We start from the raw sequence: 57,671 nt of genomic DNA, 5'->3' as shown, positions 1-57,671 counted from the left end.
CAAAAGTCGATTTCCCATGCTTGAATTCTCCGACAACCATAATTGTATAATAATCATCTGCTATATCTTCAGCTAGTTCCATCAACTGTTTAAGTTGAGAACTTCCGGGTAAAGCAACTTTTAAATGTTGTATTGTCTCTTTTACTATTTGATCGATTCGTCTCTTTTCCTCAACGTAATTCATTAGGACACCCCCACTTTCTCTTTGGACTGTGCTTGTACTTTATTATTCAACGATTGGATAGCTGAAAATATATTCTCGAGCCTTCTTTCTCTCCATTTCAACGTTTCTAATCTCTTTTTAATTTCGCTCTCTTCTAAACCTGTTGTTTCTAAGAGTTGATCAAGTTGCAGTTCCACTTGCTTTACCTGTTGTTTAACAATTACTTTGTACTGTTTCTGAATTCCTTGGCTTATACTCTCATACTCCCGTTTTGCTGAACTCACCTTTTGTTTGTTGGATAAGTTGAACTGAGCAGATAAATCAGCTCGGAATTTTGTTTTCTCGTCATTTCCAGTCCAGGCTGCCCATCCCCATCTAAACAGCGAAGTGATTCCATAAGCCAACGTATTTGCTACGAATCCAATGCCTATTCCTACTTGGCTTAGGACACTATTGCTATTAGTCCAGGCTTCACCCAACTCACCATAAATTTCATCGAAAATATTCGATCCAGCAGATTTTTCTTTGTAAACTACCGATTGAAGGCTTTCATCACTCTGCGGTTCAGTTAAATCAAATAAATCACTTTTTAATATTCCCCATTGATCACTGAAATCTTTCGTTCCTTTTTTCACACAATTCGTAGCAATATCCATTATTTTTTTCTTTTTATCCTCGAAAATCTTTTTTTCCATTGAAGCAATTGCTACTTCTATCCGACTACTGATATCAGTAGTATCTAAATGTTTGTGTTGATCAAACGTGTCCATCGCCTTTTGAGTAATTTTCTCAAGTTCCCGCAAATACCAATTGTTGAAACCATCTTCCTCTTTTTTTATCTCCATTGAGATTTTTTTCAAGGTTTCTACTCCACTTTTTTCCGTTTGCCGGACTTTCGGACGGAAAGCATTCACTTTCTCTTTTAAGTTCACTACTTTTACATTCAACGCTTTTTTTTCAAATTCAATATGCTTACTGACTATGTCTTCAATACTGTCTAATGACCGCTGAATGGGTTTTAATAATTTAATGGCACCTCGTTCATATTGTAGAAATTCTTCCAAACTTCTCTCCAATTCCACAAATCCCGTATCTTTAAAATCCCAGATACTTATAGGTCTACCACGGGAAGTTTTAATATCCTCCCCATTCTCTTTTCTGCGGGTATTAAGAGCATGTTTTGCTGATACCATATATATTTTTGGGTCATTAAGAATTTCTTTTAAATGCTCATAAGCAAAGTCTTTCACCTTTTTTTCATCAGCTTTATTTTCCAACTGATCTTTGAAATTAACCACAATAAAGATTTTTTGAATATCGTTGGCCAATAATCTATCACGCAAGAGGCTCAATTCCGATTCAGAAAGGATTTTTATTGCACTTAACAGCAGAATTGCTGCGTCCGATTTCGGAATAATTGTATTTGTAATTTGTTCTCTAACGGGATCCAGGTCATTCGTTCCTGGCGTATCTATAATTTCAACGCCACTTCTACAAAGTGCTAAATTTCTTCCGATTTCCGCGTACTGAATTGACTTTAAATGTCCTACCTTCAATTCATATTCTTTTTCAGACTCTATGTCTCCATGAATCGGTTCCATTGGAGCAACTAATGTCGTAAATTCCGAATCAGAAATGATTTGTGCCGGCTTTTTTTCATTATGGAAATGGAGTTTAATTTGGGAATCTTCATTGTAGACAATTCTATTTAAAATCGTCGTTGTTGGCTTAGCTGATGAAGGTAGTATCTTTTCACCAAGAAGAGCATTGATAAAAGTTGATTTCCCTCTTGAAAACTCACCTACCACAACCAACTGAAAATTATTGGTTAAAACTCCGTTTTTATAATCCATTACTTTAATGTATTCATCTGCATTGCCAATTTCAGAGAGGATTTCTGTATATTTGTCTAATTGATCTATTAAGACCGTACGATTTTTCTTATATTCTTCTAATGATATACCCATAATCTGCTCCCCTTGCTTAACCTTCATTTTCTATAAATTCTAATCTCTTTTTTTCTGCAATAAATTGTTTCTACTTATTTTGAAGCTCGGTTAATTGCTTCGTTAATAATGAGTTTTTTGATATTGATCTAACTTAGTTTTCATTAAAACTCTTGATTGCTTAAAATTGTTAAGTCCAGTAACTGGACAATTTTCATCTCACCAGATGTAGTCACTTCGATTAAATATTCAGCTCGTACTTCTTTCAAATCGCCATTCCCCTCTTCATATAAGTACTGATCTTCAAAATCTAATGTAGCTATATAGTGGTTATCATCATATTTTTCTATTTTATAAATACTTAAGTATTGATTTGTCATTATCATATTTTTATTTATTGCATTAGAAATATACTCTTGTGTAGCTTCATATTCTTCTCCATCGATAGCGTAATACTCTTCAACATAGGAGAAGCCATATTCATTGAAAGCAAGTTCAAAATCGGAGTAGTATCTTCTCATCATATTTTCAATATCACTGGAAGATACTAAACCTACAGTTTTCTCGTCAGCCTCATCTATTCCTTCACTGATTATCGTATTGACCTTATTTATTTCCCGAATTTCTTCTATTATGAAGGTATCATCACCTGCCACTGTTATATCATATTCCTTAATACGCTCATTATAAGACTCTTCCCCATTCTCTCCGTATAGAGAAAAGGCTTCTTCTGTTTCTATACTGTATTGATTCATATTCAATTTTGAAATTGAAAGGATTTGATTTGTTGAGAAATCATAGTCCAGTCCTTCTCCTTTAATTGAATTCATAAATGCTTCAATTTCATCTGATACATTTGAATAGGCAACATAATAGGGAGCAACATATGAAAATTCCTCCATATTCAATGCATTTTCATAGGCTTCTCTGTAGTTTGCAAAAAAAGCTCTAATAGCTTCTTCACTTACTGCTGGATTAGCAATCACTTCAACTTCCTTATCTAATATTTCTATATTATTGATGATGATATTATCAGGATTTGCTGTATTCAAATTATACTTTTTAGTTCGTTCATTATACGACTCTGCACCGTTCTCACTATATTGAGAAAAGCTTTCTTTAATAATCACACTATAAGTATCGATAGTTTCTTTATCAAATGAGATAATGTTCCCTTCCAAAAATTCGTACGTAAACCCGGATTCTTTTATGGAGTCAATAAAATCAACTATTTCTATGTAAATCTCTGACTCAGCTGTAAAATAAGCTGAAATGTTAGTGGCATCTTTGTAGTTCAATGCGTCTTCATAATCTGCTCTATAACTACTTAAAAATGACTCAATGGTATATTCGTCAATTTCGATTTCCAAATAGTCTTCCTGTTCTTCGGAAGCAGCCTCTACGGCTTCATTTCCACTTTCTGAACTATACATATCATTCATCTCTTCTTCGAAAGTAGTTGCAATTTCCATCATAGGGTCAGAATAACCATCCACTTGCTCATGATTTGGAGAATCACTCAAAAACGTTATAAGAAAAATTAAAGCCGCGGCACTCAACCCAAATACTGTAAAAGGATAAGCAAAAGATTTCTCATCTTTCTTTTTTTCACTTCTCGGAACAAGTTTAGATAAAGGTAATTCTTTAAAAGGTAACTGATTAGCCACTTTTCTTTGCAATGGCTTGAACGATGATTGTAATCTTGTTGGGATTTCTATTTTTTTATAGGAATTCAACTCATAATAATCTCCTGCAAATTTTCTGTAATCGAAATTAGAGTATAGTTTCACATAGGAAATTATTTCTTCTTCTACTTTTTCATATGATTGTAAATTATGCAGAATAGGTAACCTTGCCTTAAGATTTTTGAATAGACTAGCTTGAGTAGAATTATAAGTATTGATATGTTGATCAAAAGCAAAAAGTCTTTTTTCACTTACATTACCAAATTGTTTTTTTGTAGTCTTCAAGAATTCTTCAAACTCTTCATTCTTTTCATTATATTTTTTATAGAGTATTTGAAGTTCAGTATTTACTGCTGTTTTGGCATTGGTATTGAAAATACTAATTAATTCCTCGAGCTCCTTAACTTCCCTATTATAATTCCGAATTTTTTTGTTCCAACTTTCTATTTCGAAATTATGCGCTTTCTCATCTTCTAAAATAAGTTTTTTTCGTATACCGAAAAACGGATTTCTTTTGGCTCTCTTCCACTTCGAGCCCAAAGTAGCAGAAACTACTTGGATCTCATTAAGTTTCTTTTTAAGTGCATTATGTATTTCAGTATATTTCTCTATCTCTACTTTTAAATTTGCTAACTCATTCTTTGTAAAATAAATATTGTTATCCAATTTTTCTATCAACAGCTCTGGGAACTGCTCGTTTCCTTCACCTGTGTGAATAAAAGTTTCCCAATCTTGGTAAGCAAATTCTGCTTCTAGTTGCAACGCCAACAAAGCAGAACTTTTAGCTTTAAATTCCTTAAAAGTATTAACTTCAAAAGTCTTTAATTCCTGAACACTCGGCATAAAATCAAAAGACTTTTTCCGCTCTTCTAAAAGTTTATTAAATTCTTTTAGTGAGTTCAGCATTTTTTTATAAAAACTGTCCATTTTGTTTAATTCAATTGGCGAAAACTTTCTAAACAATTCTTCAATTGCTTGCCCATTTCCCCATTCAATAGATTCTGCATCATTATTTAGTTTCCCGTTTAATATATCCCTTGCAGATACTCCATATAACTCTTTGACTAATGGAAACAATCTCCTTTTGTTAAATTCCAAAAATGACTCTAAATCCTCATCTTCAATTCGATCAATCGCATTCACTACCCCATAGGTCGGAATGTTTAACATATTCATCTTTTTTAACCATTTAACTTCTGAAGCAGTTCCCACACTTAAGGAGTTGAACAACCAAATTCCGATATCTGCTCTTTCCATAAAACTTTCTGTCACTTTTGAATGGTGCTCATGTAGAGCGGTAAGTCCTGGACTATCAATTAAAGTATAGGATTTCAGAAGTTTAGACGGCAGCTGATATTCTATATACGAAAGTAAGCTTCTTAGATTTTCTCCTACACCTTTTCGCTCTGCCGTCAGCTGTTCTAGCCATGACAGTTCGTAAGTTTTCACCGTTCCATCAATAAAATGAGCAATAACTTTTCTTTTCTCACCATATGTCAATTTAGTAATTATCGCAGTTGCTGGGGTAATGTCTGTAGTAAGAACTTTTTCACCTAGTAAGGCATTAATAAACGTTGACTTTCCTGCATTGAATTCGCCACTGACCATGATCATTAGGTTATCTGACAGATCAACAGACAAGATTTCTAGTTTTTCTGACAGAGGAAGGAATCCTTCGTCATCACTGAACTTTTTTATGTCGTTAAGTGCTTTTATAGTACTTTCTTTCTTAAGAGCAATTTGGTCTTCTCCCATAGTTTCCACTTCACCCAATTTTCATTTAGTTATCAAAATTATAATACTATTAGTTATTTTTGACTATAAAAAATGGAAAAAAATTCTTAATAAACAAAACTTTTTATATTACTTTTTTCATATTTGTAGTATATATGATTCAACAAACTCATTATTCCATATCTATTTTACTCCCTGCTTTCAATAGCACTAGTAGCAAAAGCATGAAAATACTAGTAAGGGATGTGGAAATTTTTTCTGTCATTATAAAATCGTATGAAAAAACCCTTCTTTTAGAAGGGCTGTAGTTTTATTTTCTTATAAAAATTTGATTTTTATTGCTTTTAAATCAGCGATTTCCCAGCATGCATTCTTCTATTTTTTTAGAAGAGACGGTAGTCTTTGATCGACTTAAAATTCTGTTTGAGCTAAAATTTCTTCATTTAAGACTTCAACTATTTTTAGCTCTTTATTATTCATAACTTCAATTAGAAACTCTATTTGACTTTCATTTGTTGTTCCCTTCATACTTTGGTAGAGATACTCATCTTCAACATGGATGACTGCCACATAATGATTGTTATCATAGACTTTGATTGATAGTATATCCATGTAATTATTATTCATATCTAAAATTTCTTCGAAACCCTCTTCTAAAAAATTAGCTTCCATAGAATTATAATAATCGCTATCTTTCACGTAATACTTTTGGACACTCGAAAAGGCTCCTCCATTTATTGCAAATACTAAATCCGTATAAAATTCACTAACCATTCCTTCTACTTCTGAGGCTGTAACAAGGCTGACTGTTTCGCCTGTAGAAATGACTTCTTTAATTTCTTCTATCAAAAAAGACCCGTCCACAGTAACCGATATGCTATATTCCTTCGATTTCTCATTCAAAGATTCGCTGCCATCAATTCTATTATAAAGTGAGTAGATTTCTTCGGTTCTTAAGGTGACTTGATTATCTTGAACTAGTTTTATATCAGTAACTTCTGTCGATAAAAATGTATATACCAGTTCTTTATCTTTAATCGAATCAATAGCTTTACTCATATCATTATAAGCTTGCGATTGATTGTCAAGATAATCAGCTACATAATAGAATTCTTCTTCATTTAATGCTTCTTGATAAGCTAGACGGTAGCTTTGCAAAAAAGTTTTAAGTTCTTCTTGTCGCTCTTCTGGAGACACGACAATACTTCCATTAGAAGATGTGTCTGTTGTAAGTTCAGTAGTATTCTGATTTTCTTCAACATAATTAAAACTATTGATCATTAAAATTATTAATGTGAAAACGACCCCAAGAACAGAGAAAAATCCAATAACTGTTCTCATATGTAATGGTTCTTTCTCTCCACTTTCACTTTCAAACAGTTTCAAATTCTTCTTTACCTTTATTTCCTTTAAATTTACCTCTGGAATTTTTTTACTACTGAAATCATCCGGCATTTTAAAAATTGGAGTTTCCAAAGAAGTCGATTTTGAGAATTGATTCTCAATATTAGTAGTACGCATCTCTAACAACTTTTCTACAAAATTTAAGTAATCTTTTTCTCGATACAAGCTATCAATTTCCCGAACAGACAGTTCTATTTTTTTATAGGAGTTCATATTTTTAAAATCAGTGTTGTTTGTATATGTTATATCCGTTAGCAAACGAGAAATTTGTTGTATATTTTCATAATGTTTATGGAAATGTTCAATTTTATAAGTCTCTATATTTTTATATTCTTCCATAAATTCTTTCTGAAAAGTTTCCCTTTCGAAAGAGATTTCGTTCCATTCACTCTTAAGAGCATCAAATTCTATTTTTATTCTTTTTTCTATTTCACTATTGAATGCCTTACAAGTTTTCCGGAATTTCCCGTTAAATAGATCAAGAAAATCAGCTCTTGCATTCCACTTCCTAATAGCTTTATTATGGATGCCTGCTGCAGGCCAAAAATATAATTTACTTAACAATCTTAAAATAGGCAATCTACTTTCTTTCCAACTTTTCTCTAAACCGGCACTATAAGAAGTTAAATACTCATGTTCTCCACTTAAATTGTTATGTTTCGTAACGTATTTATTGTATTTCCTTTGTATCTGTTGCTCCCAAAATAGTAATAAATCTTCTGAATTTCCAAGCTTATATACAATGTCTTTTATGTATTGACTATTTCCATTACTAGCTTTAATAAAATTTTTCCATTTCCCAACTAAATTATCCGTTTTTACTTTCAATCGCTCAACAGAATTTTTATGATATTCATATTCACTATAATACATATCAATTTTTTCCATATTGATACTATCATCGCTTAAAATATAATCACGCTTTTTTTCTTGGGCAAGCTCTACTAAACCTTTTAAAGGATAATCTAAATTTCTATACAAACTTTTCATTTTAAACAGTCGATTAGAATCAAATTCCGAAAATAACTCTTCGACTGCTTGAATATTACCCCAGTCTAGTTCTTCAACGTTTTGATTTAGTTTTCCATTTAATATATCAATAGCAGACATTCCAAAAAGCTTATTGACGTACGGCCTCAGTCTTCTATTATTATCTTCCATAAATGAATCTAATTCATCGTCCTCAATGCGATCAATTGCGTTGACTATCCCGTATATCGGAAGATCTAGAGCATTCAATTTCTTAAGCCAAGCTATTTCTGTAGCTGTTCCAACACTTAAAGAGTTAAACAGCCAGATTCCTATATCAGCTCTTTTAATAAAAGCTTCCGTTATCTTTGTGTGATGTTTGTATAAGGTACCTAAACCAGGACTATCAATCAATGTATATTTTTTTAAAATCTCAATTGGAAGTTGATATTCTACATATGAAAGTTTAGCTCTAATATTTTCACCAAAACCTTCTCGTTCTGCAGTCAATTGTTCCACCCAATCAATTTCGTACTCTACAATGGACTTATCCATATAGTGAGCTAAAACCTTTCTCTTTTCTCCATAAGTCAGTTTTGTAATTATTGCTGTAGCCGGGGTAACATCTGTGGTTAAAATCTTCTCACCTAATAATGCATTTATAAAGGTAGATTTGCCTGCATTAAATTCACCACTAATCATAATTGAAATATTGTCTTCAAAATCTAAAATTGAATTCTTCAAACTACCTATAAGAGAACTTATGTTCCCTACTTCACTATTCTCCGATTCATTTTTAAAAAAATCCACTTTTGAATCTTCCATTATAATCCATCCGTTCTTTCGTAGTCATATAGTACCTTCAACTATAATGTAACTGGTTTATTTTTACTACTTATTTATTTTTAAGCATATATTTTACTTTGATTTTGTATATTATATGCTTATTGAAATTTTTTTAGATAAATATTTTTTTTATTTATTACAGCCTTTATAGAACTATGGATACATACCTGGCTTACAGCTGAGAATTTTGTTTCCCTATAAATCTATAGTGGGGCATATAAAAAAATTAACTGCGGTCAAATCCGTAGAACTCTGCAAGCTGACGCAGCAACCCTTTCTCTCTGCCAGAATCTGGATCTGCAAGTATCCCTAAATAACGAGACAAAATAAGACTCTTCCATCTTGAATACAATTCAATTTGCTTCTGATAACCTGGAAAAACCCTTGAACCAAACCGATTTCGCGAAAGAACTGCACATGAGCAACAGCAATTTCACCAAAGTCTGTAAACAATGCATCGGTATGAACTTTGTCGAGTTCATCACCGAAAGACGAATCGCCAAAGCCAAGAAGTTGCTTACCTACACAAACTTAAAAACCTCGAAATCGCCCAGCGAACAGGCTCTCCAGAGGTCAGGTATTATATTAAATTAAACAACAGAACTATTCACTTTCTTAAAGAACTCATCAATATAATGTGGGGTCACCGCTTCTTTGTTTGCTTCTTTCTGCTTCACTAGCCTCACTACCACATCATTAAATGGTGTGGGTATACCAAGCTCTTTTCCTTTATCGCTTACGACTCCATTAATATGGATGATTTCTGTCGTTCTCCCCTTCTCTAAATCCTGAAGCATACTGGCTTTAAGTTTCCGATGTCGTCCCCACACTTCTTTCATGAACGGGAACTTGTTCAACACCTCTTCAGGACTATCGTCTTTCAATTTCAGATCGCTGAAATCCACACCCTGCATTTTAACAAATTTAATGTTTTGGGCCTCTGCTACTCTAATGGTTTCATCGGCAATGTGCACAAGACACCAATGGCCTCTTGGATCATCCATTACTTCTCCATAAGTACACCCTAATGCGGCGGACATTCCACTAAAGGCTGCATTCATTAAAATTTTAGCCCAGCGGACTCCTGCTAAGTTATCCATTATTTCAGAACCGCCAACATTTTGGAGAATATCGTTTACTTTTTTAATTCGTTCTGTAATTTCTCCGTCCACTTCACCAATTTCGAAAGCAAAGTTTTCAAGGACTTTCCTTTCCGAAGTAAGTTCTGAAACGCCAGGCCCTAGCCAAGTAGCGCCAAAACCAACAGCTCCTCCAATCGTCCGTTCTTTCCCAACAATTTCTGCGACCTTTTCTTCCGGGGCTCCATTTTGCAATGTACAGACGATACTGTCGGCATGCAAGTGAGGAATCAGTTTCGTAAGAATCTTCTCGTTTTCAAATTGCTTCGTCAGCAGTAGAACAAGATCATATTCTTTATCCAGTTCATCAATATGGTAAGCATCACCATTAGCTTTGACTTCAATATTCCCGACAACTTCTACCCCATTTTCTCTGATGCCTCTTATATTCTCTTGGTAATCATCAACCAAATCCGCCTTAATCCCTTTGGAATTCAACATTGCCCCTACAATCGTTCCGAGTGATCCAACACCTATAACAGCTATATTCAATCGTATCCCTTCTTTCCATTAGTTTGGGTGTATTTCACCAATCATGCTTGTCATTAAACTACTTCTGGATTTTCAAGAATAACGGCAATTCCTTGCCCTCCGCCAATGCACAACGTGGCGAGTCCGTACTTAACGCCTTGCTTCTTCATTTCCAAAGCCAGAGAATAGGCAACACGTGCGCCGCTTGATCCTACGGGATGCCCTAACGCTACCGCTCCGCCATTGACATTCACTTTCTCCTGTGGAATTCCAAGCTCTTTCAACACTGCCAACGATTGTGCCGCGAACGCTTCATTCAATTCGAACAAATCAATATCATCTAACGTCAATCCAACTTTGGCTAATGCCTTCTTGCTTGCTGGGACCGGACCGATTCCCATAATGGTTGGATCCACTCCCGCAATTCCCCATGAAATCACTTTAGCCAATGGCTTAAGGTTGTTAGCATTGACGTATTCCTCTGAAGCCAGAACCACTGCCGCTGCGCCGTCATTAATGCCGCTGGAATTCCCTGGTGTTACTGTTCCATCTTTCCGAAACGCTGGCTTTAGTTTCGCCAGACTCTCCATGCTTGTTCCTTCACGGATATGTTCATCTTGATCGAAAATAATTTCTTCGCCTTTTCTGCCTTTCAATGTAACCGGCGCAATTTCTTCAGCAAACCGGCCGCTTTCTCTCGCTTTAGACGCTTTCGCTTGTGAGGCCACAGCGAACTCATCTTGCTCTTCACGGCTGATCGAATACTTATCTGCCAAGTTTTCTGCTGTCATCCCCATTCCGCATCCAGCATGATTATCCATCAAAGTTTCCCACAACATATCGTCTATCAACGGTGCTTTTCCAGGAGAGCCGAAACGCGTCCCTCTTAATACATGCGGAGCTAAACTCATATTTTCTGTTCCACCTGCCACCACAACTTGGGAGTCTCCTGAAGCAATCGATTGTGCCCCCGAGATAATCGATTGAAGGCCTGAACCACATAAGCGATTCAACGTTAACGCAGAAGATTCTTCCACCATCCCGCTTTTTAAACCAATATGTCTAGCCAGGTATGCTGAATCTTTGGTCGTTTGAATGATGTTACCAAAAATGATTTCATCGATATCCTCAACAGGCACTCCACTTCTGGCAATGGCTTCTTTTGCTGCCACTACCCCTAATTCCATTTCACTGGTATTTTTTAAAGCCCCTCCGAATGTTCCGTAAGCTGTCCGTGCACCGTCAAGTATATAAGTAGTCATTTTTCCGTCTCCTCCTTTTTCGTTTTTAATTCGGGATGTGTATTCAACAGATGCTGAACTAATTTTTTATCCCGGTCCATGACATATTCGTTAAAGCCTTTTCCAGGATAATCAAAAAATCCTGAACCTGTTTTCACGCCATGTGAACCATTGGCAACGCGATCTTCGATGATGGAAAAGCGCCGGTTTTGGGACTCGATTTTTGGCTGCAGTTCTTCCAGGACGATTTTCCATATATCCAATCCGCCAAAATCGATGATTTTCAATAAACCACTGGAAGAAAAACGAAATCCTGGACCATCAAAAATCGCGGTATCCAAATCTTCTTCACTAACCACCCCATCTTCGATAAGGGAAAGGGCTTCCCTTGCCATTGCTACCTGGATCCGATTGGCGACAAGCCCTGAAACTTCTTTCTTTACTTCAATCGTTACTTTGCCGTTGTCCTCCAGAAACTCATTGACCTCTTTAAATACTTCATCAAGCGTATGTTCAGTCCGCAGTAATTCCACTAACGGGACGATATGCGGCGGGTTGAAAAAGTGAGTCAGCAGGACCCGCTCTTTATGCTGTTCGACATCCACTACGATATCCGATAACTTTAAACTTGAAGTATTCGAAGCCAGGATTGTTTGCCGTGAACAAATAGCATCCAATTGTTTGAACAACTTTTGTTTAAGTTCAAGGTTTTCAGAAACACTTTCGATGATAAAATCACAATCTGCTAAATCTTCCATTGAAGTGGTATAGAAAATATTGCTCTCAATTTCTTCATCACTAAAGCGGATGTCATATCCTTCTGTACGAAAAAGATCCAAATAGACGCCGAACTTCTCTTTTGCTGTCGCTAAAGTCTCTTCCGACACATCACACAATTTACTTGGAACTCCATTTATGGCGAATTGGAAGGCGATGCCAAAACCCATCGTCCCTGCCCCAATAACTCCTAAGTTTTTTATCAAGTGAATTCATCCTTTCTCTAATAGAATGTGGCGGCGACTAGGATTGCTGGAACCGCGGCAACCAATGGTCCAACAACTGCTGTCATGAATACATGGATATATCCGTCTTTATGCGTTAACCCTGCTACTACTAAAGTGGTGATAACCGCTCCATTATGCGGCAGTGCATCCAATCCGCCCGAAGCCATAGCGGCCACCCTGTGGATAGCATCCGGATTCAAGTCGAGATCCAAGTAAGTTTGCGACAAAGTTTCCATCGCAATTCCCAACCCGCCCGAGGCTGAACCCGTAATTCCCGCGAGTGCCGTAGTGGCGATGTAAAGAGAGATTAACGGGCTTCCCGGCAAACTTGTCATGACATCTGTAAAAACAGCAAATCCTGTGGTAGCGGCAATTACTGCTCCGTAACCAACGTCTGCACTGGTATTGACTAGTGGCAAAACAGCATTGGTAGCTCCGACGTTGACGGTCTTCTTTTTCACGTCAATGTATCTCCAAAACACCACGCTTGATAAAACCACCGCAATCATTAACGTATAAAGAACTTCCATTTTTAAAATATTCAACATGACCAAAAGCATGACAGGGGGAATGGCGCTGAGCCAGAGGCTTGGAAGCTTCTTGTCAGCATATTTATCTTCAACCGCTTCCCCTTGTTTATCCTCCAGATTTTTCATATTGCCATAAGTTTCGCCTTTCTTCTCCGCTTTACGCAACGCATATCTCAAATACCAAAGGTTGAATACCAAAACAGTAATAGTAGCTGTTATGCCAATCCACGCACCTGAGGTGACACTTGTCCCCAAGTAACTGATAGGAATGATGTTTTGAATGGCAGGCGTCCCTGGAAGCATGGTCATCGTAAAGGTACCGATACCGATGAAAAAAGAAGCAAGAAACAAATGCCACGGGATATCGAGTTCTTTAAATAACGGCTTGGCAATCGGCAGAACTGCGAATATAACAACAAACAAACTAATGCCGCCATAAGTCAAAAATGCACAAATGGCCATGACCGAAACCAACACTTTATATTTACTGCCTTTTCCTAAGAATCTTAACAAGGTTTCCGCAATTTTTCGGGCAGCGCCGCTATCTTCCATGAACTTTCCGAACATCGCAGCAAAAAGGAAAATGAGGTAATAATTCTTCGCATAATTGATGAATCCGGTCATATAATCGTTTTGGAACGAATCAAGAATCGGCATACTGTTCGTGACAATAACAAATAAACTGACCACCGGCGCAATGATGATGATGCTGAATCCCCTAAGTGCTAATACAATTAACAGAACTAATGACAAAATGATCGTGAGCACACTCCACATACAGATCCCCCTAGCGTATAGTCAAATTAGTTTTTCAAGATTTTTTCTTTTGCATATTCTAAAGAAAAGCCCACTTTTTCACTCAGTTCATCAATCGACAGATTTTCCAGGATTTCCAAAACTTTTACCCCTTCATCATTGAATTGGAAGACGGCGTAATCCGTTACAAACAAATCCACTTTTCGTATTCCACTGCTTTTATAGCTTAAGTTTTGCGCCAGTTTTGATTTTCCATCTTTCGTAAACAAGGTAGCGGCTGCAATAACTTTTTTTGCTCCCACCAGCAAATCCATGGCTCCCCCGACGCCAAGGATTGGTTGGTTGGGAACTGCCCAGTTCGCAATTTCTCCTGTGACGTCGACTTCCAAAACACCCAAAACTGCAACATCTACATGGCCTCCACGAATCAGCGAAAAAGAATCAGCGCTGCTGAAGAAAGAAGATCCCTGCAAGTGCGTGATGGGTTCTTTCCCGGCATTTATCAAATCGATATCAATCGCTTCTTCTTCCGGAGGTGGTCCCATGCCCAATAACCCATTCTCCGTTTGCAGATACACTTCTTTATCTCCTAAATACTCCGTTACAATGGTCGGGATGCCGATACCCAAGTTGACGATCTGCCCTTCTTTCAATTCCTCAGCGATACGTTTAGCTATTTGATGCCTTTTGTTCTGTGCCAATATAATTCCTCCCTTCTTTTTGATGCTTGCTTTTCACGATGTAATCAACATAGGCATGCGGGGTGACAATCGATTCGGGATTCAACTCACCCGCTTCCACAATTTCCTCTACTTCTGCAATGACGATTGTTGCGGCGGTGGCCATCATCGGATTAAAGTTCCGGGCAGTGGTGTGGTAGGTCAGATTCCCAAGCGTATCTGCCTGTTTTGCTTTAATGAGCGCCACATCTCCTTTAATCGCCTTTTCAAAAATGTATCGTTCTCCGTCGATCACTCGTTCTTCTTTGCCTTCAGCGAGTTCTGTCCCGACGGCTGTTCGAGTATAAAACCCACCGATGCCAGCGCCTCCTGCCCGAATCGCTTCCGCCAGAGTCCCTTGAGGAAGCAGTTCAATTTCCAACTCACCTTTTTGCCAGGCCTGCACCGCTTCTTTATTGGTTGTAAAGAACGAACCAATTGCCTTTTTTATCTTTCCTTGGATGAATAACTTGTGCAGCCCCTGGCCACTATCCCCCAGATTATTGCTGACGACCGACAGTCCTTCGATCTCTGCTTCAAGTAATCCATCCAACACAGTTAATGGAGTGCCAGACAATCCAAATCCACCGACCAATAATTGATCGTGGCTTTTTACCAACTTCTTTACGTCACTTGCTTGAATGAGTTTTTTCATGCAATCCCTCCGTTTGTAAGCGCTGACATTTTTCATTGCCAAAACTCCTGTTTTTCTATAGAATAAAGAACGTAAATACTAGACCGTAGTCTAGTTTAAGTAGACCGTAGTCCGATTCTATTACAGGTTAGAATATTCTGTCAACACAAAAATGAGGTGGGAAAATGTTAAATCGAGGAAATAAGCAGGCCAGAGGCGAAAAAACACAAAAAAAAATATTGGAAACCGGGTTGCAGCTTTTCGCTAAAAAAGGATTCGAAAAAGTCACAGTCGATGAAATCTGCAAAGAAAGCGGCACCTCGAAAGGATCGTTTTATCAGCATTTTTCTTCTAAGTCCACTTTGTTCCTGGTCAAATTCTCAGAAGCGGATGATTATTACATGCAAGTCTTCCACTCGCTTCCGAAAGAAATGGATATTTATCAAAAAATTGAACTCTTTGTTCATGAAGTCATGTGTTTTTTAAATGACCAAATGGGCAAAGAACTCATGAAAGTAATCTATAGCTCGGCTCTCCTATCGAAAGAACATACCTATTTCTTAAATAAAGACCGTGGCCTGACAATTATCTTGCGGTCATTGGCGGAAGAAGTTCAAAAAGAAAAGTCATCTTCCTCGGAGCAGTTAGTTGAAGATCTTTTGACCTTAATGAATCAAGCGATGATGGGAATGATCTATCATTGGGGTGTCAGCCAATGCGAGCGGAGTCTTCAAGATTTATCAAAATTCATGATTCACACATTGGTCGAAGGGATAAAAAATTCAACTGTTCTCATTGATGAAAAAAAGGATGGTTCTGTGAGCTGACTCACAGAACCATCCTTTTTGGATTTCCCTACTTTTCCAATCCTCGAATTACCACAGCAAACAGCAGAGCTTGTTCTTCGACTAAACTAAATTCCCCTTTTTGCATTCCCCAATCATAGAGGATGCCACGCATTGCGCGAATGAGAGCAATGACCATTTCTCTCGTGGTTAAATCATCCCGCAACTCGCCATTCTCTTTCCCTTTATCGAAAAGTTCGACCAGAAAATGATAGAGAGGACGATTTGGATTTCTAAAATAACTTTCGCGTTCCGGATTCAGTTCCTGTTCGTAAATGGTCCGGACGACATCCCAGCCGAGATCCTGTTCGATATAGGCCATCTGCATGGATAAGAAGCGTTTCAATTTCTTCACGACATCTGTTTCTGTTTCTAACTGCGGAAATAACTCTTCAACATAAAAGTCATCGATTTCCTTGAACTTCTCGGCAAAGATATCGTGCTTGCTTTTAAAGTGATTGTAGAAAGCTCCTTTTGATGAAGCTGCCTTCTCGATGATTTCGTCTACCGTTACATTTGTAAATCCTTTGTCATTGAAAAGCTCCAACGCAATCCGGGAAATTCTTCTTTTGGTTTCTTTGGCTTTTTCTTGTCTTGTCACCATCTTCTTCCACCTTTTCAGAATATTTTAAATAAACTTGACAAATAAACTTGAGTCTGCGAAATTATATTCATAGACTATAGTCTATAGATTTTGGGAAAAATGGTCAAATTGCTGTAAGCGCATACAATCTAAGGGGGAAAACTTACATGTTAAGAAAAGTATCACAGCGTTTTAATGTCGGCGTTGAAAATTATTTACCGAACGCTTTTATCTTTGCCATCTTACTGACTTTCTTGACTCTCATCCTCGGGATGACTGTCACTAACCAATCGCTGACGGATATGACTACTCATTGGTACTCAGGATTTTGGAACTTCTTGGCTTTCACGACACAAATGATTCTTATCCTGATTACAGGCTATGCCCTAGTTAAGGCACCGCCCGTCCAAAAATTACTGCTGCGTGTAGCTTCTATACCAAAGACCCAAAAATCTGCATTGATCACCACCATTCTGGTAGCAGCTGCAGCCGGTTATCTCAGCTGGGGACTTGGCTTTGTATTAGGTACCCTGTTCGCCATTGAAGTTGCGAAAAATGTCAAAACAGCCGATTTTCGAATTTTAATAGCGGCTGCCTATACTGGCACTATCGCTATTTTGCCCGCGAGCATCACTGTAACAGCGCCACTTCTCGTCAATACGCCCGGACATTCACTAGAAGCCGAAATTGGACTGATTCCTTTATCCGAAACTATCTTCAGCCCAACTCTTTTGCTCACAGCGTTTATCGGTCTTCTCGTCGTATTGTTTGTCTACATAAAAATGATGCCGAAGCAGGACGAAGTGATTCCTTTTGAAAAAGATGTCGAAGTATTTGTTGTTCCTAAACAAGAAAAAGCTAAAACTTTCGCAGAGATGCTGGATCGCAGCAAGATCATCAACTACATTGTAGTCGCACTCGGAACACTTTGGCTCGTTCAATATGTCGTGCAAAACGGTTTTAATCTGGAGCTTAACATTCTGAACTTCTTCTTCATCATTCTTGGCCTAGCTCTTCATGGGACACCGCTTAGCTATATCAATGCCATCACGGCGGGAATGCCCTCCGCTTCAGGCATCCTGTTGCAATTTCCTTTTTATGCTGGAATTATGGGAATGATGGTCGGCTCTGGATTGATCACCGTCATTTCACAGTCTTTTGTCTCCATTTCGAATGAATACACGTTTCCATTGCTATCATTCCTCTCTGCCGCAGTCGTCAATGTCTTTGTCCCTTCCGCTGGTGGTCAATGGCAAATACAGGGACCAATCATGCTGGAAGCTTCCAGAACGTTCAACATTCCAATTGCCTCCGTGGTCAATACCGTAACTATCGGTGACTTGGTAACGAACTTGATGCAACCCTTCTTTGTCCTGCCCGCTCTTGGACTTTCCGGATTGGGATTAAAGGATATTTGGGGTTATTGTCTAGTGTCCATGGTGCTTTTAATGATTGTTGCAGGAACCATTGTCACTGTCGTACCGCTGATTCTCTAAACTGAAGGGAGTTTTTCTTTATGCTAACACATGGCAGACACACCACCTACACCATGCTTGAAAAACAGTCCATAAAAAAACCGGCAAAAGAATTTCTCGTTTTCGGGAATGATAGTTACAGCTACTCATCTATGTTCCAGCGTGTCAATCAACTGGCACGTTGGTTCGAACACCAAGGCATCGGCAGAGGGGATACCGTTGCCGGTTTTCTTTCCAACTCCCCTTTGTTTTACGAAACTTGGTTTGCCTGCGGAGCAATCGGTGCGGTTCTACTTCCGATTAATACCGCAGCAACGGCTTCGGAACTAGATTATTTCTTGGAGCATTCTGAGAGCAAAGGTTTTCTCTACGAACAAGATCTGATCACTGACCAGCACATCGATATTGCTCATCAAAAAAAATTAGCGTTCTGCCAGGAAAATGATGACGACTGGTACAAGGAATTAACCTCTTTCTCCAATGGAAAAATCAACAGTGAAGTCTCGCTGAATGACGTTGCCGGAATCATGTACACTTCCGGAACAACTGCGAAACCGAAAGGCGTCTTGATCACCCATGAAAATTACCTGTTCGCCGGTCATTCCGCAGTCCTTTATCAACAATTAAACCCGGATGACCGCTACCTGATCTTTTTGCCCTTGTTCCATGTCAATTCGCAATATTACACATCCATGGCTATGCTTGTCTGCGGCGGCACCATCGTTCTGGAAAAGCGTTTCAGTTCATCGACGTTCTGGGATACGGTCCAAAAGCATAAACCGACCGTCACCAGCATGGTCGCCACCACCATCAAGATGCTTTTGGAAAAACCAGCGCATCCGGCAGAAAAAAACAACTCCATCCGTCAGGCCGGTTATGGCCTGTTTGTGACGACAAGCAATCTTCAATTATTCCAGCAACGCTTCGGCATCAAGCTTTTCCAGTGGTATGGCATGACTGAATCCATCACGACGAATATCGTCACGCCGCTCTATGAAGACATGCCAACTAACCCAGAAACAGGCATTTCCGCCATCGGTAAAGCAGCACTTGGCCATCAGGTGAAGATCCTCGACGAAGAAGGAGAGGAACTGCCGCCAAACAGTGTCGGCCAAATTGTCGTTTCCGGCCCTTCCATGATGAAAGGCTATTACAAAAATCCGGAAGCTACTGCACAAACTCTCCAAAACGGCTGGCTGTTCACCGGAGACAATGGCTACGCCAACGAAGATGGCTTTATCTGGTTTGTCGACCGCAATAAAGATATGATCAAAAGAGCGGGTGAAAACATCTCTTCTATAGAGATTGAGAATATCCTGTCCGGCCATCCAGCCATCCAGGCTTGTGCCGTTGTCGGTGAACCCGATCCACTCCGTGAAGAAACTGTTATTGCTTATGTAAAACTATATGAAGGACGAAAAGTCGCAGCTGAAGAACTACGCGCGTTTTGTGCAAAAGACCTGTCCTACTTTAAAGTGCCGCAAGAGTTTCGGTTTATCGATGATTTTCCGAGGACGTCAATCGGAAAGATACAGAAGAATTTATTGCGTGGGAAATAACCTAAAAGTTGCTACGAGAAAGCATGCAGGATTTCAGTAGCAGCTTTTTAAGCTATCTTAAAACTATCCATATATGCGGTTCAATTTACCTTCCACTCACATTTCACATTGGGCAAAATCCAGATTGGCTTTGCAGCACTTTTTTTGTTCGATTTGCTGCAATCGATTGTCCCGAATTGGATCATATAAGGCAATGCCCCAAAAACGGACGATGTGAAAATTCCGCGTATTATTCGTGACGATTTCTATCTGTTCGTTTATGGAACCAACACCTCCCTTTAAATCAGTCAATTCCGGCAATCTCGGAGCGAATGGCTTTTTTCTTGCTCATGCATGCTTCTGATGCATGAGCTATTTTTCTATAAGCATTAGTATTTCAATCTCCCAGACCTATGGCTTCAGTCTTGGAAATTGTTTGCGTGCCTGGCACCCAAACAACTACTTATTACACTGAAACACGGATCCAATCTAGAAAATAGGTCTATATTTCCGCCTTATTAAAGGTTAAAATAGACCTACTATAATCGATGGGAGTTAAAACTATGGAGATGATCCTGGTAGACGATCAACTAGCACTGAAAGAAAAGCTGCTCAGCTTTGGCTCTACGGACGAACGGGCATTTGAAGACGCCATCGCCAAAATGATGACACAGGAATCTGCTTCTGTGGTTGAAGACCTGCACCAAATTTTACAGACCGAAGAGGACCTAGACCTTCGATTCCGGGCATTTTTCGGCATTACGCTCCACCATAGACGGCAGAACGACCATTCCAAGTTCAAAGCGGTCGTCGATCAATACATCGAGCAATTCCGCGGCATTTCCCTGCACCTGCATGTTTTATCGCTGATGCATAAAGCCTACGGTGACCGGGACGGAATTTTAAAATCGATTGAATACAGCAGCCAGGCGATCGTCAAACTGAATCGCCATGTCGGGGTCCTCCACAATTATTGTGAATCGGTCGTAACGGCGATGGAAGAAGGACTGGAAATTCGCACTGCCGACCGCCGGAATGCCTCTTCGTTGATTGAGACTGTCATCGCCGTGGCTCCGGATTATGCAAAATTCTACTGCACAAGAGGCCGGATCCTTGCACAAAATCAAAAGTTCGAAGAAGCAAAGCTGAACATCCTGCAAGCGATGGACCTTGAAACGAGCACTTCCAACGATTATGCCCTGCGCCTCAACAACTACCAGAACGTTCTGCTTAAAATTAAAACCCTTGAGCTCTATGAAAGCGTCATAGCCGATATTCAAGAATCAAAGGCCATTGTCCTTTCTGCGCAAAATTCGATTGAGGAAGCCGTGACCTCATCGCAAGCGACCATGGAGAGTATGAAAGCGCAAAATTTGCAGATGCTGGCTTTTTTCACCGCCATCATCAGTTTCATCATCGGGTCCATCAATATTTTGAGCAACCAATCCGATTTTACCCAAGCCGCGATGCTGATCCTTGTCTTGGCCGGAGCGATGGTGCTGGTCAATGTCGCTTTCAGCATTTTAATTTCCTCCATCAATCAAGCCATATGGAAATACATAGCCGTCGTAGCCGTCGGCCTAACATTAATCGCAACAGGGCTGCTGTCAGCCCTGTTCAGATAAGGAGTGGATAGCCGATGAGCCAGAGGGTTGAACTTGTTTATGTGCAAGGCGGCAATAAAGAAAACGAAGACGCGTATGTCGTGGACGAACAAAACGGGATTTTTGCAGCGATTGACGGCGCAACCGGCCTTGGCGGAATTTCCGGAAAGATGGCGGCAGAATTCGTCAAAAGCTCTTTGGAAACCTTGGAAGAAAACCAAACGATCTTGGAAGGACTGCAGCTTGCCAATGAAAGGATAGGTTTGCAAACGCTCGAAGAAATGGACATTGCCAGTTTTAGCTTGATTCCGAAAGAAGCACGCAGTACTTGCGGGCTGGCCGTCATTAAACTGGAAGGCGACCGCCTGGAATTTGCCCATGCCGGCGATTGCATGATTTTTATCGAACAGGCGAACGGAGAGGTTCGCTCCCTCACCTATGACCACTTGGCTAAACTGGACAGCGCCTCTATTGAACTGTTCCATCAAACACTCGTTTCCATGATTGCCGCGGAAGCCACCCCTGATAGCCGGGATGATGAGCACGTCGCCTCCTTGCTCGGGGACGCACGCCAAACAGCCTTGCCGCTGATTATCGAAAACAGAAGAAAACTGAATACCCATGGGGGATACGGCATCATTGACGGCAGCGCGGAAGCCCTTTCCTTTGTGGATTATGGGTCCATCTCACTCCAAAGCGCCACTCGAATCCTGCTCGTTTCAGACGGCCTGCAATTGCCGATACAGAAAGGATCCGGAAGCGCGGCATGGCAAGCCACCGCCAAATTCGCTTTCGACAATGGATTGGACGCGCTAAAAGAAGAAGTCCTGCGCCTCGAGCAGTCAGACAAAATGTGCGTCACTTACCCGCGCCTCAAATTTGCGGATGATAAAACGGGCATTATGCTCAACTTGCTCTAGGATAAAAACAAGGTGCCAGGCACCGACACAATTCCCCTCCTATATGTTATAAAAATCAAACATATGTTACTCTATAATAGGATAAAAAATACTATAAAATAAAAATTTGTATTTATTTAAAATAAAGGAATTATTTGGAACAAGGATTCAAAAACACGATAAAGGGAGTGGAGATTTTTAAACTCCATTCCTTTTATTTCGGCTGAATATCGTGGCCGGAGCTGCACAAAGCGGAACTATTTCTGGTACGGCTATTCACTATTATGGGGTGGCTTCCATCGAATGAATAAACAAGGGAATTGAAATCTAACTTACAATAGATGGGATTGACTGACTATGCAAATCCGTGAACCACAAGCAACAGGATTAAATGAGATGAAAATAGAATGGACTGTGCTTCTTGATCCAGTCGGAATTTTTGGCCATTCCAATCCCCAAAAATGCTTTGAAGGGTTGCACTAGAATGGAAAGGAAGGACTATTCCATCAACTTACCGCTTCTCCTAAAAGACGGCGAGGGCAATGAACGGCAATTTGTTTCCTTTCCGTCCCCAGAACCGAAAATAGATGGAATCGTCTTGAATTCGTTAAGAGATCAAATCTGTGTGATGGATCGGAATGGCATGATTTACTTTACCAACAAGGAATGGGATGAATTTACGCTGCGCAATGGCGGAACTTTATCCAGCAGCGGCCTTGGTACGAATTACCTTCAGCATTGCGAAACAGAGCCGGAGGTCCATCAAGGGCTGCAGTCCATTCTCTCCGGAGATGAGGACTGCTTCAACTTCGAATATCCTTGCCATTCCCCTTCCGTAAAAAGATGGTTTTTGATGCAAGCTACGCCGCTCTACGTAGATGAAGAGACCATTGCCGGAGTAGTCATTCGCCACGTGGATATCACGAAACAAAAGCTGTTGGAACTTCAGCTGAAGGAATACGCTGAAAAGGATGCGTTGACTTTTTTGTATAATCGACGCTATTTTGAAGAGATGCTGACAAAAGAAGCTGACCTGGCCCTGCACCAGCACACACCTTTATCGTTGCTGTCCATTGACATAGATAATTTCAAAGAAATTAATGATGCGTACGGGCACCCTGTAGGCGACTTGGTCTTACAACAACTGGCTCTCCAAATTGAACGGGTCACAAGGCCAACGGATCTCGTGGCACGCATTGGAGGAGATGAGTTTGCCATCCTCTTGCCCCGGGCGAGCAAAGCCGAATTGGAACATCTGGCCAATCAGGTAAGCCGCGGAATCCAGCAGCTGGAAATTAAAGTAAAGGGCCGCCCGATCAACGTCACTGTCTCCATAGGCGGCAAAAGCTTCACCGATGATTTCTCCATGAATTCGATGGCGGAATGGGTCGATCAGGCCTTGTATTCAGCCAAAGATCAGGGCAAAAATCAAGTGGTCATTATTTGAACGGGAAGAAAAGTTTTACCGCTCCCCCCTTGTTTCACCCTCAGTAAACCTGGCTCCTCTGTCTCAGTAGAAGCATTGAAAAAAGCTGCCACACGCGCAGCAACTTGATAGGATGTGCATTTTTGGAAAAAAATTACGGACAAATTCAGGAATGGATCAACACCATAGACGAATTCCTAATCGCCATTGATGAAAATGGAATAATCATTAAAGTAAATCAGGCATGGATTGATTTTTGTAGAGAACACCAAGTAAGAGAACTGCTATGGAAACCCGGAACCGATTATTTTGGGCAATTGGAAAGCCGCGGCAAAGCAAACGAACAGCACTTCATCAAACAAGTGATGGCGAATGAAAGAACTGAACATAGGCAGATGTATCCGTTTCTATTGGGGAACGGGGAAACGCAATGGCTGCAGGTAATGGTACGCGGGATCACTCTGGGTTCAGGCGATGCGAAAGGAGCCGTCATTTTTCACAAACCCATTACCCTCCAATCAAATAAAGCGATTACCGCTGAACTTGTGCTGGAAAGCATGACAGACGGCTTCTATTTGCTGGATGATCATCTGCATGTGATTTATATGAACGAAATTGCGGAGGAAGGGCTGGGCGTCAAACGTGGCTTTGCGGCCGGCAGAGAGATTTTTACGCTATTTCCGGAAGCTTGGGATTCCTTCTTTCCCCACTACAACCGCGCTTTGGCAGAACAGACTGTGGTCGAGTTCGTCGAGTATTACAAGCCGCTGGATAAATGGTTTCAGGTGAAAGCCTGTCCACACGCAAAAGGCGGGTTGTCCGTCTATTTTCAGGATGTCAGTGAAAAGAAAAAAGCGGAGAGCCAATTAACCCAATTTGCGTATTATGATTATTTGACGAACCTGCCAAACCGAAAGTTAATCACCCAAAAGATCCAATCCCTCTTAGATTACGAAACCAACTTCTCAGTTCTCCATCTGACGATCGACAACTTGAATTCCATCAACTCCATCTACACCCACAATGCAAGCGACACCATCATGACAAAAGTGGCCGACGAAATGAAAGCGTTCGTCAGTGAATCTTGTCACATTGGCCGGTCAGACGAAAACGCCTTTCTGATTGTCCGGGAACATGCGCCTCATGAAAGGCCTGTCGAATTTATTGAACAGTTTAAGTTGATTTTCCAAACCCCCATCTCTTTAGAAAACACTCAAACCGTCACGGTCAGTTCCAGCATGGGCATCGTCTGCCATACTCTTGATCCGCTCACCCTGAACGAATTGCTCTCTTATGCGGAAATGGCGATGGGGGAAGCTAAAAAAAACAAAGGCACTTCCCATGCCTTTTTCCATCCAGAAATGGTCACGCTGCGGAACCGCCGGGCACTCATTGAGGAAGGGCTCGACGGCGATTTGAAAACGACTGGCTTTTACTACACCCTTCAGCCGCAAATCGATGGGCACAGCGGAAAGATTGTCGGAGCAGAAGTGCTTTCCCGCTGGTGTCATCCAGAGCTCGGTGAAATCCCGCCTGATGAATTTATCCAAGTGGCAGAGGAAACCGGAAGAATTGTCCAACTGACTTCTCACCTGCTGGTGGAAGTATTTACCCAAATGAAAGAATGGGAACACACCTATCAGTGGAAAATGCGGACGGCCATCAATATGACCGCTTCCCTGATCAGCGATTCGGAATTCTTCGAGCGTTTTATCGCCTTGATGCATCACTATCAAATTGATCCGAAGTTGGTTGAAATCGAGATTACGGAACAGGCGGAATTGACCTATTCACCGAAGATCAGAGAAAACTTGCAGCTGTGCAAAGCGCAGGGGATGTCCATTGCCATTGACGATTTCGGCACCGGCTTTTCGATGATTTCCTATTTGACGCACTTTCCCATCAGCAAAATCAAAATCGATCGGTACTTTGTGCAAAAAATCGGCCAGGACCCGAAATCCGAATCCGTCTTAAAATCCCTGATCTACCTGGCCAGAAGCATTGAATGCGACTTGGTGGCCGAAGGGGTTGAACGCATCGAAGAAGCCGACTTCCTTCTGGCAAACGACTGCAACATTTTTCAAGGCTATTTGTACGACAAGCCAATGAAAGTGGTGGACTTTGAAGCGAAATACCTGAAGGAATGAAGGAAGGACCTGAACACATGAGCGAACCAACTGCACTTCCCTATCAAAAAGCGTTGCTGGAAGCGATCAAAGACATGGTATTTATCGTGGGCGTCACAGACACTGGCATGCTCACCTATGAATTTTTCAACCAAGCGGTTTTTGAACGAACCCACCTGACTCAAAACCATCTCGGCAAAGTATTTTCCGAAGTCCACAATCCAACTACTGCCCGCCTATTGACGGCTCAGTACAGTCGAGTCGTGAAAACCACCAAGGAGGTCGTCTTCGAAGACACCTATACGTCCCTAACAGGGGAAGTTTGTTATTCCAAAACCACCTTGGTTCCCTTATCGGATGGAGCGGTGGACTGCGCTTATATCATCGGAGTGGTCAAAGATATTACAAAAGAACAGTTGGCCGGAATTTCCAGTGAAGAAGCGTGGGAAGTATTAAAAGAAAGCCGTTCCCGCTACCGTTCTTTATACGAAAACAATACAGATGCGATTTTCTCCCTGGATTTGGCAGGACGCATCCTGACTGGCAATCACGCAGTCGAACAACTTACCGCATACAGGTTGAACGACTTGATTGGGACCGAAGTCTTGAAGCACATCCCGCAAACCGATGCCGAACGGATGAAAGCTTATTTCAGACTCGCCATGGACGGGGTGTCACAAAATTTCCGCACGAAATTTTCAGGCGGAGATGGAAAACAGGTGGCTGTTTTGGTTCACTTTTCTCCGGTCGAAGTAGATGAGGAGATTATGGGGATTTATGTCACGTTAAAAGACATGACCGAACTGGACAAACTCGCCAGCCAGTTTGTGGAAAGTGAAAATCGTTTCCGCATTATTGCCGAAAATGCCCATGACGTCATTGTCCTGAAGGATCATAAAGGAACCCCCCTTTACGTTTCCCCTTCCAGCAAGCGCGTGTACGGCATGGAACCGGAAGAGTATATGGGCAAACCGCCGTTTGACAATGTTCATCCGGATGACATCCCTCAAATGAAACAGGCGTACGCCCTGGCGGTCAGAGAAGCCAAAACCTATATTTCAGAAGTCCGGCTGCAGCACAAAACCCGCGGGTGGATCTGGGCTGAAGTCCAAGGGACACCGGTGTTTGATGAAAACCAGCAGTTTGTCCATATGCTGACGATTACGCAGGACATTACGCTGCATAAGGAACGGGAACAGCAATTGCACCATTATGCCTACCACGATTCGTTGACCGGCCTGCCCAACCGGCGCTACTTAAAAGAACGTCTTGTGAAGAAGGTAAATCAGCCGAACGGAACAGACGCTGTGCTAACGGTATTGCTGCTGGACATTGACCACTTTAAAGACATCAATGACCACTTGGGCCATGATGTGGGGGATGCCGTTATCCAGGAATTCGGCCGAAGACTGTCGGCTGTTATCGGCGAAGAAGACACAGCAGTCCGGCTTGGCGGCGACGAGTTCATCCTGTTGCTGCCGGCTGTGCAAACTGTTGAACAGGCAGATGCGGTGGCCCAGAAGATTCAACAAGCCATCGCCCAGTCATGGGAGCGGCAAGCCGACTCCTTGAACGTCACCACCAGCATGGGCATTGCGCTAACGCCTCTTGTAGGAGCCACTGTATCGTCCGTCTTGAAAAACGCCGACATTGCCATGTATCAATCCAAAGAAGCGGGCCGCAACACCTACCGCATCCACTGTCTCTAACGATTATTCCACGCCGAACAGGCAGATGATTATGGACGAGCCGGGGTTCAAGGCTTACGAAACCTCCTATTGTCACAGGTGATTAACCTGTGACAATAGGAGGTTTTTTGTAGGAGAAGGTTATTTCGTTCCCTAAAAGTGTGTGAGAACCCATCTAGTTTAGCGTTTACAATTGACTGATTTCATTGAAAACAATATTGTCCTAACCCCATTTTTTTAGTAAAATAAACCTTATGAATACCCAAAATGTACTTCCCTCACTCCGGCAACAGAACCCTAAATAAAACCCGTTGCAACCAATATCACTACATAAGAATTCACAATTTGCCATTCCTTTTTGTCCTCGGATAACCATAAAAACATGTGAAAAATTCTACTGAATCAAACTGCTTCATATAATTTTTTGTATCGTATGGAGATGAATAGAGAATAGCTTCCCGCTGTTCCAGTTTTCCCGTGTACTCATAGTCCACTACCAGAATATGATCAGATCCATTTTTCTGGAGTTCCGCAATCCATAGGGGTGTATCTATAGCTGCTCCTAATATTACGCTTAAAATCATTTCCTCCTCTTTCTGCGCTTCTTTGTCGTTTATTTAACTAGTACTTGCGCTTTTTAATTTTTCTTAATCCGTCTCATTTTGAGATGATTTTAAGTTTTATTAATATGAAACTGTAGAATTTTTCAAAATTCTAAAAATACCCAAAACTTTTTCTATATAATATTGAAAGAATTAAATATGAAATTTTATTTAATTATAGAAATATTTTCCATTTAATCCACATTAAAAAGCAAGCAAGTTTGAAGGAGTTTATCCCCCCAAGCTTGCTTGCTTTAAATAAGATTTACATAATGTTACTTATTCACAACTTTTTCTTCCATCAACTTCTTCTCAAACAACTCTAACAACTGATCTCTCAGTTCCGGTCGCTTCAATGCAAACTCAATCGTCGTTTCAATAAAGCCGAACTTCTCACCTACATCAAAACGCTGGCCATCAAATTCATAGGCATAAACCGACTGGACTTCGTTCAACTTCTGGATGGCATCGGTCAATTGGATTTCTCCACCTGCGCCTAATAGATGCTCTCCTAAGTAGTCGAAAATTTCGGGTGTCAGGATATAGCGGCCCATGATGGCGTAATTCGATGGTGCTGTTCCAGCTGCCGGCTTCTCGACAAATTTGTTCACTTCGATCAATTTGCCGTCCACCGAAACAGGATCGATGATACCGTAACGATCTGTGTCTTGTTCTGCTACTTGCTGCACGCCGATAACACTTTTCCCTGTCTTTTCATGCTGGTTCATTAATTGAGCCAAACAAGGTTCATCATTTTCAACAATATCATCACCCAATAGCACAGCGAAAGGCTCGTTGCCGATGAATTTGCGCGCTGACCAGATTGCATGCCCCAATCCAAGCGGCTGCTTCTGACGGATAAAGTGAATTTCTACTTTAGATGTCTCTAAGACAGAATCTAGCATTTCTTGCTTACCCTTTTTCATCAACGTGTCTTCCAACTCAAACGCATGATCGAAATGATCTTCAATCGCACGTTTGCCTTTGCCCGTCACAATGATGATGTCTTCTATACCAGAGGCAATCGCTTCTTCGATAATGTATTGGATCGTCGGCTTATCGACGATTGGCAACATTTCTTTAGGCATCGCTTTTGTAGCGGGAAGGAACCGTGTTCCGAGTCCGGCTGCTGGAATAATGGCTTTTTTCACTCTCACCTAAATGCACCTACTTATACTTCAGATCCTAATATTTAGTCTTATTTTCTTTTTAAATAGTTGCAATAAATACTCAAAAAATATTTACATCATTTTATAGTATTCGCAATACCAATCCGTAAACTTCTGAAGTCCTTCTTCAATGGAGGTTTTCGGCTTGAAACCAATTGCTTCTTCTAACAATTTTGTAGAAGCATAGGTTGCAGGAACATCACCTGGTTTAATCGGTTCAAACTTTTTCTTAAATTCTATAGATCTGCCTAAGCTATTACTTAAGCACTTTTCAAGCGTCTCGATAAATACCATTAGCTTTTCAGGGCTGCTATTACCGATATTAAAGATTTTATGCGGAACCTGATCCACTCCAATTGGTGGATTAGACAAGAGACGTTGAATGCCTTCTACAATGTCATCTACATACGTAAAGTCTCTGTACAAATCATTTTCAAAATCACCGTTGTTAAAGATTTTAATTTCTTCGTCTGCAAACAACTTATCAGTGAACCCGAAATAGGCCATATCAGGACGTCCCATTGGTCCATAGACTGTAAAGAACCTAAGCCCGGTTGCCGGGATACTGTATAGATGGCTATACGTATGTGCCATCAATTCATTGGACTTTTTAGTAGATGCATATAGTGAAACAGGATTATCCACAAAGTCTGTTTCCTCGAAAGGTACTTTTTTGTTCGCTCCATAGACAGAACTTGACGAAGCATACAATAAGTGATCGACTGGATAATGACGGCATGCTTCCAAAATGTTATAGAAACCAATAACATTGCTTTGAATGTAGACATCTGGATTTTCAATCGAATACCTTACACCAGCTTGCGCTGCCAGATTCACGACAACATTTGGCTTGTGTTCTTCAAAGAGATTAGTAACTAATTTTTTATCAGAAATATCACCTTTAATAAAGGTGAATTTTTCATTTAATTCTAATTTTCTTAAGCGATCATGTTTTAAATTTACGTCATAATATTCATTCAGATTATCAATACCTATTACACGGCACTCTAATTCCAATAACCGTTCTGAAAGGTAATAACCAATAAATCCAGCGGCACCGGTTATGAAATATACTTTACTAGAGTCTAGAGGCTTATAACTCAAGTTTTCTCATCTCCTTAAGCGTATAGTAGTTTATGGGAGTTCTATTGACTGAATAATTATACCCAATTCAAACCCTATAATCCTTCTAAGTGAATCTTTAGATTCTCGGGTTTATGTACTTAGCAAATAAATTGGAAACTATTAAAATTACAGATGCGATTATAATGAATCTAAATCTTTAATTCTTCTTGCTGGTACACCTGCATACAAACCATTACTTTCACAATCTCTATTTACAGTAGAACCAGCTGCTATAACGCAACCATCACCAATTTTCACCCCGGGTAAAATAATCGAATTAGCACCGATCCAACAACCATTTCCAATTGTCACAGGATAGTACTCATTTTCTAAAGCTCTCTTATCGGAGGCACCCAATTTATGAGTAATAGTACAAATATTTACGTTCATAGCTATTTGACAATTATCTCCTATAATGATTTCTCCTCCTGTTTTAGGAGAAGGATAAAACTGGCAGAAGTAGTTAATGAAAGTATTTTGACCTATTTTTATATTAGAAGAATCAAAATAACACTTTGCTCTGATTGCATTAGTTTGCGCTTTGATTCCCATAGCCCGAAGGAGTCTTGCCCTAACCCTATTTGGTATTAGTACACTACTTATTATCTCATTAACAATAGTTCTTTTTACTAGATTCATTTAATACCACCTATCATTTTAGTGAATAACAGCATATTTTTAAATTTTAATGCTAAATTAAATACTCTTTTAGATATCATAGTAATACGAAAAAATAGAACAGCAGAATAACTCATAGGAGTACATACTGGTTAACACGAATTAACTAAGGTATGTCCTCATATGAGATGAGCTACTCCTATATTGTACCATTTGAACATATGCTAATCGGAACTTACTAGCTAAAAAAGAATTTGCTGTATTTATATATCATTCGGCAAGCGAATAGAAGGAGCTCAATAGTTTCTTCTTGATATTTAATCAGATTTTTCTGGAAATTACCAAAAAATATTTCATCCTTTAAGGCCTTCATAAGTACCTTTCTGTTTTCTACTGGAACTAACAATTCATAGTAAGAAAAGAGCTTATTTACTTATCGAAGATTAAAAAGATCATTTTTAATTTTTGTAGTGGAGATATCTTCAGTACGTGGTAAGTAAACTACATCACAATACTCTGTTAGGTCATCGAATTTACCATACCAATCTGAACCCATGACGAATAATTCGATTCCATTCGATTCGATATCGTTTACTTTTTGGCTCCAGTTATGTTCCGGAATGACTTCATCCACATATTTAATAGCCTCAAGAATCATTTTTCGTTCTTCAAAAGAATGGTATGCCGCTTTACCTTTAATAGAGTTGAACTCATCAGAAGATAACCCAACAATTAGATAAGCGCCTAAGTCTTTTGCTCTTTTTAATATATTGATATGACCATGGTGTAATAAGTCGAATGTTCCATAGGTAATTACTTTTTTCATTTATTTGTTCACTCCAAAATTGCTTATTTTCTCACGCTGCTTAATATATTATTTATATTAAATATCTATATCTAGGGATTAAAATACCTATTATAAATATTTTCTGAGAATAAATATACAGGAAATATATTTAATTTTAATTCAACCTTCTAATACCCCTCGCATTGTTGATTAGCTTTTAATACAAAATAATTGAGAGATTTTATGTAAAAAGCTAATCTTAATTACAATTAATCTCAATTATAAACAAGTATAAATTTAAAGCGCGATAAAAAAATCAACGTAGTTTGGTATGAAGGCATTTTTTTGTTTAAAAAACCCTTCAAAAAAAGGTGTTTCTAGCGGGTTTACGGTTCTCCCTCAAAAATTGAAATCTAAAATAATATATGATTTACCTAAGTATTAGATGTTAAATCTATCAGACTGTCGATCCCCTTAACATTGAAACCCTACTCCCAAGATAATAAGTACCACTCAATTTTTCACTACCTGTTATATTGTTTTTAGGAATATGGGTTTACATACCAGTTAGTAGAATACTATTTTAAAATGCAAATTCTACATTAAACTTAATGTTAGATTCTTTGCAATAATAAAGTGTCGGCGGAAATCATTCCTTACATATCGTAACGGCAAAAAAGGCACTTTTTTCAGTAATTATTGCTTTGTACTTACGGCATTTAAGAAAGTTTTTTTTCAATACTTGGATATTAATGCTAATCAACACAAGTATAGGAGGTCGATACTTATCTAACTTCATTCTGTCCAAAAGAAATTTAAGCTTTCAATATTGACCTTCTTCAAAGACTTTAATTTCTAGTATTTTGATATTACAAACAATATCAATCACTAAATTCTTGTAATCTATGCTTTATAGTTGTTGTGGGTTGAATCCGACGGCTTCTTCCAAATTTATTATTCTTTTTGCCAAATAAAATTGAATAAAACCAACTACGCCTGTAATCTTAAATAAGTCTTATCAAAATTGAGAGCTTTGTAGCTCAATTCTCTTAAACTCCTTCAAACCTTTCTTATTGGCTGGAGATCGTCCTATAGAATAATACTCGACTCCGGATTTTTCCATGTGTTCCACACTATGCAAATTTCTACCATCGTAAACCAAAGGTGTTCTCATTAGGTCTTTAAATGCTTCCGGCTCAACCGCTTTTACTTCTCGCCATTCAGTGAAGATAAAGCAGACATTGGCATCTTTTAAAGCTTCTTCTGCACTATCCACATATGTAATTGTACCTTTTCCGTTGACTCCTTCAGGATGTACTTTTGAAAAATTATCCATACCAACTGGATCAAATGCATAAACATTTGCTCCTTGAGCTAATAACAGTGGAATATTTTCAAGTGAAGGGGCCTCTCTTAAATCGTCAGTTCCAGGCTTAAAAGTTAATCCAAGAACAGCCACCTTTAATCCATTCAAAGTTATCAAGCGGTTAGTTGCTTTTTTGTATAACAAAGTCTTTTGGTCTTTATTGACATCAATAGCAGCTTTGATGGTTTTTAGTTCATAACCATTTTGTGTTGCCAAATAATCTAACGCTTTAGTATCTTTTGGAAAACAAGAACCACCATAACCAATGCCTGCATTCAAGAATTTCCCACCTATGCGGTCATCAAAACTCATGCCTAGCGCCACATCCTGAACATCTGCCCCCACCAATTCACAAAGATTAGCAATATCGTTCATATAAGAAATCTTCAGTGCTAAAAAATCGTTAGAAGCGTATTTAATCATCTCAGCCGATCGTCGATTAACAGCCACAATTGGTAAATTAAAAGGTTCGTAAATCTTTTTCAATAAATTTTCTGCCCATTCGCTTTCCGTTCCAATAATAACGCGTTTTGCAAATAATGTGTCATGGACAGCTGATCCTTGAGCCAAAAACTCGGGATTTGATGCAACTTCTACTTTCACATTATTCACAAGAAAATCATAGATAAACTGTTCAACTTTATCGTTTGTACCAACTGGAACTGTAGATTTGACAACTATCAAACAATCTTTCTCCACGTTCTCAGCAATTTGCCTTGCAACCGTTGCTATGTATGAGAGATTTGCAGATCCATCTTCATTTTCTGGAGTTCCTACTCCTATGAATACCGCGTCTACATCTTTATACGCTGCTTTAAAGTCAGTAGTGTAATCGATTTTTCCAAGTTCGTAGTTCTTCTTCATTAGCTCTTCCAAATCTTCTTCATAAATAGGAGAGATGCCAGATTTCATAATTTTAACTTTATCTTCATCAATATCAACACACGTTACTTTATGACCCATTTCGGCGAAACAGACACCGGCTACTAAACCGACATAGCCTGTTCCTGCTACTGCTATTTTTAACATGGCACTATCTCCAATTTTTTTATTTTTAACTAGAATTTAAAGTTACAATTCCCTTATAAATATCGTATTATAACTATAAAACTAAAACTAAAACTATTTATCATATAACATCAACACTCTGCTATATATTTGACAACTTCTTTGGAAGTATTTCCAGTTTCTATAGTTCCATAAAAATCCAAAATATCTGCACAATTTTTTCTAATTTCATCTTCCTGCATATTTTCAATAAAGCTAAGTATATCTTTCTGATTAAAAGCCACGTTAAATGGCGACTTATCTATATCAAAATAAAAACTTCGATCCTTTTTAATATATTCTTTTCTGTCACTTTGATATAAAAGAATTGGTCGATTTAATAATGCAAAATCACCTGCACTTGAAGAATAATCTGTTATTAACATATTTGAAATTAATAGTAATTCACTCATATCTTCATAAGCGCTCACGTCTATAAATTTTTCGTTTATTGGAATCCCGTCCAAACCTTTCACTGCACTATGTGCTCTATATAAAACAACCCACTCTTGTTTCGTTTTTCTCTCTAAATGTGAAATGATTTCATTCCAATCTACTTCTACAGATACCTGTAATTTACCTTTAGACGTCGCATCTCTTCTCAAAGTAGGGGCAAAAAGCAAAATATTCATATCGGATTTTATCATTAACGACTTCTTAATCTTCTTATTATCTTCAAAATTAGCATTGATAAGAATATCATTTCTAGGAGATCCATTTTTTAATATTAGACCTTCGTAGCGAAAAGCACTCTTATAAACATTATCAGCATAATCAGAACCAGAAAGAACTAAATCACAAATCTTATTTTCAATATATTTGGTACTTTCATCTGCGAATGGAGAATCATATAAAACTTTTTTAAAGCCTCTATCACCGTGCCACGTATGAATATAAATTTGTTTTTTACTTTTGTATAAGTAAGTAGGCTTATTAAAGTTATCTACCCATACTTTAGAAGTAGCTAATTCTGCAAATGCTTTTATCGAGTTTTTATTGATACATTCAATGTAATTAGGAACTATACTACCTTTTGCTTTGACGTCATTAAATAACCATATTTGCTTTTTTTCTGGATACATTTCGTGTAATTTTTCAGAAATAGCCTTTGGGTTATCAGAGTATGACTTACCCACAAAACTTATAAAAACAACTTTTTCCTCGTTGATTCCTTTTGTTTTATTAACTATAAACATATAACTTTTTATAATTACAGAACTAAATAAAAGTACTATTTTTTTTAATAAAGGTATGTTCTTAATGTTTCTTAAAACCTTTGCCATGTCTATACCTCCTATTTACCTAATTTTTTAAACCTTGTGTAGAATACCCTTTTAATGATTTTATGATTTTTCAAAAATAAAAATGCCACATAAATAATGAGTATTAATACTTTAAATATTATATTTAATATGCTTAGCTCATTCTCGTAAATTGTATAACTTAAACTAAGTCCAATACCTAAAAAAATCCAGCTTATACAAACTACTCTCAACATTCCACTAAATTTAAAGCCTACATTATATTTTTTCCTGCTCATCTCAACTACAATAGAAACAACTACAATTTTAGCGATAAAGAAAGCTAAAGCAGCACCATACATACCATATTTTGGTATCAGTACAAATGCCAAAATTATATCTGTAAAACTCCCTAGTATAGTAGCATAAAATATTTTCTTTGAAGCTTCTCTAAAATAAAACAGTATATTAGCATAAAAATAATAAATTGATTTTATAGAATATGCTGCAATGAGTATAGGAATGGTTTTCCAGGCATTAGCATAATTTTCATCAGTAATTAGAATAAGTATTTCTTGAGAAAAAAGACCTAATAGAACATAAAATAAAGAATAGATAGTTAATAGGTGCATAGAAAAATTAACGATTTCTTCTTTTTTGGATACTTCATTTTTTTTTAATGTATCAAAAAACCAGGGCATTACAGCTCTATTCACTGCTGTTTGAATTAAATCAACCACTCCTCCAAATTGAGAAGCTACACTATATAAACCTACGAGAGTCAAATTACCGCTATTATTTAGAAAGATTCTTGAGAAAAATGTTGCTATATAAGTAGAGATATTATGTGGCATTATGGGTATAGAGTACTTTAATGAATCTAAAAGAATAGCTCTATCCATACAAAATGTAATTAAATTATTCTTTTTAAGATAAATAATCATGTATATAGAATAACCAACATCTATTATTAAAATTGAAAATAATATCCCCATTACACCATAGTCTAAAATATAAAGAAAAAATAAATTCAAAGAAACTTGTAAAGTGAAAACAATTAAATTAATTTTAGTTAATAATATACCTTTTTGCATACTCTCTAGAATATTTTGGTGGATTGTATGAAAACATGTAAAAGTAATTGTTATTAATGTAATCAAAATAACCGGATAAAAAGTAGCCCCTTTAAAAAAATAAGTTGTTAATAAATCATTGAAGATTAACATCAAGATAAAAAACAGAGAGCCCGATAAGAAAATAAAGTTAAGTATGGTACCATAAAATCTCTTCAATATTTCTCTATTATCTTTATATTCCGTATAAAACCTTACAATTGCTGAATATAATGAAAAACCCACTATATATAAGGCTACACTAGAAAAATTGTTTAATAGTGCTACAACACCATATTCCTCAGGTGTAATAAATAAGGTATAGATCGGCAGTAAAAAAAAACTTACCCCTTTAACTAGTAAATTACTAATTGTATATAAAATAGAGTTTTGCAAAACTTTCACTTTAGAATTCATTTATATACCTTCCTCTTCGATACTTGATATCTTAAATGAATTCAATTTCACATTAAATAAGCAATAGTAATAAAATAATATTAAAAATATCCAGATTGGTAATCTTCTTAATATATCTCCGCCTAGTATATAAGCCATCATTGCTAGTAAAGCTCCAATTATAATCGGATTTTTTTTACATATGCTAAATATTTTTTTCAAAAGATAGATAAATGCTATTAAACCAAAAATGCCTGCTTGTAAAAATACCGTGAGAAATGTCTGGTGCGCATCTATATATCTATTATTAATATAACTATGCGCTCCTGGTCCATATCCTAGAAAGACAGATTCAAATGCTTTATCAAGACCATATGTATATATTGATTGTCTTGCCCCACCACCGTCGTTGCTTGTAAAAAAGGTAGTTATATAATTTAATATAGGATTCCAAAAAAATAGCATAATAATAAAAGGTATTATACTTATAAAAATTAAAACTATTCTTTTCATTTTAGGCTCTTCTATTTTAATAATAAAACTTACTACAGCTAAGGCAATACCACCTATGATAAAGCCTATCAAGACTTTAGTGGATCCTGTACTTATACCTAAAACAACATTGGAAATCACCAAACTAAGAATACCAATTTTTTTTAGTTTATTTTTTTGTTCAACTAACAATTTTAATCCTAAAAAAGGTAAAGGCAATATAAACATCGCTGTATGATGTGGATTCGAAGCCAAAGGTACAAAGAAATCATAGTAAAGCAAGGAAAACCCTAATAACGAATTGGTAAATCTGCTTATCAAATATAAAATAAGTAACATTAAACTTGTGAATATAAAAATTTTATTCAATAAACTATTTAAATTAATACTTTTTACATTCAATATTATTATTTCTAATGTAAAACAAGCTATCAATATTAAAATATAAGCGAAGGAATCAAAAAGCATAGAAAAGCTCGTACCACTAAGATGGTTTAAAATAATGTAATTGTACGCAGATCCTAAAAAACTTAGAAATAAGAAAAGAATCCAAAACTTAGTGAAAATGAAGTATTTTTTATTTTTAAAATCGATTTTTATATTCTTGTTTAAAATTAATATTACAAAAAGAGAAATTAAAATTATTTCTGGAAGCCCAACATTGCTAATTCTGATTAATGTATATGGTGTGAAAAACATCGCCACAAATATCATATTCGAGTAAAAAGTAGATTTAATCTCATTATTTATTGTATTCAGAACAACTCACCACATTCTAATTAATGTAATCTTTAACATGCTTTTTGTATAATTTCTTATTTTTATAAAGATCAAATATAATTCCTACTGTTCTAATATTTAGACGTTTTAAATACCAATTGAAATCACGTTTTAACTTACGCTTATTAATGAAAAGATTAATAGATTTATTTCTTTGTTGACTATACTCTTCTTTATTCAGTTCTAAATAACTAGAATACTCTTTAATCTCACTAATAATTTCGGGATTATTCCCAATATTCATCTTTTTATCCCCTGCATAAAGAGGAACAGTTTCATAATCAACAACTTTATTATTTTGAATTTCCAAAACGAGTATAAATGATTTTTTATTTTCTTCTGTTTGCTTTACTAAAGGTTCCAGTGATTTATCAGTATAAACATCGTCGAAACAGAAATTCCCAAGACTATATGCAATTAGTGACTCATTAATATTTTCAATACCTTGCATAACATGTGGATGGTGCCCATAAAAGACATGAGGAATTTTCGAAGTTAACTTTCTAGCGAGTTCTATATGGTCATAATTAGGATAGTTTATATGCTCCTGTCCAAAGTGCAAACTTGTAATATTGAAAAATCCTTCTTGGTCATTTTTTATTAGTTTCTTTTCGATTTCATCGCCATCTAATATATTTATTCCCTTATTCGTTTTTGAATTATAATATCCTAACCCATTAGTTGAATAACAACAATATCCAGAAAAAGCAATCTTATTATTATTTTTTTCCACAAAAAGTTGCTTATTTTCTATACCAAAGTAAGGTATATTATTTTCCTTTAAAACTTCCTTTGTTGAATTATAACCATCATCTCCATAATCAAAGATATGATTATTAGACAAGTTAACAGCATCTATATTTAAATATTTTAACAACTGTACGTTACCAATATCAGATTTGATGAACGCTGACTTATAACCTTCCGGTGTATTAGATTCGCAAAAAGGGGTTTCTAGATTACCTACTACATAATCATATTCTTTTAACGTATTCGCAACGTCTTTAAAATAATCAAGTATTTCGTTGTTTTTTATTGAATATTTTCCGAAAAAAGCAATGTCCCCCAATAAAGCAACTTTCATTTTCATTCTCCTCTAATTCTATTTTATCTTTATGTCCTCTATTTTAAATTTATCGCCTAATATAAAATCGAAATCATCCGATATATAACTTTGATATCCTCCTGCAGTATAAAAAGTTAATTCCCCAAAATAAATTCTTCCATCCACATTATACAGATCTACTCTTACATGAGGAAAATCCCGTGATAGTGTCTCAGCAATTTGCTTCATTTTGTCAAAGTTTTTTGGTTTAGAAATATTAGTATTTATCTTTCTTATGTCTGCTCTTTTATAAGGCAATTGATTAAACTCAGTATCGAAAATACCTAATCCTATTCCTTTACTCAAAAAACGTTCTACAATCACATATAGAGAGAAAGGTTTTCCATTAAAACAGAAAAACTTATAATCGACTAAATCTTCATTTTGATCTTTCTCTAAGTACTCTTCACAAATAATTTTAGGTTTTATATCATAGTAGGCCCACTCTCGACCCATTTTTCCATCCCAAGCATTTATCCATTCATTAAGCGTCTTTTTTGTTAGTTCTATATTAAGTTGCGATTTATCTTGACAAATAATATTAGTGTGACTACCATTATTTGTCTTCAATACAAACTTTGATGGAAGGGCCTCAAAGTCTATCTCTTCAGCTTTATCATATACGCCATATAGTGGCACTAAAATATTTTCTAAATCTTTATCAGCTATATACTCACGTACTTTGTATTTATCGGAGCATTGTATCATAAGTGGATCGCGATAATATAATTTATACCACTGCAGTTTCTCAGTAAATCTTTTAGGTTTCTTTAAATTTAAATTTCTACTTTGAGAAATTCTATATTGAAATTTAATCATCATTTTATCTGGAATGAAATCAGTCAATTTCAATATTTTTAATCGTAAATTTTTGTTAGGAATCAACTTTTTATAATCCACTTTGTATCCCCTTAACTGTTTGAATTTCTTTCATATATGCATTAATCACGATGTCTCTATCATACTCTTTTTTTACTTTTTCCCTTGAATTACGTCCCATTTCCTTTTTCTGTTCATAAGATTTATTAATAAATTCTTCGATTTTCAAAACCAAACTTCCAGTATTTTTTCTTTCGAAAATATATCCATTAACGCCCTCTTCAATTGTTTCTCTACAACCTGCTATATTAGAAGCGATTAAAACTCTACCCATTGCAGCAGTCTCTAGTAAAACATTAGATAGTCCTTCTCCACCATGTGAAGGTTGCACCAAGCAACTTGCGTCTTTTATGAATGGTCTCACATCAGATTGATATCCAAGATAATTAACGGAACCTTCGAGTTTGTATTTCTGAATTAAATCATTAAAGTGAATTTGTGATTTTTCAATGAATCCAATAACATTAAAATTTACATTGGGATATTTCCCTTTTATTTCTTTAGCAGCCTCTAAATATTGTTCTATCCCTTTATCTCGCATAATTCTACCGATAAAAATAAAATTCAATTTCCCTTCAGGTGGATATTCTACAAACTCATATTCTTTTAGATTAACTCCCGAACCGGGAATTAATTTATAAGGACCTTTTACGATATTATTTTCCACTAAAGTATTCATGTCCTCTGTATTTTGGAAGAATACACATTTAGATTTTTTTAAGCCTACTTTATATAAATTAATTAGTAGAACTTTTAATGCATAGTTACCGTTAAAGCCACTTCCTAGTCCTGTGATGTTGTTAATACAGGGAATCCCCTGCATTCTACAAGCTATACCACCGTACAAATTAGGCTTTATAGTGTATGTAAGTACCACATCCGGTTTTATATCTTTCAATATTTTTACGTAATGACCAACTAATTTTAAATCTGTCGCTGGATTTGTTCCTCTTCTGTCTACATTTGTTTCAATAAACTTGCATCCCCAACTAATCATTACATCAACTTTTTCATCGTATGGAAGAGATATATATACCTCATAGCCATCATTTAATAATCTTCGAATTAACTCTTTACGGAAGTTATAGATTACAAAACCATGATTACCTAATAATAGAACTTTTTTTTTCATAATAAGATCGGCCACCTATTTACATACTTTTTTTCAAAGATTCTTTTAAATTCCTAACTTGATAATCTTCTTTATATTGACTAATACTCACGTCATAAATTAAATTACCGAAAACTTTATTAACAACGTTAACTTTTCCAATTAGTGGACTAAGAAAGCAATTAAAGATTTTTATAAGTTTTATATTTTTTCCGCTTTCTTCAGCAATAATCTTAACCATCTCACTTGTCTTTACATATTCCTTATTTTGTGGAAAAAACAATCCGTGCTCTTCATTTATAATCATAAGTTTTAAAAACTCACTAAGATTGTCAATATGAAGCATACTACGCTGATTATCAAAGTCAGGAAATATCGGAAGGACTTTGGCTGCTTTAGCCAATTTCGGATAATTCCCTTTCGAGTTCTTTCCATAAATCATAGGAGGTCTAATAACAGCAACTTTAAAATCTTTACTTTTAAGAAGTTTTAAGCCTTCCTCTGCTTGAAGCTTACTATTTCCGTAGAAGTTACTCGGTTTCGGATTTGTATTTCGATCAATAACTCTCTTATTGCTATTACTATCTCCATATACGATGATGCTACTCATAAAAATAAATTGTTTAACACCTTGGCTTTTTGCATATTCTGCAACTTCAATTGTAAGGTCACGATTCACTTTATAGTATTGCTCTTCCATTTTAGGATCTGTAGAGACATGAGCAATTCCAGCAACATGCAGTACAGAATCATACGAGGAAAAGTTCTTCTTTTTCCAATCATTTTCTCGTACAGATACCTCTTCTACTTCATACTTGTCAGACCATTGACTTAACCATTCTATAAAGTTCGTTCCTACATAGCTCCCTTGCCCGGTAATTAAAATTCTTTTTTTGCTCATGTCTCATACACCTTTTGTATTAAGAATTTTTATTTGTTAAGTTCGTACCTTCTTTAACGCCATCACTTTTCAAAACACTAAAGACAGTCCCAAAGAATATCTTAAAGTCCAACACCGGACTCATCTTCTCAACATACTCTCCATCAATCTTCGCCTTAACCACAATCGCCAACTCGTCCCTGCCGCTAATCTGAGCCAAGCCGGTCAAACCAGGTAAAATATCATTCGCCTTATACTTATCCCGCTCCGCAATCAGATCATACTGATTCCAAAGCGCAGGCCGCGGACCAATTATGCTCATTTCACCTTTTAAAATATTAAATAACTGAGGCAGCTCATCTAAACTGGTCTTACGTAAAAACTTGCCTGTTTTCGTAATGAAAAAGTCAGGTTTTTCCAGCAAGTGAGTTGGCATATCGTTAGGTGTATCGATTTTCATAGTTCGGAATTTCAGGATATTAAAATTCTTCTTGTCTTTACCAATTCTTTTCTGTCTAAAAAGGATTGGACCTGGTGAGTCTATCTTTATGAAAATACATAGAAGTAGAAAAATAGGAGATAGACCAATAATAATTAATAGTGATAAAGAGAAATCTACAATTCTTTTCGTAAATGAGAACATCATGTTCTCCTTTCTATCTGCAAATTTTCTTATTATTTTATTTAAGCAGACCCAACTTCAACTTCTGGAGTTGCTACATTCTTCCGATTAGCCAAGGTCACAAGCACGTCCTTAACCTCATCATTCCCCATCTCAGGCAACTTCTCCAACAGGTAAGTCAACTCACCCTCACTCACCGGATTCGCCTTCCCAATATAAATCTTCGGAAATACCTGCTCGGTCTGGATTTCGTTTTCATTCAACAGTTCTTCAAACAGCTTCTCCCCCGGACGGATCCCAGAAAAATTGATGCCGATTTCGCCTTCTGAATAACCAGACAAGCGGATCAAGTTCTGTGCCAAGTCGACAATCTTCACAGGTTCGCCCATATCCAGCACAAACACTTCCCCGCCTTCAGCCAGCGTACCGGCTTGGATAACAAGTCGTGATGCTTCTGGAATGGTCATGAAGTAGCGCGTCATGCGTGGATCCGTCACCGTAATGGGACCACCGGCCGCAATTTGTTTCTTGAACAACGGGATAACCGATCCACGGGAACCCAGTACATTGCCAAAGCGCACCGCTGCGAATTTCGTGTCGCTGCGTTTCGCCAGGTTTTGGACGATCATCTCGGCAAAGCGTTTTGTCGCGCCCATGACGTTCGGCGGATTTACCGCTTTATCGGTGGAGACCATGACGAAATTGCCGACGCCGCTCAAATGTGCGGCTTCTGCTACGTTTTTCGTGCCGTAGACATTGTTCTTGACCGCTTCCATCGGATTGCCTTCCATCAACGGCACATGCTTATGCGCCGCTGCGTGGTAAACCACATCCGGTTTGTAGGTCTCCATGATTTCCAGGATGCGTTCACGGTCTTGGACGTCTGCGATGATCGGGATGATTTCCGTATCGGGAGGCAGTTTTTGGCGCAGTTCCATATCAATTAGATAGATGGAGTTTTCCCCGTGTCCTAAAAGCAAGAGTTTTTTCGGTCCGAAGCGCGCAATCTGGCGCGAGATTTCAGAGCCGATCGAACCGCCTGCACCCGTGACAAGAATCGTTTTGCTGGTCAGCTGATTGGCGATTTTGTCCATATCGAGTTTGACTTCATCGCGCCCTAAAAGGTCTTCAATCTTGACGTCCTGAATATCCGTTACGGACACTTTCCCCGTCATGATGTCTTCAATGAGCGGGATGGTCTGTGTCCGGACACCAGAGTCCATGCAGGTTTTGATCAGCTCGGCCGTTTCCTGCTTGCCGAGTGACGGAATGGCGATGATGATGGTGTCAATTTTATTGTCCTTGGCGATGTCGGCAACGTCCTTTGTGTTGCCGTTGACCACTCGGACACCGTAAATATCTAGGCCTTGCTTGTTCTTGTCGTCATCGACGTACAAGACCGGAAGCAAGCCGTTTTCCGGATTCGCCAGCAATTGGCGGGCCACTAAGCTGCCCGCTTTCCCGGCACCCACTACTAAAGTTCGCTTCAGCTCTGAATCTTTGGATTTCATCTTTTTGTCGCGGAACAATCGCCATGACAAGCGCGATCCGCCGATCAAGATCAGATGCAGCATCCACGTGATGGCCAAAGCACGGAACAGTACGTCGCCTCTGTACAGGTATTGCACGACGCCGATTGCCACAATCGACCAGCTGACCGCCTTGAAGATGGACGTCAACTCCCCAATCGAAGCGTATTCCCAAACTTTTCGGTACAAGCCGTAATACATGGCCAGTGCGTGGTGGGCAACGAAAATGGTTAAGGCACTGGCGAGAAGAAATTTGTTTTGCAGTACATCATTATAGGGGTACAGCACATAATAGCCGACAAAAATTGAGAAAAAAACAATTAGTGAGTCGGCAATCAGTAATAAAGAAACGCGGTTTTTCAGAGACATAGGGTCAATCCTTTCGTAATCCAGTACTATATTCATATATACGCAAAAATCTTATCTAACTCTAACATACTATGAAATGGAAATGATAGGATTTTTTAAACAAAATAATACTTTTTTATTATTTATTAAGCAAATATATTCCACCATTTGCCTTTACGGATGTCTTCTGGCTCTAATACATGTAAATGGTCATCCAGGAGGATGCGCTCATTGTTCTCGAGGAAAATGTCCACCATGTCATGCTGGTTCTTCTTTTCCAGGTAATCGAGGCCTTCGTTGAACAGGAATGGACGCTTGTCCAAGCTATGGACATCCGATCCATATACATGGATCAAGTTGGCGTCGATCAGGGTCATGGCTGTGCGCTGGATCGCTTTGCCAAAGCTGCCGGCAACCGATCCGGACGTGACTTGCGCCATCGCTCCGTGGAGCAAGAGCTTCTTTAGCCGCTCTGGCTTTTCGATGATGCCTTGGTTGCGTTCGGCGTGGGCGATGATCGGCACGTAATTATTGGTGATCAATTGTTGGATGATAGGCACCGTGTAGGCTGGAATGCCGGATGACGGCAGTTCCAGCAGGACGTAACGGGACCCGGCCATCGTCAACGCTTCACCGGCGATTAAGCGTTCCGGCAATTTATCGGACAGCCGGCATTCCTGGCCGCTGTATACTTTCAAGGGAATCTGTTCTTGTGCAATATAGCTATTGACCAGCTCTAGTTGTTTTTTTAACGCTGCAAGGTTGGTTTTGAAATTCGGATGAAAAGCGTGCGGGGTGGCAATGATGCCGGTGAGTTGTTCGTCGACTGCTTTTTCAAGCATTCGCTGGGTCTGTTCCATCGTTTCCGCGCCATCATCAAGTCCGGGCAGTATATGGGCATGTGTGTCAATCATGGTTGTGTCCTCCTTTGACGCTTAAAAAAAAGTAAAAAGGAAACCCTTTTTACTCTGTATTTCCGTAATATTGATAGTAGTAATTATCTTTCGGCAGGGCAAAGTTATTTAGTACCGCCCCAATCAGGCGGCTGTTGGATGACTCGATGGCTTCTTTGGCTTTCAGCGCCATTTCTTTCTCGGTATTGCCTGAGCTGACTACGAGGATCGTGCCTTCACATTTGTTCGCGAGGATCTGTCCATCTGTTACGGATAGAACTGGCGGCGCGTCAAAGAGAATCAGGTCATACATCTCTTTCAGCTGTTCAATCAGCGCTGACATCGATTTCGAAGCAAGCAGCTCTGCAGGATTCGGCGGAATCGGACCGCACGTCATCAAGTCCAGACGTTCAACCGCTGTTGGGCGGATGACTTCCTGGATGGAATTTTGGCGTGTCAACACACTCGACAAGCCAACCGTATTCCCTATGCGGAAAGTGTAATGCGTGGTGGGTTTGCGCATATCGCCATCAACTAGCAAGACTTTCTTGCCTTCCTGTGCGAAAACGACTGCCAGGTTGGCGGCAGTGGTCGACTTTCCTTCTGACGGTGCCGCTGACGTGACAACCAAGGTGCGAATGTCTGCATCCGGTGACGAAAAGTTGATGTTGGTGCGCAAAGTACGGAATTGTTCCGCTACGAACGAACGGGGTGTTGTAAATGCGATCAGTTTACGCGCAGTTTCCTGCAGGACCTTTTTCTTTCTCGCCATGTTCTATCCCGCCCTTCTGCTTGATGTTGTGGTTTGTTCGAGCTTTGCTTCTTCTTTGATCGGTGAAATGACACCGAGCAACGGAACGCCCAGGATGTCTTCGATGTCCTGCTGCGTCTTGATGGACGTATCCAAGTATTCCAGCAGGAATGCGATTCCGACGCCAAGCATCAAGCCGATGACTGCGGCAATGGCCATGTTCAGCATCGGATTGGGTGCGACCGGTGCCGGATTTTCTTTCAGTACAGCGGGTGACAAGATCGATACGTTGTCGACATTCATCAAGCCTGTGATTTCACTTTCGAATACTTTCGCGGTCGTATTGGCGATTTCCACTGCGACTGCAGGGTCTTCGTCCTGTACGGTGACATTGACCACCTGGGAATTTTCAGCGGTAGCGACGGTAATTTTGCTGTTCAGCTGCTCTGCGGACATATCCAGGTCGAGTTGCGTTGATACTTCGTCCAAGATAGCCGGGCTTTTGATGATGACTGAATATGTATTGATCAATTGAAGATCGGTTTGGATGTTCTGGTTGGTCAATTGGCTGGCTTCTGAAGCTTCTTGGTTGACCAGAATTTGAGTTGAAGTTTGATACATCGGGGTCAAGACTAGGAACGACACAACACCTGCGATGGTAATGGCTAAAATGGTCATAAGTGCGATTAACCCGGCCCGTTTTTTCAGGGTTTTGAACAGGTCTTGTAAGCTGATGGTTTCTTCCATGTGGTAAGTATCTCCTTTTATTTTCATATTATTAGCTGCAAAATTGAACCAATTGTCTTCAAACTGCCGATGTTCCGCAAAACAACTCCGCTTTCCTACGGGCTTGCACCGAACTAACTCGGGCTTTGGCCCGAGTGGATTTCGGTACTTCACTATCCCGCGGGAGTCTCCGTTATTTTGCTCCACATCTTTATATCATTTTTTGAAAACAAAGAACAAATAACTCATCGTCTGTAATTGAGTTAGTACCTTAATGCCGGCGTCTCCACGACTGAGCAAAGCTATGAGACGAGTTTTCTTCCCGATTCATGGCGTGAGCCCTGCCCCAAGCGACCGAAGTAGCTTTGCAAAATCCTCGTTCAAACTAACAAAATTTTGGTGCTATTTATAAACAACTTAAAATAGTATAGCATAGGAAAGAGTCGAAAGAACTTCCAATTTTAAAATGTTTTATAGGCTATTAGGATGAATTATGCTATCTTTATTTGTAAGTATAGGTGTTTTTTGAAAGGAGCATTCCATGAAATTGTATAAAATTGGAGCGGTACTTGCTGTCATTATCTGTATAACTGCGCTCGTATTTAGCTACTTAACTTGGCAAAACAAACTGGAAAACGTATTGGACAAACCGCAACAAACGGACGTAGAGGCAAGCAGCACAAAAGAAGCCTCCACTAAAGAGAAACAGGCACAACCGAACAGTAACAATTCCGTGAAATTCGAGGAATTGTCGGCGAACACCGATCGCGCTGTACAGGACTTGCTGATGGACCGAAGCGACAACGGGGAAACGGTTCAGCTATTGATTGCCGGCTCAGCCGCATTGGACTCAGGCGAACCTGGCTACGCGGAACAATTGGCCGCTTCTTTGGAAGACGCTTATGGCAACTTTATCGAAGTTGATATCGTTTCAGTAGAAGGAACTTCCGAATTCCTGTCAAACATCGACTTGTCTGGGGGCTATGATTTGGTGCTGCTCGAGCCGATGACCTTGATGAACAACGACCGCATCGCCATCGAACAGGAGCGCGAACATATCAAAGAGTTTAACGCTATAATGACTGACGAAGTGGCCGATGCTGAGTTGGTGCTCCATCCTCCGCAGCCGATTTATGGCGCCGGCTATTATTTATCGCAAGTTGCCGCATTGGATGAATTCGCAGCGACAAACGGTTATGCTTATATTGACCACTGGTCCGCTTGGCCAGAGACAGATGATGAGTCGCTCAAGGATTATTTGACGGAAGACGGATTGCCGAACACTAAAGGCGCAGAGCTATGGGCAGACGAATTACAGGCGTATTTTATCGCCAACTAAAAGGGGCACAACTTGATGAGCAGAAGAGTTAAAAAGAACAAGAAGAAAAAATGGCCGTGGATCGTGGGGATTCTGGGATTGATCGTAGTTGGCCTGGGCATCTACTTGTTCACGGTTTACAACAGCTTCACCAATACGTTGGAAGAAATCCACGAACCGATTGAACGCGAGGCTTCTGACAAACGCGCAACCGACCAGGCGATCGACTTGAACCAGGAAGATCCATTTTCAGTCTTGCTGCTGGGAGTCGATGAACGCGAAGACGACCGCGGCCGTTCGGATACGGTGGTTGTGTTGACTGTCAACCCGGCGGAAGGATCGACGAAGATGGTATCGATTCCACGCGATACCTACACCGAGATTGTCGGACGCGGCACAACGGACAAGATCAACCACGCGTATGCATTCGGCGGCATCGAAATGTCATTGGCTACCGTGGAAAACCTATTGGATATCCCGATCGATTACGTGATGCAAGTGAATATGGAAGGCTTTAAGGATATTGTTGATGCAGTCGGCGGAGTTGAAGTCACTAACGCGATGGCCTTCGACGATTATGCGGAAGGCACCATCCAATTGGACGGCAAAGAAGCTTTAGGCTACGTGAGAATGCGCAAGCAGGATCCGGAAGGCGACTTTGGCCGTCAGAACCGACAAAAGCAAGTGATCCAGGCGATTATGAAAGAAGGTGCCTCGGTTAATAGCTTGTTGAATTACAAGAGCATCTTCACGGCGCTTGGCGATAACGTCCGCACGAATATGACGTTCGACGAGATGATGGATGTGCAGTCGAATTACCGCGATGCGATCGGCACGGTTGACCAAATTATTGTTGAGGATGGCTACGGAGAGACGATCAATGGCATTTGGTATTATATGATGGACGATGCCGAGCTGGCGGAGATCCAGTCGGCTTTGAAAGAGCATTTGAATATGTGAGATTAAAAAGCGTAATCCTAATAGGGTTGCGCTTTTTTGTTTTGTGAGGTTCGGTAAGTTGTGAATGGTGTAGTAGATTTTTGGGGATTCTATAAGTCGCTTCGGTCGCTCTGGAGTGGGTTCCCACACTAAGCCGGGCAGCTGAATTGCGCTGCCAGTCTTAGTGCTCCACCCACTCCATTGCCGCGCCTCAGCTAGGTGTGGTGGGAATACGCAGCAAACTTTCTGGTTTTGTGGCGGAAAGTAAGAGACTGGTTCTGGAAACGCTCGGCAACGGTGGGACACGCGCCTTCGCTTGGAGAGGAGAATAATATTGAATAGTAGTTTTTGATGGGTTCTACATGACCGAGCGAGGTTTCTATCTCACAGCCAGGCTTCTCTACATGGGAGTTTCGGCTCCTTACATGAATTTCATGTGGAAAATCACAGCTTGTGTGTGAGTGAGGCCTGATCAGAAAGTGTCACTTGCTATCCCCGGCTGTTCGCCATGCGAACAGCTTCCATTCAGGGCTTGAACTGGATGGAAAAGACCACATTCAGGTAGAAGTGGCAAAAATTCCTGTAGAGGGTTGAATGGTTAAGGTAGACGATCCAATCGTTCAGGTAGAAGCCCCAAACAGTCATGTAGAACCCCAAAACATTCAGTTAGAACCCCGAACCGCCTTCCCGAAGCTACAATTCCACAAGTAGCTTCCAGTAAAGAGCACCCTCGTTCAAGTTCAACCCACATAATTGATGCAGAAACTACCGTTTCTGCGAAAGCCCCATACCATTTCAGGACTAGCCCGCTGCCTGGTTTTTCGCACACCCCCATTAGAGAGTGACACTCACTCTTTTTTTTAAAAAACTAGAAGAACGAGCGGAAGGTGGCGACTCCTGGGGGAACCAGCGAAGTGCCGAAATCCACTCGGGCGTTAAGCCCGAGTTAGTTCGGCGCGAGCCCCCCGGAAAGCGTCCACCTGGAGCGACTTCTTCTCCCTCCATTCTTTCTAGTCTGCATTTTTCATCCACAACTCCCCATTTTCCACACAAAAAAGCCCACCCCTGTCGATAAGGGGTGGGCGATTGTGTGGGGATTAGGTTACTGGGCCGTCCGGCTTGTCAGCAAACTCGTCGTTTTTTTTTTAGTATCTCCGAACTTGAGTGTCTTTAGATCATACTTATGAACAAAATGCACAAAAACTTGTCGTGGCATGCCAAGCTGTTTGGCGCCCACGGATGGTCCCACATTGTCCTTGATGTAGAGGTCTTTCATCACTTCCACCAAGGCTTTGTTATGGCGTTGCTCTACTTTTTCTCTATAAGAGTCATACTCCGTCATAAGCGCTTCATCTCACTTCCCAATGATTTGTATAGGTCTTGCGCTATTTTTCTCTACTTATATTCTCATTATAATAGAATCCCCTATGGATTACTAGTCTAAAAGACATGTTTTTAATTGTAAGTTTGTGATATTTACACTAGTTTATTTTATTGTGTAAACTTTCAGCCAATTCCTATTGGCTGAACACGTTTTTTTCCTTAGTGCAGCCTGAACGACAGCCGTTTGGTCTCCGCCTCTTTGATGAAGTTCTCCATTACCGTATCACTTTCGAATTCACGCGCTTTCAAGCGATCCCATTTGGAGGTTTTGCGGTACTCTGTTTCACTCGACAGCAACTTCTCGATTTGTGCCTGGACACTGAACAGCTTGCTCTTCTCCGAAAATGAATCGCCGCTTTCGAACGGCGCCAGTTGATGAAGAAAGCCTTCCGTCATCCCGAAGTGGTCATTGATTTTCGCCGTGATCGCCGGAATGCCGCAGCCGGCCGCTTGGATCAACGGAACGCCCATGCCGACAAAACAGAAAGTGTTCTGCAGCGCACGTTTTTTGTCCGCATAGGTGAATGCTCCGTGCATGAAGATATGGTCACGCGCAGGAGACTCAGCGATTTTTTCGCGCAGATCGTCTTCGCCTTGCCCTGCTCCGTAGATATGATAAGTGAATTCGGAATCCAGCTTGATCAACTCTTCCATGATGTCGACCATGTAATAATTATAGGTCCGGAAATGCGCCAGCTGACCAATAGAGACGATGCGGCGTGAAGAGAAGTTGCCGAAAGTCTTCGACGGTGCACAGAAATCGAGCGGCATCGGGAAGATGGCATTGCCTAAATGTTCTCCGATTGCCTGTTCAGTCACCTTTTTAATGGACGGATTCATGAACAACAATTTATTGTAAAAATTCGGATCGATGAGCTTCAAGGTTTTGACGATCCCACCCACGCTTTCCCGCTTATAGCTTTCCGGATGATAGACGCCGGACAGCCGCTTGGTCGCAGGCAATAGATACGACAAGAGAAACGACAGCGGCCCGAACGAATACACCAGATCGAATTTATTGTCGAAACGCGAACTCCACATTCTAGTGAGGAGCCACATATTGACCGAAGGGTCTCTCGGATCTTCATCAACCACGATGGTCACGCCTTTTAACGACTCGAGTTCACTCAGCAAAGGCCCTCCACTGCTGAACAAGTACAGCGTGACGTCATAGTCATGCGCACTGAGCCATTTGACCATGCGGACCACCAGCATTTCCACGCCGCCCCGCTTCATGTTCTTATGTATGAGCGCAATCGATTTAATGGGCCGTGTCTGGGTTTCGAAGTTTAAATAATCGCTGTTGCCGAATGTAATCATGAAATCACCTCATCCGATGGAATGTGTGCTATTTTTTCGCTGTATAAATGGACTTAGTTCTCTGCCTGCTGATATTCCACAAACCAGTTCCGCTTCCGAGCTCACAGGAGCAATCGTTTTTGCTCTACCTAAAGCGGGCTCTTTTAGTTCAGCTTATACAAGTCTGCGTATTTGTACTTTTTGATGTACCAGTCACAGGTGATTGAAAGCCCCGTTTCGAGCGGGGTAGAAGGTTCAAATCCTGGGATACGCTTTCGCACGATTGGCGCTGCCTTCGAGTGGACAGAGAGATCAGACTGGATAATCAGGTCGTTCTGCGGATTATTTCCCGGGAAATCACGAAGCAAACGAGTGATTTGCTGCGCAAGCTCCCTGTCCGTCAAGCGGGCATTGGAGCCGGTCCTGTAACGCTCGCCCAGGTCTCCCAGATGGAAGACGGTGTCGATGGCTTCGCATAAATCACTGACAAACAGCCAGTCCCGTATCTTTTCTCCCTCTTCTGGAATTTCCAGCTTGCCGTCCAGTGCCTGCCGAATCGCGAGCGGGATGAGTTCGTCCTCCTGCTGCATCGGTCCGAAGATTTCTGGACTGGCGGTGGTGACGATAGGCAATCCGTGTTGCTCGTGGAACTTCTGGATCATTGTATCGGCTCGTTCTTTGCTTTCGCTGTATAGAGTGTTGTTCGAGGTTTCTGCAAGGGACAGATAATGAAAGCGCGATGCGGTATATTTAGGGTTCGGCTCATGCACATCCTTCATCCAGGCGCTTTGTGCGGCATGCAGCAAGTTCATCGTGCCGAGTACGTTGGTCTGTTCATAAAGGCGAATTTCTCCGACCCGCTCCACACTGCGCGTTTCCGCTGCCAAGTGGATGATGTCAGTAATATCATAAAGCTCAAACAAATGGCTGATAGCGTAGGCGTTCCGGATATCGGTACGGTGAAAGGCATAGCGTTCTTGCTGTTCCGGGCAATGGATATTTTCCGGATTGGCCGCTTCGGTGTTGTAGTCGATATTGATAATCTGATAATCCGGATATTTGTTCAAATAATAATGGATCATATTAGAGCCGATAAATCCATGGCCCCCTGTGACAAGTATGGTCTTAGCGCTCATTGCCATTCCCCCTATCGCTTGACTTCAAGATTAGAGGTGAGCACAAAAGCCCTTAAGCTTGTTGCGCCCTCCTGTCTTTTAGACCAAGAATACTTTCCATACTAGGACAATCCAGTTAAAAATAGGTTAAAAGAATTTGTTTTCTAAATATTAAATTATTATACCTCGAGTTTGGATAATTTGCATTAGTAATTATAATAATTTACAGACTTTAGTTACACATTTTTATCATATAGTCGTGACTAAATGTATAATTGGAAATTTTTTGTTGTTATTTATTTGTTTTAGGGTGCAATTTTATTTTCTTGTATCAGTTTATAGGACTTTTTATTTAGTTCGAAAAATAAGCGTTTTTTATGGGGGTCTGGAGCGTAGCGTGGAGGAAGAAATCGCTCCAGGTGGACGCTTTCCAGGGGGCTTGCGCCGAAATCCACTCGGGCTTGGCGCCCGAGTGGATTTCGGCACTGCGCTGATTCCCCAGGAGTCGCCACCTTCCGCTCGTTCTTCTAGGTTTCTTCCCATTTATAAAGGGTGTGTGGGAGTGAAAGCGTCGCTGGTGTATGGAAATGAGAAGATAATAAGAAAGCGATCTGTACATAGTGCTTTTCGCAGGCGAAAAGCGGGCATCTTGGAGGAGCGAAGCGGATCGCTCTTGGTTTTGGGTTGTGGGAGCGAGTGAGCGAGGGGTGGATCGCTCTTACCTGAACGTTTCGTGGTTCTACCTTCAGCATATGGGTTTCTACATGAACTCGTGGAGCGGCTACTTGAACGTGCCAGTTCTATAGCTGAACCTTTTCCACTTCTACCCCAATGCCACCTGTTTCACCCAAGTTCAAGCCCTTGAATGGAAGCTGTTCGCACGGCGAACAGCCGGGGATAGGGAGCGGCACTTTCTGCTCAGGCCTCACTCACACACAAGCTGTAATTTTTCTCATGAAATTCGTGTAAGGAGCCGAAACTTTCATGTAGAGAAGCGTAGTGGTGAGGTAGCATCGTCACCTTCTATGGTAGAAACCTGAAATGTTGAGTTAGAAACCTCAATGGTTCTTGTAGAACCCCCGAAAAGATGATTCTTCAATCCTTTTTTTCACACTAAGCGAAGGCGTGTGCACCACCGCTGCCGAGCGTTTAAAGAACCCCACTCTCCCTTTCCCCCCCACACACCACAAGTTTGCTGCGTATCCCAACACCCCCAGCGGCAGGTGCGTCCAGGAGTGGACGGAGCGATAAGACTAGTAGCGTACTTCAGCTACTTGGCTTATCGCGGGAGTCCATTCCAGAGCACCGGAGCGACCTATAGAACCGCACAAAAACTATTACTCTCCAAGCGAAGGCGCGTGCACGTGCGCTGTCGAGCGTCTCCAGAACCACTCTCTCCATTCTCCCCACACAAAAAAAGGTTCACTGCATATTCCCCAATACCCAGCGGCAGGCGCGTTCCCGGAGTGGGTGGAGCAATAAGACTGACAGCGCACTCCAGCTGCCTGGCTTATTGTGGGAACCCACTCCAAAGCGCCAGAGCGACTTATAGAATTCCGCTAAAACTATCACTCTCCAAGCGAAACGCTGCCTGGCTTATTGCGGGAGTCCATCCCAGAACACCCGAGCGACTTATAGAATCCTAATTGTTAGGCTGACCACTGGCACCCAAACAATATAAAAAAGAAGAGTGCATCACTCTTTACCGGAGGAGTGTGAAAAACATAGGCAGCGGACTGGTTATGAAGTGGTATGGGGCTTTCGCAGAAACGGTAGTTTCTGCATCAATTTGTGGGTTGAACTTGAACGGGGGTGCTCTTTACTGGTAGCTGCTTGTGGAATTGTAGCTTCGGGAAGGCGGTTTGGGGTTCAACCTGAATGTTTTGGGGTTCTACATGACTGTTTGGGGCTTCTACCTGAACGATTGGAGCGGCTACATGAATGTTACAGATCTATAGCTGAACCTTTTGCTCCTTTTCCTGAACCTTTTCCACCTCTACCTGAATGCCACCTGTTTCACAATAGTTCAAACCCATGAATGGAAGCTGTTCGCACAGCGAACAGCCTGGGAATAGAGCGTGGCGCTTTCTGATCAGGCCTCACTCACACACAAGCTGTGATTATTTCCTCAAATTCATGTAAGAAGCCGAAACTTTCATGTAGAAAAGCGTAGTGGTGAGGTAGAAACCTCGCTCAGTCATGTAGAACCCATCAAAAACTACACTTCAATATTAATTCTACTCTCCCAGCGAAGGCGCGTGCATCACCGCTGCCGAGCGTTTTCAGAACCACTCACTCTCTTTATCCACAAAAACAGAAAGTTTGCTGCATATTCCCACACCACCTAGCTGAGACGCGGCAATGGAGTGGGTGGAGCACTAAGACTGGCAGCGTAATTCAGCTGCTCGGCTTAGTGTGGGAACCCACTCCAGAGCGGCGAAGCGACTTATAAAACCGCAAAAAAACTATCACTCTCCCAACGAAGGCGCGTGCACCACCGCTGCCGAGTGCTTCCAGAACCACTATCTCCCTTTCCCCCACACACTACAAATCCGCCGAATATACCCCATCACCCAGCGGCAGGTGCGTCCAGGAGTGGACGGAGCGATAAGACGAGTAGCGTACTTCAGCTGCTTGGCTTATTGCGGGAGTCCATTCCAGAGCACCGAAGCGACCTATAGAACCTTTATGTACTCCCACCACTCTCCCTAGGTGGCCTGGCTTCTTGTGGGAACCCACTCCAGAGCGGCGAAGTGACTTATAGAATCCTTATTGTTTGGGTCCTGGCACCCAAACAATAAAAACCAGCCCTCTCTATAAGAGAAGGCTGGTTTTGCGTTTTCTATGGGACCAATCGATTGACTACCGGCAGCTTTTGCATGGCCAGGATGATGACGAACGAGATGGCGAATATCAGGACCCAGACGAGCGGTACGCTGATGATCGGGTTGAATGTGGTTTCATTGAGCCCGAAGAATTTATTCAGGTAAATCTGGACGAGCGGATGGATCACGTAGATGCCGAACGTAGCCGTGCTGATCCGTGTGATTAGGGCATTCGGTTTGATCTTGTGCGCCATGTGCTGGAAGGCGATGAAGATGAACAGTGTAATAGGCAATGCGTTCGGCCGGTAATGCTCGTAGAAGAAATCATCGAATTCGCCGATTGGCGTGCCGGTGTTCAAATAATAAGTGCTCCAAAGCGTTACGAAATAGCCGATGGCGGCCAGTATGCCAAGTGGCGTCAGGTATTTTTTCGGAACCGGGTAAAGCACGAGATACGCTCCCAGCAGGAAGTAGCCGATATACGGTTGGAACAATCCGGCATCTATGGCGATTTCAAAGTCGAAGAATTTCGGCAGGAACGGCAGGAAGCTGGAAAAAAGGATCCACAACAGCAAAAAGGCCTGGAATGTTTTCTTGTCCATATGAAGCACCAGCAGCTTCAGGAACGGCGCCATGATATACAGGCCGGTGATGATGTACAGGAACCACAAGTGGTAATAGATGTCGTCGGTCAGGAACTGGACCAGGATTTCATAGGCGGTATAGGATTCGCCCAGCTCGTAAATATTGTACAGCGTGTAGATGAAACTCCAGAAAATCAACGGAATGACGACTTTCGACAGCCGTTTCCGCAGAAACTCCCCCACACTTTCCTCTTTGGCACGCGTCAGCAACAAAGCACCGCTGAGCATGAAGAACATCGGAACGCACCAGCGCAGGCCCGAATCCACAATATTGGCGAAATGCCAGATCCAGTCGTCAGTGGTGGTGCTGTTGATGATTTTCGATACTACATGAATGCCGACTACTACGAAAATCGACAAGACACGCAGCCAATCCATATAGTCATACCTTCTAGCCATATGGCGCAACTCCTTCTTCTATATATGTATGATGTTTTGGTGAATGTTCTTTCACGATTTATGTTGGAAAGATATTCCGCAAGACAGCTGCGCTTGCGGGCCCACAGGATGCGGGTCATGCAGTTGGTGCGGCAGGACGTCGCGGTGCCAACTGCCAAGGGCGTCTCCGCCGTTTTGCTCCATATCTTATCTAGCGCGCTTTCAAAGTGAAGCTTCTTGTTATGGATCGTTGTCTCCTGGATAAATAGAGAACATCTTATGGCTGCAACATTATAGAAGAAAGTGCGAAAGGCGGCGACTGTTCTAAGTAAGCTAGTCGCAAAGACACTAGTCGAACGCCCTTCGGCCAATGTCTTGTCCGCCTGAAGCGATTTCTTCAACCTGAAACCACTCCACTTTTAAGCACCACAACTTTATTTCCCTCCATCATCTTAGCCTGTTGCGGCGGTTTGAACTAATACGAATTGATTACATCTGTGTGACAGAGGGTTTTATTCCATTAATTGCTGGCATAGTTTGCGGATGTCTTCGCGGTTCGTGTCGAGCAACTCCCGGCCGAGTTCGACCAGCGCGTTGAGGTTCGCTGCCGAGCCGTCGTCCAATTTTTCCGTGCCTTTTTCCACCAATTCGATTTGGAAACGGTAATAGCGCTTTGCGGCTTCCCGTTCCGGCAGGACAAAGTTCAACTGGTGATGGACCACGTCAGAGCTGCCGTCCATCAGGATGTACCAGAGCGGACGCGCCC

44 protein-coding genes (2 of these 44 running past the window's edge) are annotated in these 57,671 nt (G+C 40.3%); 11 read left to right on the top strand and 33 right to left on the bottom strand.

Annotation, left to right across the window (positions count from 1 at the left end):
• The 4 genes from AC1MEO_RS17795 to AC1MEO_RS17780 all read right to left on the bottom strand — a co-directional run.
• A protein-coding gene (locus AC1MEO_RS17795; RefSeq protein ID WP_480332984.1) for a dynamin family protein crosses the window boundary here: on the bottom strand, positions 1 to 184 show its beginning. Its footprint begins 1,598 nt before the window's first position; the window shows 184 of its 1,782 coding nt (coding positions 1-184); the start codon lies at positions 182 to 184; its stop codon lies beyond the left edge, outside the window.
• Positions 184 to 2,130, bottom strand: a complete 1,947-nt coding sequence (locus tag AC1MEO_RS17790; protein ID WP_480332982.1) for a dynamin family protein — start codon at positions 2,128 to 2,130, stop codon at positions 184 to 186. Before AC1MEO_RS17790 ends, AC1MEO_RS17795 begins: the two co-directional genes overlap by 1 nt.
• Before the next feature lie 143 nt (positions 2,131 to 2,273).
• On the bottom strand, positions 2,274 to 5,549 hold the full coding sequence (locus tag AC1MEO_RS17785) for a dynamin family protein (RefSeq protein WP_480332980.1): 3,276 nt from the start codon (positions 5,547 to 5,549) through the stop codon (positions 2,274 to 2,276).
• 390 nt (positions 5,550 to 5,939) lie between these two features.
• Entirely contained in the window at positions 5,940 to 8,726 is a 2,787-nt protein-coding gene (locus tag AC1MEO_RS17780) for a dynamin family protein (protein ID WP_480332978.1), read from the bottom strand.
• 363 nt (positions 8,727 to 9,089) lie between these two features.
• On the opposite strand from AC1MEO_RS17780, the gene AC1MEO_RS17775 reads away from it, so the two are divergent.
• Entirely contained in the window at positions 9,090 to 9,341 is a 252-nt protein-coding gene (locus AC1MEO_RS17775; RefSeq protein WP_480332976.1) for a helix-turn-helix domain-containing protein, read from the top strand.
• Here the strand turns inward: AC1MEO_RS17775 and AC1MEO_RS17770 are convergent.
• Genes AC1MEO_RS17770 through AC1MEO_RS17745 form a run of 6 tightly spaced genes read right to left on the bottom strand, consistent with a single transcriptional unit; the run spans position 9,338 to position 15,262 of the window.
• Positions 9,338 to 10,378 (bottom strand): ketopantoate reductase family protein, encoded by a 1,041-nt coding sequence (locus AC1MEO_RS17770; protein WP_480332974.1) that lies wholly within the window; start codon positions 10,376 to 10,378, stop codon positions 9,338 to 9,340. The genes AC1MEO_RS17775 and AC1MEO_RS17770 overlap by 4 nt on opposite strands.
• Before the next feature lie 53 nt (positions 10,379 to 10,431).
• Positions 10,432 to 11,619: an acetyl-CoA C-acetyltransferase gene (locus AC1MEO_RS17765; protein WP_480332972.1), complete on the bottom strand. Its 1,188-nt coding sequence runs from the start codon at positions 11,617 to 11,619 to the stop codon at positions 10,432 to 10,434.
• Complete coding sequence (locus AC1MEO_RS17760; RefSeq protein ID WP_480332970.1) at positions 11,616 to 12,581, bottom strand: 3-hydroxyacyl-CoA dehydrogenase family protein; 966 nt, start codon at positions 12,579 to 12,581, stop codon at positions 11,616 to 11,618. Before AC1MEO_RS17760 ends, AC1MEO_RS17765 begins: the two co-directional genes overlap by 4 nt.
• 17 nt (positions 12,582 to 12,598) lie before the next feature.
• Positions 12,599 to 13,909: a GntP family permease gene (locus AC1MEO_RS17755; RefSeq protein WP_480332967.1), complete on the bottom strand. Its 1,311-nt coding sequence runs from the start codon at positions 13,907 to 13,909 to the stop codon at positions 12,599 to 12,601.
• Positions 13,910 to 13,935: 26 nt separating this feature from the next.
• Positions 13,936 to 14,589 carry a 3-oxoacid CoA-transferase subunit B gene (locus AC1MEO_RS17750; RefSeq protein WP_480332965.1) on the bottom strand — a complete coding sequence of 218 codons (654 nt, stop codon included), beginning with the start codon at positions 14,587 to 14,589 and terminating at the stop codon, positions 13,936 to 13,938.
• Complete coding sequence (locus AC1MEO_RS17745; protein WP_480332963.1) at positions 14,558 to 15,262, bottom strand: CoA transferase subunit A; 705 nt, start codon at positions 15,260 to 15,262, stop codon at positions 14,558 to 14,560. The genes AC1MEO_RS17750 and AC1MEO_RS17745 overlap by 32 nt, the downstream gene beginning before the upstream one ends.
• Before the next feature lie 164 nt (positions 15,263 to 15,426).
• Between AC1MEO_RS17745 and AC1MEO_RS17740 the strand changes: the two genes are divergently transcribed.
• On the top strand, positions 15,427 to 16,068 hold the full coding sequence (locus tag AC1MEO_RS17740) for a TetR/AcrR family transcriptional regulator (RefSeq protein WP_480332961.1): 642 nt from the start codon (positions 15,427 to 15,429) through the stop codon (positions 16,066 to 16,068).
• Between the two features lie 28 nt (positions 16,069 to 16,096).
• On the opposite strand, the gene AC1MEO_RS17735 is transcribed toward AC1MEO_RS17740, so the two are convergent.
• Positions 16,097 to 16,690 (bottom strand): TetR/AcrR family transcriptional regulator, encoded by a 594-nt coding sequence (locus tag AC1MEO_RS17735; RefSeq protein ID WP_480332959.1) that lies wholly within the window; start codon positions 16,688 to 16,690, stop codon positions 16,097 to 16,099.
• 146 nt (positions 16,691 to 16,836) lie between these two features.
• Here AC1MEO_RS17735 and AC1MEO_RS17730 point away from each other — a divergent pair, with 146 nt between their 5' ends.
• The 7 genes from AC1MEO_RS17730 (at position 16,837) to AC1MEO_RS17700 (ending at position 27,446) form a co-directional block, all read left to right on the top strand.
• Positions 16,837 to 18,165, top strand: a complete 1,329-nt coding sequence (locus AC1MEO_RS17730; protein WP_480332957.1) for a short-chain fatty acid transporter — start codon at positions 16,837 to 16,839, stop codon at positions 18,163 to 18,165.
• A gap of 20 nt (positions 18,166 to 18,185) precedes the next feature.
• Positions 18,186 to 19,703 (top strand): class I adenylate-forming enzyme family protein, encoded by a 1,518-nt coding sequence (locus AC1MEO_RS17725; RefSeq protein ID WP_480332955.1) that lies wholly within the window; start codon positions 18,186 to 18,188, stop codon positions 19,701 to 19,703.
• Between the two features lie 542 nt (positions 19,704 to 20,245).
• Entirely contained in the window at positions 20,246 to 21,307 is a 1,062-nt protein-coding gene (locus tag AC1MEO_RS17720) for a hypothetical protein (RefSeq protein ID WP_480332953.1), read from the top strand.
• Between the two features lie 14 nt (positions 21,308 to 21,321).
• Positions 21,322 to 22,206, top strand: a complete 885-nt coding sequence (locus AC1MEO_RS17715) for a PP2C family serine/threonine-protein phosphatase (protein WP_480332951.1) — start codon at positions 21,322 to 21,324, stop codon at positions 22,204 to 22,206.
• A 463-nt stretch (positions 22,207 to 22,669) separates the two neighbouring features.
• Positions 22,670 to 23,632, top strand: coding sequence for a sensor domain-containing diguanylate cyclase (locus AC1MEO_RS17710; protein ID WP_480332949.1), 963 nt, complete (start codon positions 22,670 to 22,672; stop codon positions 23,630 to 23,632).
• Positions 23,633 to 23,754: 122 nt separating this feature from the next.
• A complete protein-coding gene (locus AC1MEO_RS17705; RefSeq protein WP_480332947.1) occupies positions 23,755 to 25,758 on the top strand; it encodes a sensor domain-containing protein in 2,004 nt (667 codons plus the stop codon).
• 17 nt (positions 25,759 to 25,775) lie between these two features.
• On the top strand, positions 25,776 to 27,446 hold the full coding sequence (locus AC1MEO_RS17700; protein WP_480332945.1) for a sensor domain-containing protein: 1,671 nt from the start codon (positions 25,776 to 25,778) through the stop codon (positions 27,444 to 27,446).
• Positions 27,447 to 28,302: 856 nt separating this feature from the next.
• Here the strand turns inward: AC1MEO_RS17700 and galU are convergent.
• The 17 genes from galU to AC1MEO_RS17615 form a co-directional block, all read right to left on the bottom strand.
• Positions 28,303 to 29,184 (bottom strand): UTP--glucose-1-phosphate uridylyltransferase GalU, encoded by an 882-nt coding sequence (gene galU, locus AC1MEO_RS17695; protein ID WP_480332943.1) that lies wholly within the window; start codon positions 29,182 to 29,184, stop codon positions 28,303 to 28,305.
• Between the two features lie 84 nt (positions 29,185 to 29,268).
• On the bottom strand, positions 29,269 to 30,300 hold the full coding sequence (locus AC1MEO_RS17690; protein WP_480332941.1) for a GDP-mannose 4,6-dehydratase: 1,032 nt from the start codon (positions 30,298 to 30,300) through the stop codon (positions 29,269 to 29,271).
• A 159-nt stretch (positions 30,301 to 30,459) separates the two neighbouring features.
• Positions 30,460 to 30,960 carry an acyltransferase gene (locus AC1MEO_RS17685; RefSeq protein ID WP_480332939.1) on the bottom strand — a complete coding sequence of 167 codons (501 nt, stop codon included), beginning with the start codon at positions 30,958 to 30,960 and terminating at the stop codon, positions 30,460 to 30,462.
• A 412-nt stretch (positions 30,961 to 31,372) separates the two neighbouring features.
• On the bottom strand, positions 31,373 to 31,765 hold the full coding sequence (gene tagD, locus AC1MEO_RS17680) for a glycerol-3-phosphate cytidylyltransferase (RefSeq protein ID WP_480332937.1): 393 nt from the start codon (positions 31,763 to 31,765) through the stop codon (positions 31,373 to 31,375).
• Between the two features lie 979 nt (positions 31,766 to 32,744).
• Complete coding sequence (locus AC1MEO_RS17675) at positions 32,745 to 34,121, bottom strand: UDP-glucose dehydrogenase family protein (RefSeq protein WP_480332935.1); 1,377 nt, start codon at positions 34,119 to 34,121, stop codon at positions 32,745 to 32,747.
• Positions 34,122 to 34,231: 110 nt separating this feature from the next.
• Entirely contained in the window at positions 34,232 to 35,422 is a 1,191-nt protein-coding gene (locus tag AC1MEO_RS17670; protein ID WP_480332933.1) for a CDP-glycerol glycerophosphotransferase family protein, read from the bottom strand.
• An 11-nt stretch (positions 35,423 to 35,433) separates the two neighbouring features.
• Positions 35,434 to 36,909 carry a lipopolysaccharide biosynthesis protein gene (locus tag AC1MEO_RS17665; protein WP_480332931.1) on the bottom strand — a complete coding sequence of 492 codons (1,476 nt, stop codon included), beginning with the start codon at positions 36,907 to 36,909 and terminating at the stop codon, positions 35,434 to 35,436.
• Positions 36,910 to 38,079, bottom strand: a complete 1,170-nt coding sequence (locus AC1MEO_RS17660; protein WP_480332929.1) for an O-antigen ligase family protein — start codon at positions 38,077 to 38,079, stop codon at positions 36,910 to 36,912.
• Positions 38,080 to 38,155: 76 nt separating this feature from the next.
• On the bottom strand, positions 38,156 to 39,244 hold the full coding sequence (locus AC1MEO_RS17655) for a CapA family protein (protein WP_480332926.1): 1,089 nt from the start codon (positions 39,242 to 39,244) through the stop codon (positions 38,156 to 38,158).
• Positions 39,245 to 39,262: 18 nt separating this feature from the next.
• Positions 39,263 to 40,165: an ATP-grasp fold amidoligase family protein gene (locus AC1MEO_RS17650; RefSeq protein WP_480332924.1), complete on the bottom strand. Its 903-nt coding sequence runs from the start codon at positions 40,163 to 40,165 to the stop codon at positions 39,263 to 39,265.
• Complete coding sequence (locus tag AC1MEO_RS17645; RefSeq protein WP_480332922.1) at positions 40,155 to 41,276, bottom strand: glycosyltransferase family 4 protein; 1,122 nt, start codon at positions 41,274 to 41,276, stop codon at positions 40,155 to 40,157. The genes AC1MEO_RS17650 and AC1MEO_RS17645 overlap by 11 nt, the downstream gene beginning before the upstream one ends.
• Positions 41,277 to 41,295: 19 nt before the next feature.
• Positions 41,296 to 42,156, bottom strand: a complete 861-nt coding sequence (locus tag AC1MEO_RS17640; RefSeq protein WP_480332920.1) for an NAD-dependent epimerase/dehydratase family protein — start codon at positions 42,154 to 42,156, stop codon at positions 41,296 to 41,298.
• Positions 42,157 to 42,175: 19 nt separating this feature from the next.
• Positions 42,176 to 42,778: a sugar transferase gene (locus AC1MEO_RS17635; protein WP_480332918.1), complete on the bottom strand. Its 603-nt coding sequence runs from the start codon at positions 42,776 to 42,778 to the stop codon at positions 42,176 to 42,178.
• Between the two features lie 41 nt (positions 42,779 to 42,819).
• Entirely contained in the window at positions 42,820 to 44,655 is a 1,836-nt protein-coding gene (locus AC1MEO_RS17630; RefSeq protein ID WP_480332916.1) for a polysaccharide biosynthesis protein, read from the bottom strand.
• Between the two features lie 125 nt (positions 44,656 to 44,780).
• Positions 44,781 to 45,548, bottom strand: a complete 768-nt coding sequence (locus AC1MEO_RS17625) for a tyrosine-protein phosphatase (RefSeq protein ID WP_480332914.1) — start codon at positions 45,546 to 45,548, stop codon at positions 44,781 to 44,783.
• Positions 45,549 to 45,597: 49 nt separating this feature from the next.
• Positions 45,598 to 46,299 carry a CpsD/CapB family tyrosine-protein kinase gene (locus AC1MEO_RS17620; protein ID WP_480332912.1) on the bottom strand — a complete coding sequence of 234 codons (702 nt, stop codon included), beginning with the start codon at positions 46,297 to 46,299 and terminating at the stop codon, positions 45,598 to 45,600.
• Positions 46,300 to 46,302: 3 nt separating this feature from the next.
• Positions 46,303 to 47,025: a YveK family protein gene (locus tag AC1MEO_RS17615; RefSeq protein ID WP_480332910.1), complete on the bottom strand. Its 723-nt coding sequence runs from the start codon at positions 47,023 to 47,025 to the stop codon at positions 46,303 to 46,305.
• A 520-nt stretch (positions 47,026 to 47,545) separates the two neighbouring features.
• Between AC1MEO_RS17615 and AC1MEO_RS17610 the strand changes: the two genes are divergently transcribed.
• A complete protein-coding gene (locus tag AC1MEO_RS17610; RefSeq protein WP_480332908.1) occupies positions 47,546 to 48,343 on the top strand; it encodes an SGNH/GDSL hydrolase family protein in 798 nt (265 codons plus the stop codon).
• Positions 48,344 to 48,358: 15 nt separating this feature from the next.
• The gene (locus AC1MEO_RS17605; RefSeq protein ID WP_480332906.1) at positions 48,359 to 49,282 is read left to right on the top strand and encodes an LCP family glycopolymer transferase; all 924 of its coding nucleotides are present in this window, start codon (positions 48,359 to 48,361) and stop codon (positions 49,280 to 49,282) included.
• A 1,081-nt stretch (positions 49,283 to 50,363) separates the two neighbouring features.
• Here the strand turns inward: AC1MEO_RS17605 and AC1MEO_RS17600 are convergent.
• From AC1MEO_RS17600 to AC1MEO_RS17580, 5 genes are all read right to left on the bottom strand, one after another.
• Entirely contained in the window at positions 50,364 to 50,603 is a 240-nt protein-coding gene (locus tag AC1MEO_RS17600) for a hypothetical protein (protein WP_480332904.1), read from the bottom strand.
• A gap of 200 nt (positions 50,604 to 50,803) precedes the next feature.
• A complete protein-coding gene (locus AC1MEO_RS17595; protein WP_480332902.1) occupies positions 50,804 to 51,964 on the bottom strand; it encodes a glycosyltransferase in 1,161 nt (386 codons plus the stop codon).
• Positions 51,965 to 52,107: 143 nt separating this feature from the next.
• Positions 52,108 to 53,079, bottom strand: a complete 972-nt coding sequence (locus AC1MEO_RS17590; protein WP_480332900.1) for a GDP-mannose 4,6-dehydratase — start codon at positions 53,077 to 53,079, stop codon at positions 52,108 to 52,110.
• Positions 53,080 to 55,900: 2,821 nt separating this feature from the next.
• Positions 55,901 to 56,926, bottom strand: coding sequence for an acyltransferase (locus AC1MEO_RS17585; protein WP_480332898.1), 1,026 nt, complete (start codon positions 56,924 to 56,926; stop codon positions 55,901 to 55,903).
• A 491-nt stretch (positions 56,927 to 57,417) separates the two neighbouring features.
• A protein-coding gene (locus tag AC1MEO_RS17580) for a patatin-like phospholipase family protein (RefSeq protein WP_480332896.1) crosses the window boundary here: on the bottom strand, positions 57,418 to 57,671 show its final stretch. It continues 709 nt past the right edge of the window; only the last 254 of its 963 coding nucleotides appear in the window; its start codon lies off the right edge, out of view — the gene reads right to left on this strand; its stop codon occupies positions 57,418 to 57,420.

Source organism: Planococcus sp. BI3, from assembly GCF_056680115.1.
Note: the sequence above shows the minus strand (reverse complement) of the source record. Positions and strands in the feature narration are given on the sequence as shown.

Bases quoted from the DNA above. Each gene is read 5' to 3' on its own strand.
- AC1MEO_RS17745 (WP_480332963.1), bottom strand. From the start codon at position 15,262: ATGAAAAAACTCATTCAAGCAAGTGACGTAAAGAAGTTGGTAAAAAGC.
- AC1MEO_RS17725 (WP_480332955.1), top strand. From the start codon at position 18,186: ATGCTAACACATGGCAGACACACCACCTACACCATGCTTGAAAAACAG.
- AC1MEO_RS17645 (WP_480332922.1), bottom strand. From the start codon at position 41,276: ATGAAAAAAAAAGTTCTATTATTAGGTAATCATGGTTTTGTAATCTAT.
- AC1MEO_RS17590 (WP_480332900.1), bottom strand. From the start codon at position 53,079: ATGAGCGCTAAGACCATACTTGTCACAGGGGGCCATGGATTTATCGGC.
- AC1MEO_RS17685 (WP_480332939.1), bottom strand. From the start codon at position 30,960: ATGAATCTAGTAAAAAGAACTATTGTTAATGAGATAATAAGTAGTGTA.
- AC1MEO_RS17595 (WP_480332902.1), bottom strand. From the start codon at position 51,964: ATGATTACATTCGGCAACAGCGATTATTTAAACTTCGAAACCCAGACA.
- AC1MEO_RS17600 (WP_480332904.1), bottom strand. From the start codon at position 50,603: ATGACGGAGTATGACTCTTATAGAGAAAAAGTAGAGCAACGCCATAAC.
- AC1MEO_RS17640 (WP_480332920.1), bottom strand. From the start codon at position 42,156: ATGAGCAAAAAAAGAATTTTAATTACCGGGCAAGGGAGCTATGTAGGA.
- AC1MEO_RS17620 (WP_480332912.1), bottom strand. From the start codon at position 46,299: ATGGCGAGAAAGAAAAAGGTCCTGCAGGAAACTGCGCGTAAACTGATC.
- AC1MEO_RS17720 (WP_480332953.1), top strand. From the start codon at position 20,246: ATGGAGATGATCCTGGTAGACGATCAACTAGCACTGAAAGAAAAGCTG.
- AC1MEO_RS17665 (WP_480332931.1), bottom strand. From the start codon at position 36,909: ATGAATTCTAAAGTGAAAGTTTTGCAAAACTCTATTTTATATACAATT.
- AC1MEO_RS17615 (WP_480332910.1), bottom strand. From the start codon at position 47,025: ATGGAAGAAACCATCAGCTTACAAGACCTGTTCAAAACCCTGAAAAAA.
- AC1MEO_RS17635 (WP_480332918.1), bottom strand. From the start codon at position 42,778: ATGTTCTCATTTACGAAAAGAATTGTAGATTTCTCTTTATCACTATTA.
- AC1MEO_RS17740 (WP_480332961.1), top strand. From the start codon at position 15,427: ATGTTAAATCGAGGAAATAAGCAGGCCAGAGGCGAAAAAACACAAAAA.
- AC1MEO_RS17675 (WP_480332935.1), bottom strand. From the start codon at position 34,121: ATGTTAAAAATAGCAGTAGCAGGAACAGGCTATGTCGGTTTAGTAGCC.
- AC1MEO_RS17660 (WP_480332929.1), bottom strand. From the start codon at position 38,079: ATGTTTTTCACACCATATACATTAATCAGAATTAGCAATGTTGGGCTT.
- AC1MEO_RS17785 (WP_480332980.1), bottom strand. From the start codon at position 5,549: ATGGGAGAAGACCAAATTGCTCTTAAGAAAGAAAGTACTATAAAAGCA.
- AC1MEO_RS17655 (WP_480332926.1), bottom strand. From the start codon at position 39,244: ATGAAAGTTGCTTTATTGGGGGACATTGCTTTTTTCGGAAAATATTCA.
- AC1MEO_RS17735 (WP_480332959.1), bottom strand. From the start codon at position 16,690: ATGGTGACAAGACAAGAAAAAGCCAAAGAAACCAAAAGAAGAATTTCC.
- AC1MEO_RS17755 (WP_480332967.1), bottom strand. From the start codon at position 13,909: ATGTGGAGTGTGCTCACGATCATTTTGTCATTAGTTCTGTTAATTGTA.
- AC1MEO_RS17710 (WP_480332949.1), top strand. From the start codon at position 22,670: ATGGAAAGGAAGGACTATTCCATCAACTTACCGCTTCTCCTAAAAGAC.
- AC1MEO_RS17790 (WP_480332982.1), bottom strand. From the start codon at position 2,130: ATGGGTATATCATTAGAAGAATATAAGAAAAATCGTACGGTCTTAATA.
- AC1MEO_RS17605 (WP_480332906.1), top strand. From the start codon at position 48,359: ATGAGCAGAAGAGTTAAAAAGAACAAGAAGAAAAAATGGCCGTGGATC.
- AC1MEO_RS17700 (WP_480332945.1), top strand. From the start codon at position 25,776: ATGAGCGAACCAACTGCACTTCCCTATCAAAAAGCGTTGCTGGAAGCG.
- AC1MEO_RS17610 (WP_480332908.1), top strand. From the start codon at position 47,546: ATGAAATTGTATAAAATTGGAGCGGTACTTGCTGTCATTATCTGTATA.
- AC1MEO_RS17625 (WP_480332914.1), bottom strand. From the start codon at position 45,548: ATGATTGACACACATGCCCATATACTGCCCGGACTTGATGATGGCGCG.
- tagD (WP_480332937.1), bottom strand. From the start codon at position 31,765: ATGAAAAAAGTAATTACCTATGGAACATTCGACTTATTACACCATGGT.
- AC1MEO_RS17715 (WP_480332951.1), top strand. From the start codon at position 21,322: ATGAGCCAGAGGGTTGAACTTGTTTATGTGCAAGGCGGCAATAAAGAA.
- AC1MEO_RS17630 (WP_480332916.1), bottom strand. From the start codon at position 44,655: ATGTCTCTGAAAAACCGCGTTTCTTTATTACTGATTGCCGACTCACTA.
- AC1MEO_RS17780 (WP_480332978.1), bottom strand. From the start codon at position 8,726: ATGGAAGATTCAAAAGTGGATTTTTTTAAAAATGAATCGGAGAATAGT.
- AC1MEO_RS17765 (WP_480332972.1), bottom strand. From the start codon at position 11,619: ATGACTACTTATATACTTGACGGTGCACGGACAGCTTACGGAACATTC.
- AC1MEO_RS17670 (WP_480332933.1), bottom strand. From the start codon at position 35,422: ATGGCAAAGGTTTTAAGAAACATTAAGAACATACCTTTATTAAAAAAA.
- AC1MEO_RS17585 (WP_480332898.1), bottom strand. From the start codon at position 56,926: ATGGCTAGAAGGTATGACTATATGGATTGGCTGCGTGTCTTGTCGATT.
- AC1MEO_RS17730 (WP_480332957.1), top strand. From the start codon at position 16,837: ATGTTAAGAAAAGTATCACAGCGTTTTAATGTCGGCGTTGAAAATTAT.